Genomic DNA, 57,671 nt, shown 5'->3' with positions numbered 1-57,671 from the left:
CCCCGCTGGCAGTCCGAGCGCAATCCCAGCCTCGTCACCGTCCTGGAGATGTTCAACCAGCCGCTCCCCGCCCTGCCCGGCGTCCCGGACGAGCTGATCGACGTGCTGCGCGCCGGCATGGCCAACGACCCGGCCGAGCGCCCGTCCGCCCTCGAACTGCACGACCTGCTCGCCAGCCTGCCAATCGGTCCACCGTCGGCCCCGGTCAGCGGTGCTCCGGTCAGCGGTGGCGCGGCCCGCCCCGCCCCGTACGCGACGAGCCAGCCGACGCCCCGGCCGCCCATCGAGGACACCCAGCACGCGGTCCCCGGCGTCCGGCGCTGGCGGCGCTGGTTCCTCGGCGGTGCCGGGGTGCTCGCGCTCGCCGGCTCCGCGACCGCCGGGGCGTGGTTCGCCGACCGGACGGCGCCGCCGACCCCGAACCCGACTGTCACCCAGGTCGCCGCACCGGCGACCGGGCCGCTACCCGGCTGCACGACCGGCACCGGCACGCCCACCGTCCTGCCCGAGGGGGCCCGGTGCCTGCCCGAGTTGGAATGCTTCGGCCCGATGCGGATCCGCGGCAATCGCGCCGAGGCGGTGCGGCTGTCCTGCACCGGTCGGCACACCTGGGAGACGTACGCCGAGGGCATTCTGCCGGTGTCCCTGGTCGGCGCCGACTACGACGACGTGATCGCCGCCGGGCAGGTGCGACAGGTGTGCAGCGCCACGACGTTCCGGTTGACCACCGGGATCTCCGCGCCGAGCGGCTGGCACCTGGAGGTGCTGCCCCCGGTCGACGGGAGCGTCGACCGGACCTACCGGTGCCTGGCCGGGCGGGGCGTGGACGCGCTCACCGCGCCCACCCTCACCGGCCGCTGATCCCGTCCGACCCGCGTCGCCGGTCCCGCACCGCCCGCAGGGCATCCCGACTGTCCAGCGCGTCGAGGGTGTCCGCGTCGATCCCGTACGGCATCAGCTCGGCCGGCCCGGTGGTCGCCGGCCGGTCCTCCGGCTCCGGGTCGTCGGCCTGACGGGCGGCGGAGAAGCTGACCCCGGCGACAATGGCCAGCAGGACACAGAGCAGGGCGAGCACCACGCCGACAAGGTCCTGTCGGCGCCAGACGACAAGCAGGGCCAGTGGCACAAGCGCTCCGAGTGCCGCGAGCACCGCCACCGTCCGCGCATCGGGCCTGGACAATCGACTCATTCGTCCAGCATGTCGTGACATCGGCGGCTGTCAACCGCAGAGTCGGGTCGCCGCGCCGGTCGGCAGGTCCGTTCGACCTGGTCCGCCCCGCCAGGTGAACGTCTCAGTGGTTGAGGTAGGCGAGGACTGCGCGAACACGCCGGTTGGCGTCGTCGGCCGGCGGCAGGTCCAGCTTGGCGAAGATGTTGGTGATGTGCTTCTCCACCGACACCGGTGCCAGGACCAGCGCGGCGCAGATGGCCGCGTTGGACAGGCCCTCGGCCATGAGGCCGAGCACCTCCCGCTCCCGTGGGGTGAGCCCGCCGACCCCGTGGTTGTGGCTGTTGCGCGTGAACAGTTGCCGGACCACTTCCGGGTCCAGGGCGGTGCCCCCGTTGGCGACCCGCTCCACCGCGTCGAGGAAGTCGTCGAGGGCCGTCACGCGGTCCTTGAGGAGGTAGCCGACACCGCCCCGGCCGTCGGCGAGCAGTTCCACGGCGTAGGCCCGCTCGACGTACTGGGAGACGATGAGCACCTTGGTGTCCGGGTCCGTGGCCCGCAGCGTCAGCGCGGCGCGGAGTCCCTCGTCGCGGAAGCCGGGCGGCAGTCGGACATCGACGATGGACAGGTCAGGTCGGTGCTCGGTGACGGCCGCCAGCAGCGCGGGCGCGGTGTCGACGGCGGCGACGACGGTGTGGCCGGTGTCGGTCAGCAGTCGCACCATGCCGTCCCGGAGCAGCAGCAGGTCCTCGGCGATCACGATGCGCATCAGTGGGGCAGCTCCGCGGACAGGACGGTGGGACCGCCGGGTGGACTGGTGATGGTCAGTTGGCCGTCGAGTGCCTCGACGCGGCGTCGCAGACCGTCGAGCCCGGAGCCGGACGGGTCGGCGCCGCCCTGTCCGTCGTCGACGAGCGTGACGGTGACGGTGCCGGCGGTGCGGGTGAGGGTGACGACGCAGGTTCGGGCGTCGGCGTGTTTGCCCGCATTGGCGAGACCCTCGGCGATGACGAAGTAGGCCGCCGACTCGACCGCCGGCGGGTAACGATCGTCGGGTTCGCCGCGAACCTCGACGGCCAGTGGGCTGTCGCCGGCCAGGGCGGCGACGGCGGCGTGCAGTCCACGGTCGGTGAGGATCGGCGGATGGATGCCACGGACGAGCCGGCGCAGCTCGGTGAGGGCGTCGTCGAGCTGCCGACGGGCGAGGTGGACGTCGGACGCGGCGGCCGCGCCGGTTGGCAGCTTGCGAGCAGCCAGCGCCATGCTCATGCCGGCGGCCACGATCCGGGCCTGGGCGCCGTCGTGCAGGTCCCGCTCGATTCGACGCAGCTCTGCCGCCTGGGCATCGACGACCCGACGGCGGCTCTGGGCGAGGCGGGTGGTTTCCTCGACCAGGTACCGGTGCGCGCCGGGTGCCAGGAGGACCCGGGCCGTCCGGGCCTGGGCCAGGCCGGCGGTCCGCAGGAACCACGCGGTGACCGGCAACAGCAACACGCCGAGGATGGTCAGGCCGAACCGGCCCGGCGTCGTCGTCATGAGCGGATCCATCGGGAACGGCGCGCGCGGGTTCGGCACCGCCCAGGCCCAGGCCGGTGCCACCACGGCCGCGAGATCGACGACGGTAACCACGATGGCGGCGATCCCGCCCGCCAGGCCCACCGGAAACAGCGCGACCAGCCAGGCCAGGTCCCGCCAGGTGGCCGGTTGCGTGGCGACCGCGCTGGCTCGCTGCCGGACGGTTGCGCCCTCGATCGGCAGGTACGGCGCGGCGATCGCGGTGCCGAGCACCCAACCGGCCCGGCGCCGCTCCACGTCGGCGATGCGGCGGGTCACCCAGGCGGCGCCGAGGAACGCCGGTCCACCGACCAGCGTGACCGACAGGAGACCGACGCCAACGATGGTCGCCACACTCCAGGCGAGGCCGACGAAGCCGGCGACGATGCCGCTGACCAGGTACGCCAGCGCCGACGCCGTTGTGCGAATCATCGCGGCGATCCTACCGACGGCGAGCCGGTGCCGGAGCGTGGCCGCCGGCCGGACCCGGCACCCGACGATTCGGGTGACGGGTCCGAACGGTGTTCCGGCCGGGAGCACCGTCAGCGCCCGTCGCTCAGGGCCGGCAGACCGCGCCGTCGCAGCAGGACCCGTGCCGGTACGGCACCCGCGACCAATCCCAGTGCCGCGACACCGCCGAGCATCCCCGCGTACGTGGCAGCGTCGACGAACAACCACAACGTGCCGTCCTGGGCGCTGCCGAACGCGCCGACCACGATCGCGGTGACCAGGACACCCAGCGCCAGCCCGACGGTGACCGTGATCATCGCCTCGCGTCCGAGGAGGCGGTGCAGCTGCCTTGTCGTCGCACCGGCCAGGCGCAGGTCGGCGAACTCGCGGCGGCGCGCGGCGGTGGCGATGGCGAAGGTGTTGACGACCGCGATCGCTGTGAAGCCGAGAGAGATGACCACCATGAGCTCCCAGGCGCCCTGCTGGTTCTGGATGTCACCGGCGGGGGCCGCGCCGAGTGTGGGGGCCAGCCGCAGGCTGGGCCACGAGGCGGCGATCCGCTCCGGTACGTCGCCGCGGTAACGCAGCCCCACAGTGCTGACCAGCCCACGTGGATCGTGGGCCACCACCAGGTCCGCGGGGAGGGCCAGGTCGCCGAACCCCCGGGCTCGGGCGTACACCCCGGCGAGGCGCAGGTGGACCTGGTAGCCGTCGGCGAGCCACACCGCAACGTCGTCGCCCACCCGCCAGCCGTACTGTTCGGTCACGTACTCGCTGGCGGCGAACGTGCCATCGCCCGGCAGCGTTCCGGTGCGGAGATCGAGGTCAAGCGCCGCCTCGGTGCCGGTGACCAGCAGACCCTGCGTCGCGTAGTCCTCGGGTTTGCCGCCCTGCTCGACGATCGCCCGGGTCGGCACCGTCGCTGCCGCGCCGGTCAGCCCGTCGAGGGCAAGAAGCTCTCTGACGGTACCGAGCGCCAGCCCGCCCGGTGCGGTCACCTGAGCCGTCGCGGGTGCCGTCCGGGCCGCCTGCTCCCGCCCGGTCAGTTCGTCAAGCATGACGCTGTTGAGCAGCATCGTGGCATTGATCGCGAACATGAGCACGAGCGGGACCGCGACCGCCGCGACCCTTCGCCACTCGGCCCGGGTGACAAGACCGGCCAGCCAGCCGATGGCGCCGCCGATGCCGATGAGGCGGGACACCGGCGTCGTCAGCACCCGGACCAGCAGCGGGCCCAGGGCCGCGACAGCGCACAGCAACAGGGCGCTCGACACGAAGCTCATGCCCATTCCGAGCGGCCCGTCGAGCGGAACGAAGATGAGCAGGGCGAATGCGCCGGCGGTGGTCACCACCGCGAGGGCGGTCCGCAGGACGAGACCGCCGGTCGGTGCGTTCGCGTTCTCGGCGAGTGCCTGCGTCGGCGCGATGCGCACCGCTCGGCGGCCGGCGACCCGGGCACCGACGAAGGTCACAAGCATCCCGGCCGCCGTGGCGGCGATGAGCACGATCACGTTGGTCTGGACGACGAACTGGGCCGGCACCGCGCCCAGCTCCCGGAACCGGGCAGCCACCACGTGGGCGAACACCACGCCCAACGGTAGGCCCGGCAGTGCGGCGACCCCGGCGAGCAGGACACTTTCCAGACCGAGCAGGCGGCGCAGCTGTGCGGGGGTCGCGCCGGCGGTGCGCAGCAGGGCCAGCTCGCGCAGGCGTTGACGTACCCCGAGCGTGACGGTGCCGGTGAGGACGAAGACGGCCGCGAACGCCGTGATACCGATGACGAAGCCGAAGATCGAGATGGGGCCGATGTAGTCGGGCAGGGCGCCGGGCAGGTCGGCCCGGACCCGGTCGGCGCCGGTGAGCACCGGCGCGTCCCCGGCGACCCCTTCGACGGCTTCGCGGAGCGCGACCGGATCGGTGCCAGGTCTGGCCAGGATGGCCACCGCGGTCGGCCCGGGCAGCCCCGACACCGACGCCACCTCGGAATCGGCGACGAACAGTGCGCCCTGGGCGGGCAATCCGTCCCGCCCGGCCGGCGCGGCGACACCGGACACGACAAGGGTACGGACGCCGGTCTTCGTGGTGACGACGAGACGTCCACCAACAGTGGTGCCCGAGCGGTTGGAAAGGTCGGCGTCGATCACGACCTGGCCCGGGCCGGGCGCCTCGCCGGTGCGCAGCGAGTACGGGGTCAGCTGTGCGGAACTCCACCCGTGTCCGATCACGGGAGCGTCATCGGCGCCGCGCAGTCGCAGCCCGTGCGGCGTGCCTGCCTGGACCGGGAAGGCGACGTCCGCGGTCGCGGCCGCGACTCCCGGAAGGTCGTCCAGCCGACCGGCGAGGTCCGTCGGCAGCGTGCCGGCGCCGGTGAGCTTCTCGGACTTGACCTTGACCTTGACCTTTACCTTGTCCTTCTTCTGCTTGGTGGTGCGCTTCTCCACTGTCACGTCGCGGTCGCCCGACACGACGATCGCCGCCGCCGCGAACCGGTCGGCCGGCGGCTTCGCGGTGAGCACGGAGGCGAGCAGCAGACCGCCGCCGGCGAGTAGGGCCACGGCGAGCAGCGCGGCGAAGAACGTGCCCGCGTAGGCGCCGCGGTGCTGGCGCAGCGTGCCGAGAGCGAGCCGGATCATCGGACGGTCACCGCCATCATCTGTGCCGCGATCTTCTCGGCGGTGGGGTCGGCGAGCTCCGTGACGATCCGCCCGTCGGCGAGGAAGACCGCGCGGTCGGCCCACGCCGCCGCGGCCGGGTCGTGGGTGACCATGACGATCGTCGTGCCGACACCGTCCACCGCTTCGCGCAGCAGTTGGAGTACCTCGCGGCCGGTCGACAGGTCCAAGGCCCCGGTCGGTTCGTCGGCGAAGATGACCTCCGATCGGCCGGCCAGGGCGCGGGCGAGGGCGACCCGCTGCCGCTGACCGCCGGACAGTTGGCCGGGCCGAGCGTTCTCCCGTCCGGTGAGCCCGACGCGGCGAATCACCTCCTGCGCCCACTTCCGGTCCGGTCGTACCCCGGCCAGCCGCTGCGGCAGCAGGATGTTGTGCCAGACCGACAGCGAATCCATCAGGTTGTACGACTGGAAGACGAAGCCGACCCGCTGCCGCCGTGCCTGGGTGAGCTGCGGTTCACGCAGCCCGCCGATGTCCTGCCCGGCGAGGAGTACCCGTCCGCTGTCCGGCCGGTCCAGGCCCGCCGCGCAGTGCAGGAGCGTGGACTTGCCCGAGCCCGACGGGCCCATCACGGCGGAGAACGAACCGGCCTCGAAGGCGACCGACACGCCGTCCAACGCCCGGACACCGCCCCCGCCTGGATAGGTCTTCGTCACGTCGAGTACTTCGACGACGACCGGCCCTCGACCGGCTGTCACATCGCTGTTTCGCATAGCGGAAAGCCTGGTCGAGGCGGCGTTTCTGGAACACACGGCGGCCCATGATCTCGGTGGTGGGGAAACCCCTACCACCGGCGACGTCCACACGAATTGGACTCGAACGACTACTCTCGGTGTCTCGCAGGCTCTACCGGCAGCGAGGTGCGCATGAACTCAGGCAGTTCGCAGTCCCGGCTCCGTTCGGTCGCGACGACACTGGCGGCCGCCCTCACCCTCACCCTGGCCGCCGCCGCCGGCTGCGACAGCCGGCAGGAGCCGGAGCTGCCGTCCGTGCAGCAGAAGATCCGTGAGTCGCACATCTACCGGCAGGCACAGCTGCGCATCGGCGTCGCCACCAAGGAACCGCTGATGGGCGACCTGCGCAACGGCCAGCACGTCGGTTTCGACGTCGAGATCGGCAGGTACATCGCCGCCTCCCTGGGCTACGAGGGGGAGCAGCGGTTGGAGTTCGTGTCGGTGGCCACCGAAAACCGGATCCCGGCGTTGCAGGGCGGCACCGTCGACCTCGTGGTGTCCAGCTTCTCGATGACCGAGGAGCGCGAGAAGCTTGTCAGCTTCGCCGGGCCGTACTTCGTCACCACGCAGGAGGTGATGGTGCCGGTCCGCCTCAGGGACCGGGTCCGCACCATCGAGGACCTGCGCGACCCGGCCTACAAGGTGTGCACCAGCGGTGGGTCCACCACGGAGGCCGAGCTGGAGAAACACGGGGTCAGGACGTTCGTGGTGAAGGACGTCGGGGACTGCGTCGACGGCATCCGGGCCGGCCGGTACGACGCGGTCAGCTCGGACGAGACGATCCTCGCCGGGTTCCTGGCCACGTATCCCAAGGAGTTCGAGGTCGTGGACATGCCCTTCGGCACCAGCGAGCTGCTGGGCATCGGCGTGCCGATCGGCGATCCCGCCTTGCGCGACCTTGTCGCGTTCTTCCTCCAGAAGAGCTACGAGCGGGGCCGCAACGGGGAGGTGAGCCCCTGGCAGAGCGCGTACAACCGCACCCTGGGCCCGTGGTTGAAGGTGGAGAAACGCCAGCCTCAGCCGCTGAAGGTGCCGAAGCTCGTCGACTTCGACGACAAGGCGCCGTCGACGTGAGCGCGGCGCCGACCGCAACCGGCGCCGACGGCCCGGTTCCGCCGCCCCGCACGTCAGTGCCGGGTGTTGCCGCCCCGCCGGCCACCGACGGTACGACCGCAGCCGAACCGAATGCCGGCGCGACGGACCGGGTCGGCTGGCCGGTCGGCGTGCCGGTCGCCGAACCAGCCGAACCGGTCGTCGCCGACGTCGAGCCCGGGCGGGTCCGCTGGGACCCGGCGGAGCGGCGCGCCCGGGCCAGCCAGTCCTTCTGGACGGCGCTGGTGGGCGTACCGGCGATCTTCTCGGTGCTCCGCCTCGGGGTGGAGGCGGGCGGCGAGCTTCAGACCACCCTGCTGCTGGTGGCGAACGTCGGGCCGGTCAACCTGCTCGCCGGCTTCCTGACCACGGCGGCCCGGCTGCTCTCCACCGGCATGGTCGCCGTCTTCGCGCTCGGGGCGGTGCTGGCCGTCGGCGCGGACCGGCTGCCGCCGGGCACCCGTCGCCGTCCGCTCTTCGCCCGCTGGGCCGACCTCACCCCGGCCTGGGTGGTGCTTGCCGGTTTCCTGCTCGCCCTGATCACCTGGCCGCTGCTCTACCTGCCGCTGCTGCTGCCGGCGTTCGCTGCCGCGTTCCAGCTACGCCCCGGGCGACTGCACGAACGGGTGGTGCCACGACTGGTCATGATCGTCGCGCTGCTCGCCGGGTACGGCTGGCTGCTGCTGCCGACGTTGCGGGACGCCGGGAAGCAGGGCGAGCTGCTGGTGTTGGCGCTGCTCGTGGTGCCGCCGCTCTTGGCTCTCTTCATCGCGGGGCCGTTGCCCGGCGTGGTGATCCGCCCGCTGGCGTCGGTGACCGAGGTGGCCATGCTCGCCATGCTGGTCTGGGCCGCGGTGCCGGTGATCAGCACACCGGTGCTGCCGCTGACCGTCACGACAGTGGGCGCGGAGAACGGACCCACCGAGGACGTACGCGGGCACGTGATCACCACCGACGACGTCAACATGGTGATCCTCCAGGAGCGGGGTGGTGTGCGGTACGTGCCTGTCGGTCTGGTCCGCGCGCAGGTGCTCTGCCCGAGCGAGGAGGAGCTGCCCCGGTACCAGCTGCGCATCCGCGACTTCCACGTCGAGGACTCGCTGCTGGAGGGCATGGGCCGCCGGGTCCGCCCGGTCCACCGCATCGACGCCGCCTGCCGGATCCCGGACTGATTCCGCCGGAGGTGGCCGCTGGAGCCCCTCCACCAGCCGATCCTCGACGTCGTCGCACACCCGCCCAGCATCTTTGACGAAGCGGTGCCCGTATATACAGACCGACTGTATATACTGCGACGATGGCGAAGGCTTCCATGCAAGAGTCGACCTATCTGATCCTCACCGCGCTCGTCGAGGCCCCACGGCACGGGTACGCCGTTCTCGACGAGGTCCGCCGGATCTCCGACGGGCGCGTCGACCTGCGCGCCGGCACCCTCTACGCGGCGCTGGACCGGCTGCGTACCGAGGGCCTCATCGACGTTGAGCGGGAGGAGCAGGTGCAGTCCCGGTTGCGCCGGTACTACCGCCTCACCGCCGCCGGGGCGCAACGCCTGGCCGAGGAATCGGCGCGCCTGCGGAGCAACGCCGACGCGGCGAGTGTGCGACTGCGCCGTGCCGGCCTCATCGTCGAAGGCGGTGCGGCGTGACGTTGCACCAGGCATACCGGTGGCTGCTAACCTGTTATCCCCGCGCGTACCGGCGGCAGTACGAGGACGAGTTGCTCGGGGTGTTGCTTGACGACGCCGCGCCGGGCCAGCGCAGGCCGACGGCACGAGACGTGTCCGCCCTGCTCGGTGGGGCGGTTCGGGCGCACGTACGGCAGGGCGGCGCCCGATTCTCGGTCGACGCGTGGCGGGACGCGGCGCAGGTGCTGGGCCTGATCGCCGCGCTGCTGCTGTTCGTGCGCTCCGCACGTGTTCCGGTGCTGCACCTCTCCATGCTCGCGCAGAGCTACCCCGACGGGATCGGTGAGAAGTTCGCCCTCTGGCCGGGTGGTCTCGGGGCGGCGCTGTGGCTCGTCGTGGCGGTGTTCACCGCGTTCGGGTTGGGCCGGGCGGCAGCCGCCATCGCGGTCGGCGGCGTGGCGTTCGAGGTGGTTCGGGTCGCCGAGGCCTACGGGCAGTATTCGACGGTTTTCGACATCTGGCCCGCCGTGCTCGCCGCGATGGTCCCGCTGGCACTCGCCCTCCGCGCTCCCCGTTCCGTAACGGCTACCCTCGCGCGCTGGCGGCTCCGCACACTGACGGCGGCGACGCTGGTCAGCGTCGGTGCTCCGAGCATCGCCCTGGTGACCGCCGCCGATGACTCGACGTCGCCCATCTACGGCACGTGGATGTTCACCGCCGGCGTCGGTCGGGTCGAGGCGATCCTGCTGACCGCGGGATACCTGCTCTTCGCCCTTGTCATCCTGTCGACGCCGACGGCGCTCCGACTGCGCCTGCTCGCGCTCGTCGTCCCGGTGGGCGTCACGCTGCTGCTCACCCGGGTGGGGCTCGGGACCACCGGGACGTTCCTGGAGCGCTCCAGCCACGACGGTGTCCTCGACGCGCTCACCTGGGCGCAGTGGTTGACGTTGGTGCTGGCGCCCGTGTTGCTCTTCGCGGTGGCCGTGGCGATCCTGCACCACCGCGAGCGTCCGGGCACCCGGGCGTAGCCAGGGCGCGGACCGCAGGTGATCGACTCGGTTTTCTTGATGTCGGGGCATCGACGGGCCTCAGACACCCCGGGATCAAAGAAACCGAGTCGATCACCCGCGAGGCGGGCCGGGCGGACCGGCCGGGCGGGCCGGGCGGGCCGGCTCAGTAGGACTTGTCCTGACCGAGGACGTGTTGGGCCACGAAGTTGAGGATCATCTCTCGGCTGACCGGGGCGATCCGGCCGGCCCGCACCGCACCGAGCAGGGTCGCCACCCCGTACTCGGTGGTCATGCCGGCCCCGCCGAGCACCTGGACCGCGGTGTCGACGGCGAGCGCGGCTGCCTCCCCGGCCGCGTACTTGGCCATGTTGCCGGCCACCCCGGCCTCCAGGTCGCGGCCCGCGTCGTACAGGGTGGCGGCCTTCTGGATCATGAGGCGGGCCAACTCCACCTGCACCGCCGCGTGTGCCAGCGGATGGGACACGCCCTGGTGTGAGCCGATGCTCCGGCCACCCCAGACCTTGCGCGTGGCGGTGTACTCGCTGGCCCGCTCGATGGCGTACCGGCCGGTGCCGGCGCCCATCGCGGCCACCGTGATCCGCTCCGGGTTGAGCCCGGCGAAGAGCGCCGGCAGGCCGGCGTCCAGCGACTCACCGACCAGCGCGTCGGCGGGGAGTCGCACGTCGTCCAGGTAGAGCAGGAACTGGTTCTCCGGGGACACGATCTCCATGTCCAGTTTGGAGCGGGTCAGCCCGGCGGCGTCGGTAGGCACGAGGAACAGCGCCGGCTTGAGCCTGCCGGTGGAGGAATCCTCGGTACGGGCCACCACCAGGACGTGGTCGGCCTCGTCGACCCCGGAGATGTAGCACTTGCGGCCGTTGAGCAGCCACCCGTCGCCGTCCCGGCGGGCGACAGTGCCGAGCCGGTGGAAGTTGGAACCGGCCTCCGGCTCGGTGATCGCGAAGACGATCTTCTGGGAGCCGTCGGCGAGGCCGGGCAGGTGCCGCTTGCGCTGCTCCTCGGTGCCATGTCGGTTGAGCACTGTGGCCGCGATCGCGGGGGAGACCACAAGCAGCAGCAGCGGGCAGCCGGAGGCCGCCAACTCCTCGCAGACGATGGCCAGCTCGGTGATGCCGCCGCCGCCACCGCCGTACTCGGTGGGGATGTTGACCCCCAGGTAGCCGAGCCGTCCCGCCTCGGCCCACAACTCGGTGGTGTGCTCACCGGCCTTCGCCTTCTCGACGAAGTAGCCGTGGCCGTAGCGGCGGCCCAACGCCCGCACGGCGTCGCGCAACTGGTCCTGCTCAGGGGTGAGGTCGAAGGTCATCAGGGGTCCTCCTCGTCAGTTGTCGATGACGGCCAGCACGGCGCCGGTGCGCACCTGACCGCCGGCCGGCACCGGCAACTCGACGACCACGCCGTCGGTGGGGGCGAGCACGGGATGTTCCAGCTTCATCGCTTCCAGGGTGAGCAGCGGATCGCCGGCCGCGACCCGCTGGCCGACCTCGACGTGCACCCGGGTCACCGCACCGGGCAACGGCGCGAGCAGCGACCCGGCGGCCACCTGCGCCGTGGGCAGCGGGAGACGCGGCAACTCGACAAGGCTCGCCGCCCCGTCCGGGCCGTCCACGAAGACCGCCGACCCCACCCGGTGTACGCGGTACGCGCACCGCACCCCGTCGACGTCGAGCACGACCCGACCCGGGGTGGCCTCGACAAGCGCCACGGCCGGCCGTCCGGCCGCGGAGTCGGTGCCGGTGAGGTCGGTGGCGCCGTCGGCGGTGGGGTCGGTGCCGGTGGCGGTGGGGTTGGCGGACCACTCGGCGAGCCCGCCCACGCGGTCCAGCCGGTAGCGGACCTCGACCTCGCCGTCCGGACCGCTGAACCGGGTGACCTGCGGGACGGCCGGCACGTTGCGCCAGCCCGACGGCAGCCCGGCCAGCACCGTCGCGCTGGCGCGGCGGCCGGCGGCCGAGGCGAGCGCCGCGGCGAGCGCCGACAGCGGGACCCGGTCGGCGGGGAGCAGCGGGGCGAAGACCTCCGCATGCCGGTCCAGGAACCCGGTGTCGATCTCCACGGCGGCGAACGCCGAACTGCGCAGCACCCGGACCAGCAGGTCCCGGTTGGTGGTCACCCCGTGCAGCTCGGCCCGGGCCAGCGCGGCGGACAGCAGCCGGGTCGCCTCCGCACGGGTGCGACCCCAGGCGATCAGCTTCGCCAGCATCGAGTCGTAGTGCACGCCGACCACCGAGCCGGCCACCACCCCCGAGTCGAGCCGCAGGCCCGGGCCGGCCAGCCCGCCGAACTCGGCCGCCACCTGGGGGACCGCGAACCGGTGCAGGGTACCGGTGGCCGGCCGCCAACCCGCCGCCGCGTCCTCGGCACAGAGGCGCACCTCGACCGCGTGCCCGCTGCCGACCGGCAGGGTCGCCGGCAGTGGCTCCCCCTCGGCGACGAGCAGTTGCAACCCCACCAGGTCCAGGCCGGTGCACAGCTCGGTGACCGGGTGTTCCACCTGGAGGCGGGTGTTCATCTCCAGGAAGAAGAACTCGCCACCCGGGGCGAGCAGGAACTCCACAGTGCCCGCGCCGACGTAGTCGACAGCGCGACCGGCGGCCACCGCGGCCTCGTGCAACGCCGTACGCACCCGCTCCGGAACGACCGCCGGCGCCTCTTCGACGATCTTCTGATGCCGGCGCTGGATCGAGCACTCCCGGTCGCCGAGAGCCACCACCCGGCCGTGGGTGTCCCCGAAGATCTGCACCTCGACGTGCCGGCCGCGCTCGACGTACCGCTCGATGAAGACAGTGCCGTCGCCGAACGCGGCAGCCGCCTCGCGGCGCGCGGACGCGACGGCCCCGGCCAGCGCGTCGGCATCCCGGACGATCCGCATCCCCCGCCCGCCACCACCGGCGGACGCCTTCACCAGGACCGGAAAGTCGCTGACCACTGCGGTGTCGGTCCAACTGGGCAGCATCGGCACACCGGCCTCGGCCAGCAGCCCTTTCGCGGCGAGCTTGTCGCCCATCACGGCGATCACCTTGGCCGGCGGGCCGACCCAGGTCAGCCCGGCGTCGGTCACCGCCGCCGCGAACTCGGCGTTCTCGGCGAGGAAGCCGTACCCCGGGTGGACCGCGTCCGCGCCGCACCGCCGGGCCGCGTCCAGGATCAGCTCGACCCGCAGGTACGTCTCGGCGGGCGTGTCCCCGGGCAGCCGGACCGCCTGGTCGGCCTCGGCGACGAACGGCGCGTCGGCGTCCGCGTCCGAGTGCACGGCCACCGTCTGCACGCCGAGCGCCCGGCAGGTCGCGAAGACCCGGCGGGCGATCTCCCCCCGGTTGGCGACGAGCAATCTACTGATCATCGTTGGTCTCGCCCCCTACATCCGGAAGACGCCGAAACCGTCGGCGCCCTTCACCGGTCCGTTGTGGATCGCCGAGAGGCAGAGCCCGAGGACGGTACGCGTGTCCCGAGGGTCGATCACCCCGTCGTCGTAGAGCCGGCCGGAGAGGAAGAGCGCGCCCGACTGCGACTCGATCTGCTGCTCGACCATCATCCGCATCGCGGTGTCGGACTCCTCGTCGTAGTCGCGTCCCCGGGCGGCGGCGGCCTGCCGGGCCACGATGGACAGCACCCCGGCGAGCTGTGCCGGGCCCATCACCGCCGACTTCGCGTTCGGCCAGGTGAACAGGAACCTCGGCTCGTACGCCCGACCACACATGCCGTAGTTGCCGGCGCCGTACGAGGCGCCCAGGTTCACCGTCAGGTGCGGCACCGTCGAGTTGGACACCGCATTGATCATCAGCGCGCCGTGCTTGATGATGCCGCGCTGCTCGTACTCCGTGCCGACCATGTAGCCGGTGGTGTTCTGAAGGAAGATCAGCGGGGTGTCGGAGGCGTTCGCGAGCTGGATGAACTGGGCCGCCTTCTGCGCCTCGGCGCTGAACAGCACACCCCGGGCGTTGGCCAGCACACCCACCGGGTACCCGTGCAGCTCGCCCCAGCCGGTGACCAGCGCGTCCCCGTACGCCGGCTTGAACTCGTCGAAGTCGCTGCCGTCCAGGATCCGGGCCAGCACCTCGCGAGGATCGAACGGCACCTTCAGGTTGGCGCTCGTGATGCCGAGCAGCTCCTCCGGGTCGTACTTCGGCGGCTGCGGCACCGCCGTCCGCGGCGCCGGGCCGTGCTTGCGCCAGTTCAGCCGGCGGACGCACTGCCGGGCCAGCCGGATGCCGTCCCGCTCGTCGGCCGCCAGGTAGTCGGCGAGCCCGGACGTGCCCGCGTGCATCGCCGCGCCGCCCAGCGACTCGTCGTCGGTCACCTCGCCGGTCGCCATCTTCACGAGCGGCGGCCCGGCCAGGTAGACCTGCGACCGGTCCCGAATCATGATCACGTGGTCGGACATCCCCGGCACGTACGCGCCACCGGCCGTGGCGTTGCCGAAGACCACGCTGACCGTGGGGATGCCCGCCGCCGAGAGCCGGGTCAGGTCGCGGAACACCCGGCCGCCCGGGATGAAGATCTCCGCCTGGGTGGGCAGGTCCGCCCCGGCCGACTCGACCAGGTTGACCATCGGCAGCCGGTTGGCCAGGGCGATCTCACCGGCCCGCCGGGTCTTGGCGAGGGACCACGGGTTGACCGCGCCGCCGCGTACGGTCGGGTCGTTGGCGACGATCAGGCACTCCACGCCCTCGACCACCCCGATACCGGTGACCACGCTGGCCCCGACCGGGAAGTCGGTGCCGTACGCGGCGACCGGGGACAGCTCCAGGAACGGACTGTCCGCGTCCACAAGCAGCTCGATCCGCTCCCGGGGGAGCAGTTTGCCGCGCCTGTGGTGCCGGGACACGTACTTCTCGCCGCCGCCCGCCCGCGCCTGGTCCAGCGCGGCGTCCAACTCGGCCAGCCGCTCCAGCAGTGCCGCCCGGTTCGCCAGGTACGCGGGCGCGGACGGGTCGACAGCGCTGTCCAGGGTGCTCACAGGCCCATGCCCTTCGCGATGATCTCGTTCATGATCTCGGTGGTGCCGCCGCCGATGCCGAGGATCCGGGCATCGCGGTAGTGCCGCTCCACCTCGGCGTCGCGCAGGTAGCCGAAGCCGCCGTGCAGTTGCAGCGCCTGGTCGACGACCTGGTCGCAGGCGGCCACCGCCACGTTCTTCGCCATCGCCACCTCGGTCACCACCGGCTCGCCGGCGGCCACCCGGGCGGCCACCTCGTGCACGTACACCCGGGCCGCCTCGGCGCGGGTGTGCATCTCGGCCAACCGGTGCCGGATCAGCTGCCGGCTGGCCAGCGGACGCCCGAAGGTCTCCCGGTCCCGGCACCAGCGCGTCGCCAGCTCGACGCAGCGCTGCGCTGTCGCGTACGCCTGGGTCGCCAACGAGAGTCGCTCGGCGGCGAAGTGCTGCATGATCGCCAGGAAACCGGTGTTCTCCGCGCCGATCCGGTTGGCGACCGGCACCCGCACGTCGACGAAGGACAGCTCGGCGGTATCCGAACAGTGCCAGCCCAGCTTCTCCAACCGGCGCCCCACCGTGAACCCGGGCGAGCCCTTGTCGATCACCAGCAGGGTGAGTTCGCCGCTGCCGGGAAAGTCGGCACACACCGCAGTGGTGACGAAGTCGGCCCGGTGCCCGCTGGTGATGTACGTCTTCGAGCCGTTCACCACGTAGTGGTCACCGTCCCGGCGGGCGGTCGTGCGGATGCCGGCCACGTCCGAACCACTGTCCGGCTCGGTGATGGCCAGCGCGCCGATCATCGTGCCGGCCAGGGTGGGCCGGACGTACCGCTCGATCAGGCTGTCCTCGCCGGGGGACGCGCCGCCGCCGAGGCGGCCGCCCAACGAGCCACCGGTGCGGGCGCCGGCCGCCGCCACCATGTGCGGCACCGCGATGCCGTGCGTGAACAGCGCGGCCACCAGGCCGGACGAGCCGCCGGAGCGGATCAGCTCCTCGGTCACGATGATCGAGTCGAGCAGGTCGCCGCCGCTGCCGCCGACCGACTCCGGAAAGCCGATGCCGAGCAGGCCGAGCTTCGCGGCGCTCGCGTGCAGCGCCCGGGGCACCTCGCCGGCCCGCTCCCAGTCGTCCAGGTGCGGCAGCACCTCCCGGGTCACGAAGGCCCGGGTCAGTTCGCGCAGTTGCCGCCGCTCCGGCGTGTCCACGATGCTCACGGCAGCACCCCCGACCATGACCGCGCGGTCACGGCGTCACCTCGGCGGGCAGGTCGACGATTCGGGCACGTAGCAGCTCACCGAGCGCCTTGGCCTGCGGGTCGAAGCGGGTGGACGCGGCCACCCCGGCCCCGAGCAGGCCCTCGATCACGAAGTTGACAGCGCGCAGGTTCGGCAGCTCGTAGCGCCGCACCGACAGCGGCGCGGTCTCCGGCAACAGCTCGGCCAGCCGCTCGACGGTCAACCAGGCGCGCAGCCACGCGTACCCGGTTTCGGTCCGGGCCCAGACACCGAGGTTGGCATCCCCGCCCTTGTCCCCTGAGCGTGCGCCGACCAACTCGCCGAGCGCCCCGCGCCGCGTCGGGCCGTCGACCGTCGCGCCGCCGCCGGGGACCGTCTCGTCCACGGGGACCGGGGCGGTGCGGATCGGCGGGGCGATCGGCACCCGCTCACCACCGGGCAGCACCGCGACGTGCGCCACCGCGTCCTGCGGCACCGTGTCGGCGGTGAAGACGCCGTACGGTGTCGCGTCGCCCGGCAGGGTGGTCAGTGTGCAGCCCGGGTACGAGGCCAGTGCCAGCTCCACCGCGGCGGCCGAGAAGGCCCGCCCGGCTCGCGCCCGGTCGCCGTCGCGCAGGTGTACGTGCAGCAGGGCGCTGGCGGCCTCGGTGTCGTCGGCGTCGGCGTGGTCGGTCCGGGCCAGCGTGAACTCCAGCCCGTCCTTCCCCACCGCCTCCTCGATCTGCCCCCGGACCAGCGTGGCCTTCGCCTCGATGTCGAGTCCGCAGAGCACGAAGGTCATCGAGTTACGGAAGCCACCGAGGTTGTTGACGCCCACCTTGAGGGTGGGCGGCGGCGGCGTACCCCGGACCCCGGAGACCCGGACCCGGTCCGGCCCGTCCTGGCGCACCGTCACGGTGTCCAGTCGGGTCACCACGTCCGGCCCCAGGTACGCCGGCCCGCCGATCTCGTAGAGCAGCTGTGCGGTGACCGTCTCCACGGTGACCGCGCCACCGGTGCCCGCGTGCTTGGTGAGAACCGTCGAGCCGTCGCCGTGCACCTCGGCGATCGGGAACCCGGGCCGGTGACCGCCGTCGGGCAGCTCGGTGAAGAAGCTGAAGTTGCCGCCGGTGACCTGTGCGCCGCACTCGACGAGGTGCCCCGCGACGGTCGCCCCGGCCAGCTCGTCGAGGTCGTCCCGGCCCCAGCCGTACCGCGCGATGGCCGGGCCGACGACCAGCGACGCGTCGGTGACCCGGCCGGTGACCACCACGTCCGCTCCGCCGTCGAGGCAGGCCGCGATGCCGAACGCGCCGAGGTAGGCGTTCGCGCTCAACGCGTCCGGTCGCCGGATGGTGTCGCCCTCGACGTACCCCACCTGGGCCGGCAGGCCCAGCCGGGCGGCGAGTGCGCCGATGGCGGCGGCCAGGCCGGCCGGGTTCAACCCGCCGGCGTTTGTCACGATCCGCACCCCCCGCTCCAGGGCGGTGCCGAGGCACGTCTCCAGTTGACGCAGGAACGTCTTCGCATAGCCCAGGTCGGCGTCGCGCAGCCGGTCGCGGGCGAGGATCAGCATGGTCAGCTCGGCCAGGTAGTCACCGGTCAACACGTCCAGCTCGCCACCGTCGAGCATCTCCTGCCAGGCGGTGAACCGGTCACCGTAGAAGCCGGAGGCGTTGCCGATCCGAATCATGCCGGCGTTCCGTTCGCGCCGGCCGGCTGCCGACCGTCACCGGGCGGCCCGGCGAACGCCTGCGCCACGTCGAGCCACTCGTCGGCGACCGGCCCGGTGGCCACCAGGGCGAGGTCCGCGCGGTGTCGCCGCTGGGTGACCAGCAGGCAGAAGTCCAGGGCGGGCCCGCTCAACCGGTCGGCGGCGTCCGCCGGACCCCAGGTCCAGATGTCGCCGCCGGGCCCGACCAGCTCGACCCGGACCGGCGTCGTCGGGATGTCCCGGCCGTGGGCGGCGAACCCGTGCCCGAGGGTACGCACACCGAGGTGCGCGACGTGCCGGAGCCGGTCGCTGGCGGGACGGACGACGCCGAGCGCGTCGGCCACGTCCTCACCGTGCGCCCAGGTCTCCATGATCCGGGCGGTCGCCATCGAGGTGGCCGACATCCGGGTGCCGAACCAGGGCAGTTTCTCGCCGGCCGGGACGGCGGCCAGCGCGTCGGCGAGCGCCGTCCGGCCAGCCCGCCAGCGGGCGAGCAGCTCCGCCGGCGGGGCGAGGAACTCCTCGGCGCCGACGTCGGCCATCCGGGTCGGGTCCGGCGCGGCGGTCACCGCCGCGAAGAAGTCCTCGGCATCGGTGGCCGCCAGCAGCGACACGTGGTCGGTCCAGGCGAGGTGGGCGATCTGGTGCCCGATGCTCCAGCCGGGCGCGAGGGTCGGTCGGGCCCAGTCGGCCGCCGGTAACGGTGCCACCAGGCGGTCCAGTTGGGCGGACTCGGCGGCCAGATCCGCGAGCAGGTCGGTGTGGTCGACCATGGGTGCCTCCGGTCGGTCGTGGCCGGCGCGGCCAGCGGTCAGGGGGTGAGCAGGGTGGCGAGTTGGCGCTTCCAGGTGGTCAGCAGGGCAGCACGGCGGGCCGAGTCGTCGCTGAGCAGGTTGGCCACCCCGAGCCCGCGCAGCAGGTCGAGGGTGGCCTGGACCGCCTCGCGGACGCCGGGCCGACGCTCGTCGACGCCCAGCAGAACGACGGTGAGGCGGTGCATCTCCCGGCCCACAGTCGCCTCCAGCGGCACCAGGGCGTCGCGGAGCTCCCGGTCGGTGCGGGCGGCGACCCAGAGTTCGAGAGCGGCCACGAACAGCGGCCCGGTGAACGCCACGCCGAGCAGGTCGACCACCCGGTCCAGCCGCTGCGGCCCGGCCGGCAACGCCTCGGCCTCGGTGCGTAACTCGACGGCCCGCCGCTCGGCGAGATGGGCCACGGCGGCCGTGACCAACGCCGCCTTCGTCGGGTAGTGGTGCAGCTGGGCGCCGCGTGAGACACCGGCCCGCGCCGCGACGACGGTGGTCGTGGTGCCCGACCAGCCGTGCTCGATCAGGCAGTCGACGGTCGCCTCCAGCAGACGGGCCTGGGTGGCGCGGCTGCGCTCCTGCTGAGGGACGCGCGTCGATGCGGTGGACACGGGAACAGCCTGCGGCCTCCGAAACAAACAGTCAAGACTGACTTTTTCAAGGCATGGTGCTGGTCCTGGGCCGTCAGTGACGGACCGCAGCGGGACGGGATTTACCGGCACTGGTGCCAAGCAGTCCCTGTAGAGCTGCCCCGCCAGTGGGGCAGGCAGCCCGGGACCGGACTGTCCGGCCGACGCACGTGGCAACGCCCGGACGTCGGACCGAGGTAACGGGACCTGCGTTGCTGGACGGCAACAGCGGGGGTCGGACCCCCGTCGGCTCCGACCCCCGTCCGCTGCGCCCCCGTCGGCTCCGACCCCCGTCCGTTGCGCCCCCGTCGGCTGCGCCCCCCGTCGGCTGCGCCCCCGTCGGCTGCGCCCCCCGTCCGTTGCGCCCCCGTCGGCTCCGACCCCCGTCCGTTGCGCCCCCGTCGGCTCCGCCCCCCGTCCGTTGCGCCCCCGTCGGCTCCGACCCCCGTCCGTTGCGCCCCCGTCGGCTCCGCCCCCCGTCGGCTGCGCCCCCCGTCCGCTGCGCCCCCGTCGGCTCCGACCGCCGTCGGTTCCGCCGGATCCGTCAAGGGGCCGGCAACGCGGTGTCGGTGGCGCAGGCGTCGACGAACGCCGACATCACCGGGGCCCGCACTGGGTGGCTGGATGCAGGCCCAGCCGCAGGTGACACGAACCGCCCTGGTCCGGCTACCGTCAGATCCCCCAACGGCGCGACGCCGTCGCCGTGTCATCCACCGTCGCGGCCGAAGCGCGTCCGACGTGACAGCGACCGCCCCAGATCTGGGGCAGCTCGACAGGCAGCAGACAGGACCCTTCCCCGAGCCCGACCGCGCGCTCCGGGGGCCGCCCCGCAGCCTCGCCGAACCGAACCGAACCGAACCGAGCCGAACCGAACCGAACCGAACCGAGCGGGCTGGGTTGGGCTCGGTGGCGAGGACCGGTCGATACCTGCCGGCTCAGCGACCGCCGCCGGAGGCCGAAGACGGCCAGCGTCGATACCTGCCGGCTCAGCGGCCGTCGCGGGGGCCGAAGACGGCCAACGCGGCGGCGTCGCTGTGCTCGGAGCGCAGGTACTCGTCGGCCCAGGCGGCGGCGTCGGGAAAGGTCGACTCCGCCGACACCCGGGCACACGCCGCGTCCACGTCGAAGGCCGTGCGGCGCAGTTGGACGCCCGGCCCGAGCAGCGCCCACCACGCGCCCACACCCCCGTACGGCATGCCGATGCTGCCCGGATTGATCACCAGGCGTCGGTCGACCAGCCGGCTGAAGGGCATGTGGGTGTGCCCGCAGACCACCGTCGAGATCTCGGCCGGCAGGCCGGCGAACACCTCCGACCAGCGCTCCATCCGGGAGTCGACGAGCACGACCTCCTCGTCGTCGCGCGGGGTGGCGTGACAGAACAGCGTCGGCCCGAGGCCGTCGATCTCGAACGTCGCCGTCGCCGGCAGCGCCGCGAGACGGGCCACCTGGTCGTCCCGGAGCTGCCCGGCAGCCCAGTTCGACACCTCGATCGAGGCGGGCTTCCCGGCCCGCGCCTCGACCAGCTCCCGGTCGGCGTTGCCGCCGACCCAGCACACCCGATCCCCCAGGCCGGCGAGCACGTCCAGCACCTCGACCGGTTGCGGGCCGGCCGCGATGTCGCCGGTCAGCACGATCAGGTCAGCGGTGGAGACGTCCGGTTCGGCCAGCACGGCCTCCAGCGCGGGCAGTACGCCATGGATGTCGGACAGCACAGCAACGCGGTTCAGCATGGCCCCCACCCTCACCGCTGGCGCCACGCCGGGTCCAGGAAATCTGCGCCCGGCAGACACGAACGTCCCCGCCTACCGTCGGTGACGGAAGGCGGGGACGCGGTGCCGTGCGGTCAGACGCGGGCGCGACGAGCCAGGCGCTCCGGGTCCAGGATGATGATGCTCTTGCCGTCCAGCCGCAGCCAACCGCGCGAGGCGAAGTCGGCCAGCGCCTTGTTCACCGTCTCCCGGGAGGCGCCGACGAGCTGGGCGATCTCCTCCTGGGTGAGGTCGTGGGTCACCCGCAGGACGCCACCGTCGCGGGTGCCGAACCGGCCAGCCATCTGGAGCAGGTTCTTCGCGACCCGGCCCGGCACGTCCGTGAAGATCAGGTCGGCGAGCGAGTCGTTCGTCCGCCGCAGTCGTCGGGCGAGCACCCGAAGCAGCTGCTCGGCGATCTCCGGGCGGTTGGCCAGCCAGGGCCGCAGCGCCTGCTTGCGCAGTCGTACGAGCCGGGTGTCCGTTACCGCGGTGGCGGTCGCCGTACGCGGACCAGGGTCGAAGAGCGACAGCTCACCGACCATGTCCGAAGGCCCCATCACCGCGATCAGGTTCTGCCGGCCGTCCGCCGCGCGGCGACCAACCTTGATCTTCCCGGACAGCAGGATATAGAGACTGTCACCGGGCTCGCCCTCATTGAAGACGATCTCGCCCTTGCGGACCTCGATCGTCTCCATCTCCTTGGCAAGCGCCTCGGCAGCTTCCGGGTCGACACCCTGGAAGATCCCGCTGCGGGCCAGTACCTCATCCATCGCGCACCTCCGGTTGCGCGTGCCGTCCGTCGGCCGGGGCCGCCGTCCGCTGATCCCCTCGCGCGCCGCCAAGTCTAGGCGCACGTGAGCTTGAATCAGAGGTCGGCCCTGGAATCTTGATCGTTGGGCGTAACCTGCCCGACGTGCTGAGCGAGCCAACTCTGACCAGTCGACCCGAGGACGGGTGGGATATCCCGCTGCTCGTCTGGCACGCCGACGGCCCTCTGCGAGCAGTGAGCAGCGGCCCACTGGGCGGTGGAATCGGCGTCCGGCGGTGGGTGCTGAACGCGACAGTACCGATGTCGTACGACCGGGACGACCCGGCCGCCCACCTGGCCACGCTCGCCGCCGACCTCGCCCTCGACGGCCCCGGCGTCGGTCTGCTGACCGGCGTCCACGTGGCCGAGGTGGTGGCGCGGACCGACACCGGGGTGCGGGCCTGGGCGACGGTCGGACTCGGCACGCCGCTACCCGCGGCCGCGCCGGCCCCGGCCGGGCTCGTCCAGCGGGTCGGCACCGTCAACATCGTGGTGTACGTGCCGGCCCGACTCGCCGACTCGGCACTTGTCAACGCGGTGGCCACGGCGACCGAGGCGAAGACCCAGGCGATCACCGAACTGGGGTTGCCGGGCACCGGCACCCCGACCGACGCGGTCACCGTGCTCTGCCCGGTCGACGGACCGGAGGCCGCGTACGGGGGGCCGCGCTCCACCTGGGGCGCCCCGCTCGCCCGAGCGGTGCACGCCGCGGTGCTCGCCGGGGGTGCTCGGGCAGTCGTGCCCTGGTCAGAGCAGCTTCCCGGCTGAACTTCCAACCGATCGGCTGTCGTCGGCGCGTTTACGGCCCGGTAGGGTCGCGAGCGATGTATTCTCCGGCCCCTCTCGCGTCCCGCCCGCGTCGCCGCGTCGCCCTCGGCCTCGCCGCGCTGCTGGCCACCCTGCTCGTCGCCGGCTGCGGCGACCCCGCCGGCGAGGCCCCCGTCTGGCAGCCCGGCGCAGGCGGCGGCGGCACCGGCGCGCCGGTGACCACTGCCGGCCCGGAGGCCAACGGGCCGGCCGCCTCCGGTGCGGGCGGCGCGATCTCGCTCTCCGCCACCGGCGACATCATCATGGGCAACGCGCCGAGCCGGCTGCCCGCCGCCGGCGGCAAGGGGTTCTTCACCTCGGTCACCGAGGCACTCAAGGCCGACCTGGTGATGGGCAATCTGGAAGAGCCGCTGACCGTGGACACCGGCACCGGCAAGTGCGGCGCCAACTCCACCCGCTGTTTCCAGTTCCGCGCCCCACCGGAGTACGCCGCACACCTGCGCGACGCCGGCTTCGACGTGCTCAACCAGGCCAACAACCACGGTTACGACTACGGGCCGAAAGGCTACGAGAACACCCAGCAGGCGCTGGAGAAGTACGACCTGAAGCACACCGGCGCACCGGACGAGATCACCGTGGTCGACGTCAAGGGCGTCAAGGTCGCGGTGGCCGGCTTCTCGTCGTACGTGTGGTCCAACAGCCTTGTCGACATCGCCAAGGCGAAGACGGTTGTCGCCAAGGCCGCCACCATGGCCGACCTGGTCGTGGTGCAGGTGCACATGGGTGCCGAGGGGGCCGCGCAGACCCGGGTCAAGCCGGGCACCGAGATGTTCCTGGGCGAGAACCGGGGCGACCCGGTCAAGTTCTCGCACGCCATGATCGACGCGGGTGCCGACCTGATCGTCGGGCACGGGCCGCACGTGCTGCGCGGCGTGGAGTTCTACAAGGGCCGGCTGATCGCGTACAGCCTGGGCAACTTCGCCGGCGGAGGCAACTCGCTCAACAACGACGGCCGCCTCGGCTGGGGCGGGGTGCTGAAGGTGTCGCTGAAGCCGGACGGCAGCTGGGCCGGTGGCTCGTTCACCTCGACGTACATGAACGACGCCGGTAAGCCGACGATGGACCCGAACGGCCGGGGCCTGGGCCTGATCGGCGACCTGAGCCGGAGCGACTTCCCCCAGAGCGGCGCCCGGTTCGACGGGCAGGGCAAGATCTCCCCACCGGCGGGCGGCTGACCCGACAGGAACGTCCGGGGCGCGACGTAGGCTGACCGTCGTGACAAGTAGTCCCCCCGGCGCCAGCGAGACCGATCTCGGGCGCACACGCCGTGCCCGCAAGATCGGCCGGGTGCTGGCCGAGACGCATCCCGACGCGCACTGCGAGCTTGACCACTCCAGCGCCCTGGAGTTGTCCGTCGCCACGATCCTCTCCGCGCAGTGCACGGACAAGAAGGTCAACGAGGTCACCCCGAAGCTCTTCGCCCGCTACCCGAACGCCGCCGCGTACGCCGGGGCCGACCGTGGCGAGATGGAGGAGCTGATCCGGCCGACCGGCTTCTACCGCAACAAGACCGACTCGTTGATCAAGCTCGGCCAGGCGCTTCTCGACCGGTACGACGGCAGCGTCCCCGGCCGGCTCGCCGACCTGGTGACGCTGCCTGGGATCGGCCGTAAGACCGCCAACGTGATCCTCGGCAACGCCTTCGACGTCCCCGGCATCACCGTCGACACGCACTTCCAGCGGCTGGTCCACCGCTGGCAGCTGACCAGCGAGACCGACCCGGTCAAGATCGAGCACGCGATCGGCGCGCTCTACCCGAAGCGCGACTGGACCATGCTGTCGCACCGGATCATCTTCCACGGGCGTCGGGTCTGCCACGCCCGCAAGCCCGCCTGCGGAGCGTGCACGCTGGCGAAGCTCTGCCCCTCGTACGGCACCGGCCCGACCGAGCCGACCGCCGCCGCGAAGCTGCTCAAGGGCCCTCGGGCGCGCGACCTCGCGGTGGCCGCCGGCGTCGATCCGGAGCTGGTGCCCGCGCAGGCGGTCGCCGCGGAGGTGCCGTGAACCGCCGCCTCGCACTGGTGATCCTGCCGCTGCTGCTGATCCCTGCCGGCTGCACCGGCGGCGCGGCCGACGACGACCCGGCCCCCCGTCCGGCCGCGGCGGAGCGACCATCCCCGTTCCGGGACTGCGCCACGCTGGGCACACCGCCCACTGCCGCGTCGCCCGGCGCGACGACTCCCGGGTCGCCCGGCGCGACCGCTCCCAGGTCGCCCGCCGCGACGGCCCCCGGGTCGCCCGGCGCGACCGCTCCCAGGTCGCCCGCCGCGACGGCCCCGGCCGCTGGCGGTCCGGCGCTGCCGGAGTTGACGCTTGCCTGCTTCACCGGCGGCGCGCCCGTCGCCCTCCGGGACGTGGCCGGGCCGGTGGTGATCAACGTGTGGGCCTCCTGGTGCCCGCCGTGTCAGAAGGAGCTGCCCGCCTTCCAACGCCTCAGCGAGCGGACCGCTGGTCAGCTCCAGGTGCTCGGCGTCAACAGCCGGGACAGCCGCAGTGCGGCCCAGTCCATCGGTGAGGACTTCGGCATCCGGTTCCCGATCCTTGTCGACCAGGGTGAGGCCCTGCAACGCGAGCTGAAGCGCAACTTCTTCCCCATGACCATCTTCGTCGACGCCGACGGTCGGGTCCGGCACATCGACGCCAGCGGCGCGCTCGACGATGCCCAACTCGCCGAGCTGGTCCGCAAGCACCTCGGCCTGACGGTGCCCGCGTGACCCGTCCACCACCCGAATGGATCGAGCCGCTGCTGACCCGGCTCGGCACCGCCCGCGCCGAGGACTTCACACGGCTCACCACTCCGGCCGAGGGCGGCCGGGAGAGCGCCGTGCTGGTGCTGCTCGGCGAGCAGCCCGGCGCCGGCCCCGACGTGCTGGTCCTGCAACGTGCCGCCACCCTGCGTACCCACGCCGGCCAGCCGGCCTTTCCCGGAGGTGCGGCCGACCCGGAGGACGCCGACGTCCGGGCCACCGCGCTGCGCGAGGCGAACGAGGAGGTAGGCCTCGACCCGACAAGCGTGACAGTGCTGGCCGAGCTGCCGAAACTGTGGATTCCGGTCAGTGACTTCGTTGTCACACCGGTGCTGGCCTGGTGGCACGACCCGCACCCGGTGCACCCCCGGGAGCCGGCCGAAGTGGCGCACGTGGCCCGCCTGCCGGTGAGCGAGCTTGTCGACCCGGCCAACCGGCTGCGGGTGCGCCACCCGAGCGGCTGGATCGGCCCGGCGTTCTCGGCACGGGGGATGCTCGTCTGGGGCTTCACCGCGGGGGTGCTTGCCACCCTCCTGGAGATGGGCGGCTGGGCCCGTCCGTGGCCGCGCGAGCGGGTGGTGGAGCTGCCGCCGAGCGGCGCGACCCCGGCCCCGTCGGCGGGCACCGACGACGCCGACGAGAGTGCCCTGCGCTGACCGCGCGTTCACTTTCCGCAAGCGGTGGTCATCCGGCGGGCACACTGCCCGTACGCTTGACCCGTGTCCGTCGTGGATCTGCTGCTGCTCCTGCTCATGCTCCTGTTCGCGATCAGCGGATACCGCCAGGGCTTCGCCATCGGCATCCTGTCGCTCGCCGGGTTCTTCCTGGGCCTGCTGCTGGGCCTCCAGGTCGGGCCGCTGTTCGCCAGGCAGTTCGTGGATCCCGTCGCCCGGGTGCTGATCTCGCTGGTGGCGATCTTCGGGCTGGCAGTGATCGGGCAGGCGCTCGCCGGCTGGCTCGGCTCACGCCTGCGTAAGACGATCACCAGTGAGGTGGGCAAGCGGGCCGACGACATCGGCGGAGCCGTCGTCTCACTGCTCGCGGTGCTCCTGTTCGCCTGGCTGATCGCCGTGCCGTTCGGCTCGTCCGCGGTGCCCTGGATCGCCGCCGCGGTGCGCAACAGCGCGCTGATCACGGTGGTGAACCGGGTCCTGCCGAACCAGGCCCACGATCTCACCACGGCGTTGCAGGACACGCTCGACACCGACGGGTTCCCGGACGTCTTCGGCGACCTCGCGCCCACGCGGGCCCGGCAGGTCGAGCCGCCCGACCCGGCCCTGGCCGGCTCGCAGGTGGTGGTCAACGGTCAACGGTCGGTCGTCAAGGTGCTCGGCTCCGCGCCCAGCTGCTCACGCCGTATCGAGGGCTCCGGCTTCGTGTACGCCGACGACCGGGTGATGACAAACGCGCACGTCGTCGCCGGGACGCGTTCGGTCGCCGTGGAGCTGGGCGGCGATCGGTACGACGGCAAGGTGGTGGTCTACGACCCGGACCGGGATTTGGCCGTCCTGCTCGTACCCGGGTTGCCCGGCCCGTCCCTGCGGTTCGCCGCCGGCAACGCGGGCAGCGGTTCCGACGCCGTCGTGCTCGGCTTCCCGCTCGACGGCCCCTACAACGCGCAGTCGGCGCGGATCCGTGACGTCGACCGGATCAAGGGACCGGACATCTACTCCGACGGTGACGTCACCCGGGAGATCTACACGATCCGGGCGCTGGTCCGCAGCGGCAACTCCGGCGGTCCGCTGCTCTCCGCCAACGGCCTGGTGCTCGGCGTGATCTTCGCGGCGGCGGCCGACGACCCGAACACCGGCTTCGCGGTGACCGCGGCCGAAGCCCGCCCGGTGGCGCTTGCCGGTGCCGAACGTAACAGGCAGGTCGGCACCGGCGAGTGCACCTGAACGCCGCGCGGGCTCAGCTGGGGGCCGGCGCGGCTCGGCGCGCGCTCGGCAGCTTCGCCCGCCCCCACCGCAGCCCGCGGTCCAGCACCGCCCGGGCCATGATCACGACGCAGGTGCCGCCGTTCAGGAAGGACGCCACCACGTCGCTCGGGTGGTGCATCCCCCGGTACATCCGGGTCAACGCCACCCCCAGCGGCACCATCAACAGCAGCGTCCACCAGGCGACCTTCGCTCCGGTGCTGCGTGCCCGCAGTGCCATCAGCACGGCGATGCCGACGTAGAGCGCCACCGCCGCCGAGGTGTGCCCGGACGGGAAGCTCGACGTGGGCGGCGAGACATCCATGTGCTCCACCGCCGGCCGCTGCCTGTCGATCGCCATCGTGGTCAGCAGGAACACCAGCGCCTGGGCGGTCACCGCCGCGCACAGGAACAGCGGTTCCCGCCAGCGCTTCAGCCAGAGCCGCAGCGCCAACGCCACAAGCACGGTGACCACGACGATCATCTGGGTGCTGGCCAGCGTGCTGAACACCAGCGAGACGCTGTTCCAGCCGCCGGTGCGGTCGCCGGCGAGTTCCCGGTTGACCGCGTCCTCGACGGTGAACGGCCAGGTCCGCGCGAAGACCCGGGTGACAAGCACCCCGAGCAGCAGCATGACGCCGAGTAGGAGGGACACCGGCAGCAGCACCCGCCGGATGATCTGGACCACGGTGTCGGACATGGCTGGGCCAGTACCCGGTGCGGCTGGTCGGCACGCCTCAGGCCGCTCCGGGCTGCCGCTCAACCTCGGGAGCGACGCCGTCGCGGGCCGGCTGGACCGGCGGAAGGCCGGTGTGCGCACGCCAACTGGTGAACGCGGCGGTGGTCGCCGCGACCACCGCCACCCCGAGCAGCCAGCCGCCCAGCACGTCGCTTGTGAAGTGCACGCCGAGCGCCACCCGGCTCAACCCGGTCACCACGGCGAGCAGCAGCGCGGCGACCCAGAGCGCGACCCGTGCCACTCCCCGGCCGACGTAGGGCAGAAACACCAGTAGCAGCACCCCGGCGGTCAGTGTGGCGTTCAGCGCGTGACCGGAGGGGAACGAGTAGCCGGCGGCCCGCGCCACCGGGTCCAGCAACTCCGGCCGGTCCCGGCCGACGAGCAGCTTCAGCAGCGGGCCGAACAGTCCACCCACCACCATGGTGGTGGTCACCCAGAGGGCCAGCCGGCGGGCGCCCCGGCGCAGCAGCCAGATCACCACGAGCAGGGTGACGACCCGCAGCGGCATCGGCGCGAACACCTCGCTCCAGATCCGCATCAGCACCACCCAGGCCGGGTGGTGAACGGCGTAGCCGTGCAGCGCCTCGGTGACCGCCGTGTCCAGCCGGTGCAGTGGCGCCCAGGCCCCGAGCACCAGCAGCGCGAGCAGCGCGAAAGGCACAAGCACCAGGAACGCCGCAGTCGCGGCCAGGGTCAGCCGCAGCCCCAGTGAGTGGTCGGGGTCGAGTCGGCGGTGCCGCCAGGTCGGGTGCCGGGCGGTGTCACGGGTACGTGGGCCGGGCGCGCTCATGCGAACGGTTCTACCCCACCGTCCGGCCGGTCAGGCCTGCCGGTGGCCCTCGATCATCGGGGCCGCTGGCGGAGTCGGCGTACCAGCAGGGTGGCGCCGCCGGTCAGGGTGACGAGAAGCATGAAGCCGGTCCACAGCTGTTCCGGCGCGGAAGTGTCCTGGCCACCTGCCGCCCGGGCCGTCCACCGGCTCTGCTGGTGGGGAGCGGCGAGACCGAGCGGATCGCTGCCGGCGCCGGCCACCGAGTCGTCCGCCGAGCCGGGCGCCGGGCCGAAGCCGGTCACCCCCGGCGACGTCTGATCGTCGAGCGGGTTGGTGGTCACCTGTGGCACCTCTGCGGTCAACGCGGCCACCGGGTCCACCATCCCGTACCCGAAGCGGTCGTCGCGCCCGGTCGGACCGATGTCCCGGGCGGTGACCAGCAGGCGGTTGACCACCTCACCGGCGGACATCTGTGGATAACGGGACCGGACCAGCGCGGCGGTGGCCGCCACCAGTGGCGAGGCGAAGCTGGTGCCCTGCACCCGCCAGTACCCGTTCGGGGATTTGGCGCCGACCAGCCCGGTGGCGGGGGCGCTGAGCACCGTCGCCCGGCCGGTGATCGACCCGGACCACAGGTTCTCGCTGTTGCGCTCCAGACCGGCGACCGCGATCACCCCCGGTTCACGGGCCGGGTACCACACCTTGGCGCTGCTGGAGGTGGCCAGATTGCCGGTGCAGGCGACCACGACCACGTCCCGGACGAACGCGTAGTCCAGGGCCGCCGCCAGGGCGGGGCTGTCGCCGCTGCCGCCCAACGACAGGTTGATCACGCGGGCGCCGTGGTCGACCGCCCAACGGACCCCCTGGGCCACGATCAGCGCGTCGTCGTACCGGTTGTCCTCGTCGAGCACCCGGACCGGCAGGATCCGCGCGTCCGGCGCGAGGCCGACCACGCCCCGATTGTCGTCCTTGCGCCCGGCGATCAGGCCGGCGACCGTCGTGCCGTGCCCCACCGGATCCGGGCCCGCGCCCCCGCCGGAGCCGACCAGGTCCTGACCGGGCAGCACCTGGCCGACCAGGTCCGGATGACTGCCGTCCACTCCGGAGTCCACCACCGCGACGGTCACGCCCCGGCCGGTCGAACTGCGCCAGGCGGTCTCGGCCTGCAACTCGTCGAGCTGCCACTGCTCGTCACGAACCTGATCGGTGCGAGCGACGGTGTCGCCGGGGGCGAACATCGTCGGTCCGCCGGCCAGCTGCCCGCCCGGGCTGGGCGCGGCGACGGGCACTGCCGCCGCGGTCGGCGCGACGACGGCGAGCGCCGCGGCCACACCGAGCAGCGCCCGGACGGTCGCCCGTCGGGCCGCCGACGGACCGCTGTGCCGCACCCCTGTCACATCCCCAGCCATTCATCGCGACGGAACCATGACGATCGGAGATTACCGGTTTCCCCACCCGTCACGGGAAGAACCGGCGAGTCAGGTCATTGTGGCGGCAGTTGTGCGAGCTGAACGAGGCGTACGCCCTCCCGCCGGGTGACCAACCGACCACGCCCCGGCGGCAGCGGTCCCGGCCGGACCGGCCCGACGAGCGCACCCTCCTCCGGGCTGCCCGCCATCACCAGACCGGCAGTGGACAGCTCCCGCAGGCGCTGCACGATCGGCTCGTACTGGGCCCGGCCCGCGCCACCGGACCGGCGCGCCAGCACCAGGTGCAACCCGACGTCCCGGGCGTGCGGGAGGTGCTCCTCCAGCGCCCGCAGCGGGTTTGCCGGCCCGGCCGCCACCAGGTCGTAGTCGTCGACAAGCACGAACAACTCCGGCCCGGACCACCAGGACCGGTCCCGCAGTTGTTGCGGGGTGACCTCCGGCCCGGGGGCCCGCCGCTCCAGGTAACCGGCGGCCGACTCGACGAGCTCGGCGGTGTGCGCGGCGGCGGTGCCGTACCCGATCAGGTGCGGCGTCTCGATGGCGCCGAGCAGGCTGCGCCGGTAGTCGACAAGGATCACCCGGGCCTGCTCGGGGGTGAACCGGGTGACGATCGACATGGCCAGCGCGCGCAGGAAGGACGACTTGCCACACTCCGAGTCCCCGAAGACCACGAAGTGTGGCTCGGCGGCGAAGTCGAGCAGCACCGGGCGCAGGTCCGCCTCCGCGATCCCGATCGGCAGCCGCAGCCCGGTCGCCGCAGCCAGGTCCAGATCGGCGTACGGCAGCACCGGCGGGAGCAGCCGCACCCGGGGCGCGGGCGGGCCACCCCAACTGCCGACGACCCGTTTGACCAGGTCGGCGGTGTCCCCGTTGCTGGCGAGTTGGGGCAACCCGGTGAGGAAGTGCAGCCCCTCCGCTGTCACGCCCCGCCCGGCGCGCTCCGGCACGTTGGCGGCGGCCCGCCGGGCCACCAGCGAATCCGACGGGTCACCGAGGCGCAGCTCCAGCCGGGAGCCGAACAGGTCCCGGATCGCCGGCCGGAAGTCCAGCCAGCGCAGCGCGGTGGCGACCACGTGCAGCCCGTACGACAGGCCCCGGGTGGCCAGGTCGGTGACCAGCGGTTCCAGGTCGTCGTACTCGCCCCGGACCGTGCTCCAACCGTCGATCACCAGGAACACGTCACCGAACGGGTCGGCGCCCGGCTGACCGCTCGGGCCCGCCGCGGTCCGCCGCTGCCGGTACGCGGCCATCGACTCCACGCCCAGCTCGGCGAAGCGGCGTTCCCGGTCGGCGAGCAGGGTGCTCATCTCGCCGACGGTGCGCCGGACGGCGGTCGGGTCGGCCCGACCGGCCACACCGCCCACGTGCGGGAGGTCGCGCAGCGCGGCCAGCCCGCCGCCACCGAAGTCGAGACAGTAGACCTGCACCTCGACCGGGGTGTGGGTGAGCGCCAACGCGCAGATCAGCGTGCGCAGCGCTGTGGACTTGCCGCTCTGCGGCGCACCGACCACCGCGACGTGCCCGGCGGCCCCGTCCAGCGCCAGCCAGAGCAGGTCGCGGCGCTGCTCCAACGGCTTGTCCACGAGGGCCAGTGGCACTCCGAGAGCGCCGTGCAGCTCCGGGTTGCCCACTGCGAGTCCGCGCCTCGGGTCCACCTCGACCGGGCCGAGCAGCTCGTCCAGGGCCGGTGGCGGACCGAGCGGCGGGAGCCAGACCTGGTGCGCCGGCGGGCCCTGCCCGACGAGCCGGTCCACAAGCAGGTCGAGCAGTGTCTCCCGGCCCTCCTCCTCCGCCGCGACGGGCACGACCGGGGTCGCCGGCTCGGGCACCGGCACGACGTGCGTGGTGAAGGTGAGCAGCCGGGCGCCCCCCTCGGCGGGGGCGCCGCCCGACGCCGCCCGACGCCGGACCGCGCCGGAGACGTACGCGGCCTTGAACCGGGCCAGGGGATCGGTGCCGGCGCGCAGGTAGCCGTGACCCGGCGAGCGGGGCAACTCGTGGGCGTCGGCCACCCCGAGCACGGTGCGGGATTCCAGCGCCGAGAAGGTACGCAACCCGATCCGGTACGAGAGATGCGTGTCCAGCCCGCGGAGCCGCCCCTCCTCGAGTCGCTGGCTGGCGAGCAGCAGATGCACCCCGAGCGACCGACCCAGCCGGCCGATCTGCACGAACAGGTCGATGAAGTCGGGCTTGGCGGAGAGCAGCTCGGAGAACTCGTCGCAGATCAGCAGCAGCGACGGCAGCGGGGCCAGGGGGCTGCCGGCCGCCCGGGCCCGCTCGTAGTCGCGCACGCTGGCGAAGTTGCCGGCGCGACGCAGCAGCTCCTGGCGGCGGATGAGCTCCCCGTTTATCGCATCGACCATCCGGTCGACGAGGGGCAACGCGTCGGCCAGGTTCGTGATCACCGCGGCGGTGTGCGGCAGCCTGTCGAACGAGGCGAAGGTGGCGCCGCCCTTGAAGTCGACGAGCACGAAGTTGAGCTGCTCGGAGCTGTGCGTTGCGGCGAGCCCCAGCACCAGCGTGCGGAGCAGCTCGGACTTGCCGGAGCCGGTCGCTCCGATGAGCAGGCCGTGCGGGCCCATCCCGTCCTGGGCGGACTCCTTTAGGTCCAGCTCGATGGCACCGCCGTCCACGCCGACCCCGATCGGCACCCGCAGCCGGTCGCGCGCCGAGCGCGGCAACCAGCCCTGCTCGGCCGTGAAGCTCTCCGGGTCGCCGAGCCCGAGCAGCTCGGGAAGGCCCAGGTCGGCCTGGAGCGGGGCGTCCGGTCCGCGGGCCGTGCCGGCCAGCCGCAGCGGCGCCAACCGTCGGGCGACCGCCTCGGCGTCGGCGAGGTCGAGCTGGTCGGCGGTGCCCACCTCGGCGTGCCCGTCGGACGACCACGAGTGCAGCCGTCGGCCGTGCAACTCCAGCAGCAGCGCGTACCGGTCGAGCAGCCGGGGCGGCGGGGTGTCCAGGTCCACAACGGTGACCGCGTCGATGCCGCCGTCACCGGTCAGGTCACTGGCGCCGGTCAGGTCGCCGCCGTCGAGGACCACCACCACGTGCGGGCCGTCGGTGGCCGGGCCGGCCGGGCTGAACCGCGACCGGCTGGCCAGCACGTCGGCGAGCAGCCGTTCCAGGTCGGCGGCGGAGCTGGTGACCAGCCGTACCGGGCCGAGCGCGTCGGTGCGGCTGGGATGGTGGGCGTGCGGGAGCCACTTCACCCACTCCCAGCAGGTCCTGCGTTCGGGCCCGGCGCAGACCGCGACGAGCAGTTCGTCGGGGGCGTGGAAGACCGCGAGTTGGGTCAGCACCGCCCGGACCAGCGCCTGCGCCGCCGGGTCGCCGGTGGATGGACCACCTGTGGTCGGGGCGCCGGCCCCGGTCCGGCGGGCGGGCCGGACGTGCACCCGGGCGAAGCTGCGCAGCGACAGTGCCACCGGCAGGTCCGGCACCACGGAGTACGCGTCCAGAAAGCGGCGCAGCGCGCCCGCTGTCATCGGCTCCAGCTCCTCCAACGGCCGGGTGACCGGTGGGACGAGCGGGGTGGCCAGGGTCTGTGGACCGACGGCGACCCGCACCACAGCGAAGTCCGGGTCGGCGGGGCGTCGTTCCCAGACCCGGTGACTGTCCACCGTCGACCAGAGCCCGCCCGGGTCCGGGTGCCGGTAGTAGAGCCCGGCCCGCTGCTGTCCCGCGGTCCGGCGGACCCGCCGCCGCAGCGTGGCCAGGTGGCGCAGGTACTCCCTGCGGGCGGCCATCATCTCGGACTTCTTCGGGGTGCCCGAGGCGCTGCCCCAGGAGGTCACAAGCATCGCCAGGGAGGAGAGCCCGAACATCCCACCCACCACGTACGAGTAGGCGCCACCGCCCCGGCCGAACATCATCGCCATCGCCACGGTGCCACCGAGCATGGGCAGCAGCATGAGCATCTGCTGCCACCGCCCGCCGGCCACCACCGGGATCTCCGGCGGTGCCTCGACCGGCAGTTCACCGGCGGGGATCTCCGGCGCCGGTCGACGCGGCGGGCGCTTGATGACGACTGTCGACACTCGGCCTCCTGACAGCGCTCGGTAACCCGAGCCGGACTCATCGTAGGTAAAGTCCTGTCGTCCGCGCAGCCTCCGATCCCCCTCGATATGGAGACCAGTCGATGACTACCGGTCTGGCCCGCGTCACGATCAGCGCGCCGCAACGACGGGTGGACGTCGCCCTGCCCGAGCAGGTGCCCCTGGCCGAGCTGCTGCCCGACGTGCTCCGACACGCCGGCGTCGGGCTGGCCGACGACGGTGAGCAGCACGGCGGCTGGGTTCTGCGTCGCACCGACGGCGCGCTGCTGACGACCGCTCAGGCGCTGCTGCCACAGGGGGTCCGCGACGGCGAGGTGCTGCACCTCGTGCCGGCCCGCGCGCACTGGCCCGAGCTGGAGTACGACGACGTGGTCGAGGCGATCGCCGACGGCGCCCGCCGCCGTGGCGGCGCCTGGTCGCCGACCGCCACCCGGGCCGCCGGTCTGGCCGGTGCGGCGGTGCCGCTCACAGTCGGGCTGCTCGCCCTGCTCGTCGGCGGCCCGACGTACCGGGCTGGCTGGCTGGCGGCCGCCGTGGTGGCGCTGCTGCTCACCGTTGCCGGTGCGGTGGCCTCCCGCGCCAACGGTGACGGCACCGCCGGGGCGACACTCGGTGGCTACGCGCTGCCGTACGCGTTCACGGCCGGCGCCCTCGCGGTCGGCTCCGGCGACCCGGTCGGGCCGTTCGGGCCGGTCCGCTGGGTGGGCGCACCCGAGCTGCTGGCCGGCTCGGTGTCGCTGTCGCTGGTGGCGCTGCTCGGCCTGCTGGGGGTGGCCAGCCGCCTGCGGGTCTTCGTGGCCGGTGTCACGGTCGGCCTGATCGGCGTCGGTGCGGCGCTCGGTGGGCTGCTGCTGACCCCGGCCGGCACGGCGGCGGTGCTGCTCAGCGCACTGGTCTTCGCCGTCGGCGTGATCCCGCTGCTGGCCATCCGGCTGGGCAAGCTGCCCCTGCCGCCGATCACCCTGCCGACCTCGGCCCCCACCGAAGGGCCGGAGCGGGTCCGGGATCTGCCGGACCGGAGCCGGGTACACGCCGCGGTGACCCGCACCGAGGAGGTGCTCACCGGGATGTTGATCGGGCACGCCCTGCTGGCGGTGGCCGCTGCTGTCGTCCTCGGGGTTGCCGGCGCGACGGCCGGTCGGGTGCTGCTGGCGGTCACCTCGGCGGTGCTGCTGCTGCGGTCGCGGCTGTTCGTGGCGTTGCGGCACCGGGTCCCGACGGTGCTGGCCGGGCTGGCCGGCTACGCCGTGCTGGGCGTGGTGCTTGTCGGCCGGGCCGACGACGTCGGGCGGTTGGCGCTGGTCCTGGGCGGTGCGGCGCTGGCCCTGGTGGCCGCCGCCAGCGGCACCGGATACGCCAGCCGGCCGGTCTCGCCCTACCTGGGGAGGGTCGCCGACCTCACCGACACGGCCCTGGCGGTCGCCGTGGTGCCGATCGCCTGCGCGGTGCTCGACCTGTACGACCGGGCCCGAGGGCTGCTCGGTTGAGCGACCCCCGGGCCCGGTGCGTCAGTTGTCGTCAGTGGGCGGATTCGCCGCGCGCCTCGGCGTCCCTGGCCCGCTGGTAGGAGTTGTGGATCTCGGCCTCGGCCTCGGTGCGGCCGACCCAGGTCGCGCCCTCCACCGACTTGCCGGGCTCCAGGTCCTTGTACACCTCGAAGAAGTGCTGGATCTCCAGCCGGTCGAACTCGCCGAGGTGGTGGATGTCGCGCAGGTGCTCCTGGCGAGGATCCTCGTAGGGCACGCAGAGGACCTTGTCGTCCCCGCCCTTCTCGTCGGTCATCCGGAACATGCCGATGGTTCGGCAGCGGATCAGGCAGCCCGGGAAGGTCGGCTCTGGGACCAGCACCAGCGCGTCCAGCGGGTCGCCGTCCTCGCCCAGAGTGCCCTCGATGAACCCGTAGTCGGCCGGGTACTGGGTGGAGGTGAAGAGGGTGCGGTCCAGCCGGATCCGGCCGGTCTTGTGGTCCACCTCGTACTTGTTCCGGTGACCTTTGGGGATCTCAACCGTCACGTCGAAATCCATCTGCACGCTCCCTCGTCTGCCCACGCTGGCTAACGGAACCACTGGCGGCCCCTCCGGACAGGTGAATGCCCACCCGCCGACTCCGGCCGCCGCATAGTCTTCGGACCGAAGTAGTGTCACCCAAGCCGATTTTCGCTGGGGGAGGAGGGGGTCGTGGGGAGGGAAGATTCACACTACCGCCCGGACGGGGGCTCCGCGCACGGTACCGGACGATCCGGCTCCGGCGGCGCCACGGGTCGGGTCCCGGTGCCCGAGGCCCACCTGCCACGGGCTCCGGAGCCGGGGACCCCGACACCTGAGACACCTCCGCCACTGCCGTGGCGTCCGCCGGCCGGCTCGGCTCCGACCAGCCCGAACAACGGTCGCTTCCCGGCGGTCGGCGGCGATCGGCCGACGAGCGGCCCGCCACGCGGCAGCGCCTCCGTCCCGGTGAGCCCGGCCCCGCCCGGCCCGACGTCGGGCGGCCCGTCCCGCGGTAGCGCCTCGGTGCCGGTGAGCCCGGCCCCGCCCGGCCCGTGGCCCGGGCCGAGCCCCGTCCCCGGTGACGTCCCACCGCTGGGTCCGCCGATCTCCGCGCTGCCGTCGCCCGCCGGTGCCGCACCGGCACCCACGCCCGTCGCACCGCCTCGTCGGCGGCGGCTGCCGGTGGTGCTGGCCGTCGTGCTGCTGCTGGTGCTCGCCGGCGTCGGAGTCGTCGTCGTCCGACCCGGCCCGGTCGCCGGATGGCTGGGCGATGACGCCGGGTCCGCCCCGAACGCCGCTGGCGTGACCCCGGAGCCGGACCCGTCGGACGTGCTTCCCGGCCCGGACCCGAACGCTCCGACACCCACCCCGGACGGGGTGCGTGCCGTGCTCGACCCGCTGGTCGGGGTCGCCGCCCTGGGCGATCGGGTGAACGTCTCGGTGGCCGATGTCATCTCCGGTCAGACGCTGTTCGACAAGGGGGCGGACGACGGCACCGTGCCCGCCTCGGTGACCAAGCTGGCGACCGCGGTGACGGCGCTGGCAGCCCGTGGACCGGGCTACCGGATCCCCACCCGCGCGGTGGCCGGCGCGAAGGCCGGCGAGGTGGTGATCATCGGTGGTGGCGATCCCACCCTCGCGATCGACAAGAAGGGCTACTACCCGGGCGCGGCGCGGCTCGACGAGCTGGCCGCCCAGGTGCGTACGGCGCTCGGCGGCACCACCCCGACGAGTGTCACAGTCGACGGATCGGTCTACTCCGGTCCGGTCTACGGCCCGGGCTGGGACGACGACATCCCCACCGGTGGGTCTGGTGGCGCGGTGACGGCGTTGATGACCGACGGCGCCCGCCGGGACCCGAGCGTCCCGCACGGGGCGGCCGAGCGGTTCGCCGAGCCGGACCTGGCCGCCGGCAGGTCGTTCGCCCGGCTGCTCGGTGTGCCGAGCGACGCCGTGAAGCGCGGCACGGCACCGGCGCCCGCCGCGGCCGGTGGCACCCCGGCGCCGGGCACCGAGCTGGGTGTGGTGCAGTCTCCGCCGATGATCCGGCTGGTCGACATCATGATCAGCGAGAGTGACAACCTGGTGGCCGAGGCGTTGGCCCGTCAGGTCGCGTTGGCCCGCAACCAGCCGGCCTCGTTCGACGGCGGCGCTGCCGCGATGGACGCGGAGGTGGCCGAGTTGGGCCTGCCCGCCAACGAGATCACCCTCTCCGACGGCAGCGGGCTGTCCCGCAACAATCGGATCAGCCCGTCGTTGCTGACCGACCTGATCCGACTGGCGGCCAGCCCGGACCATCCGGAGTTGGCCGGTGTCTTCGGCGGTCTGCCGGTGGGCGGCTGGTCCGGGACGCTGAACGAGCGCTACCGCACCGCCGCCGGCACCGCCGCCGGGGCGGGCAGTGTCCGGGCGAAGACCGGCACCCTGACCGCTGTGCACTCCATCGCGGGCCTGGTCACCACCGCCGATGGTCGGCTGCTCACCTTCGCGGTGCTCACGGATCGGGTGCCCGGCGGGAAGGAAACCGCCCAACCGGCGCTGGACCGGATCACCGCCGCGCTGGCCGGCTGCGGCTGCCGCTGACCGGCACCGATCGGTGGTCTCTGGCCCCGGCCGGGGCGGCCATCGCCGTCGATCGGGGACGCGAGCCCGGGCCGGGGTGTCGCGGCGCGGGTACGGTGGGTCCATGGCGCAGTTCGTGGACTGGGATCTGGCCGCCGCCACCGCGGGGGCGTTGAGCAAGTCGGGCCCCCGGGTGTCGTATGCCGAGGCCACCGACGTGGTCGGCGACCTGCGCCGGCTGACCGACGAGGCGGCCGGGCACGTGGCCGACTACACGGGGCTGCGGGCGCAGGTGGCGCATCCGCCGGTCCGGGTGGTCGACCGGCGCGACTGGGCCGCGGCCAACATCGCCGGTCTTCGCGAGGTGATCACTCCGCTGGTGAGCCGGCTGTCCGGCGACAAACAGCCGAGCGCGTTGACCGAGGCGGTCGGCTCCCGGCTGACCGGGGTGCAGGCCGGCACCGTGCTGGCCTACCTCTCCGGTCGGGTGCTCGGGCAGTACGAGGTCTTCTCGGCCGACCCGGGCCAACTGCTGCTTGTCGCGCCGAACATCGTCGAGGTCGAGCGGAAGCTCGGCGCGGACCCGCGCGACTTCCGGCTCTGGGTGTGCCTGCACGAGGTCACCCACCGGACCCAGTTCACCGCCGTCCCGTGGATGCGGGCCTACTTCCTCGGCGAGGTGCAGGCGTTCGTCGACGCCTCGTCCAGCGGGAGTGAGCACCTCGTCGAGCGGCTGCGGCGCGGGGTGGCCACGCTCTCCGAGGCGGTCCGTGACCCGGAGAGCCGCACCAGCGTGCTGGACATCGTGCAGACCCCGGCGCAGCGGGCGGTGCTCGACCGGCTCACCGCGTTGATGACCCTGCTGGAGGGGCACGCCGAGTTCGTGATGGACGGCGTCGGTCCGCAGGTGATCCCGAGCGTGGAGCGGATCCGGGCGTCGTTCAACCGACGCCGGGAGGCGGGCAACCCGCTGGAGAAGGCGATCCGCCGGCTGCTCGGGGTGGACGTCAAGATGCGCCAGTACGCCGAGGGGCGCAAGTTCGTGCACGGCGTGGTGGAGCGGGTCGGGATGGAAGGGTTCAACTCGATCTTCAACTCGCCGCTCACGCTGCCCCGGTTGTCCGAGTTGGGCGACCCGGATGCCTGGGTGGCCCGGGTACACGGCCCGGCCGGCACCATTCCGGCCGCTGGCTGACCGCCCGCCGGTGGCCGCGCTCGCCCCACCGTTGGCCGCGATCCGGGTGGCGGTCCGTCGCGCCCTGACCGGTCTGCCGGCCGACGGGCCGGTGCTTGTCGCCTGCTCCGGCGGAGCCGACTCGCTCGCCCTCGCGGCGGCCACCGCGTTCGTGGCGCCTCGACTGGGCCGCGCCGCCGTGCTGGTCACTGTCGACCACGGTCTGCAGGACGGCTCGGCGGAGCGTGCCGAGGCGGTGGCCGCCTGGGCCGGTGGGTTCGGGTTCGCCTCCTCGACAGTGGTGCGGGTGGAGGTGGCGGGGCGTCCAGGCGGGCCGGAGGCGGCCGCCCGGGAGGCCCGTTACCAGGCGTTGACCGAGGCGGCCCGGGAGCGGAAAGCGGTAGCGGTGCTCACTGGGCACACCCGCGACGACCAGGCGGAGACGGTGCTGCTCGCGCTCGCCCGGGGCGCCGGTCCGCGCGGGCTGGCCGGGATGCCGGCCCGGCGGGACCTGAACGGGGTGCCGCTGCTGCGTCCCCTGCTGGAGATCGGTCGGGAGCAGACACGCGCCGCGTGTGCCGTGCTCGGGCTGAGCCCGTGGCAGGACCCGCACAACACCGACCCGTCGTACGCCCGCTCCCGGGTGCGGGGCGACCTGCTGCCGGCGCTGGTACGCGCGCTCGGGCCGGGCGTGGTGGACAACCTCGCGCGTACCGCCGGTCTGGTGGCGGCCGACAACGCCGCGCTCGACGAGTTGGCGGCGACGGCGCTGGCGGCGGCCCGTTGTCCCGAAGGGGGGCTCTGGGCGCCGGCGCTGGCCGGTCTGGTGCCCGCGGTGCGGGGCCGGGTGCTGCACACCTGGGCGCGGGAGTTGGGCGCCCTGCCCGGTGCCCTGTCGCACCGGCACGTCGACGCCCTGGACGCGCTGGTCACCGCTTGGCACGGTCAGGGTCCGACCGACCTGCCCGGGGGTGTCCGGGTGCTCCGTCGCGCCGACCGGTTGGCACCCGTCCCCCCGGGGTGAGAGACCCGTTCAGACGTTGTGTGTCCGGTCCCGGAAGGTGGTCCGGTAGCTGTGTGGGGTGGCGCCGACCCGGCGGCTGAAGTGGTGGCGGAGCGCCGCGGCGTCGCCGAAGCCGGACTGGTCGGCGACGGCCTCCACGCTCAACGGGGTCTCCTCCAGCAGCCGCCGGGCGAGCAGCACCCGTTGGTTGGTGAGCCAGTCGTGCGGGGTGGTGCCGGTCTCGGCGCGGAACCGGCGGGCGAACGTGCGCGGCGCCATGCCGGCGCGGGCGGCCAACTCCTCCACGGTGGTGGTCCGGTCCAGGTGACCCATCAGCCACTCCAGCACCGGTTCCAGGGTGGGCGCCTCGGGCGCCTTTGGGATGGGCGCCTCGACGTACTGCGACTGGCCGCCGTCGCGGTGCGGCGGGACCACCATCCGCCGGGCCAGTCGGGTCGCGGTGGCCGAGCCGTGCTCCTGGCGGATCAGGTGCAGGCAGGCGTCGATGCCGGCCGCCGTGCCGGCGCTGGTGAGCAGCCGGCCGTCCTGGACGTAGAGCGAGTTGCAGCGCACCCGGGCGCGTGGGTGCCGGCGTTGCAGTTCGTCCACGTACCGCCAGTGGGTTGTGCACTCCCGGTCGTCGAGCAGGCCGGCCTCGCCGAGCAGGAAGGCGCCCGAACAGACGCTGAACAGGTGCGCTCCACGGGCGTCGGCTCGCCGGAGCGCGTCGAGCACCGGGGCGGGAACTGTGGTGCCCTGGCTGTGCGCGGGGATGGCCACCAGGTCGGCCTCGTCGACCGGGCCGAGGTCGGCGTGCGGGGTGAGGTGGAAGCCGGACGACGTCCGCACCGGAGCGCCGTCGGGGCTGCACACCTGGAAGCGGTAGCCGGGGAAACCGTCGGCGGTGCGGTCGGTGCCGAACACCTCGGCGAGCACGCCGAGTTCGAAGGGGGCGACCTGGTCGAGCGCGAGGACGGCGATGGACCGGAGCATGTGACGAGGGTAACCCGACAGGTGGCAGTAAATCGATGACCAATGGCATTGCTGCCACTGTCCGGTCGGCGCGAGTGGTCGCAGACTGGTCTCAGTCCGGTGCGCACCGGCGGCGAAACCGACAGCAACCATGCGAAAGTGAGCGCCGCCATGGAGTTCCTGTTCTTCCTCCTCTTCCTCGTCCTGCTCGTCGCCGCCTCGGCGGCCGGGCTGACCGTCGACAGTCACGATTCGGCGGACTGGAAGCCCAGTGACGATGGCCGCCGCTGGCGGTCACGTACCAACTGATGCGATTGACAGCTTTTGCCCAGAAAATCCCCGGCGGGACCGCGCCAAAAGGTGCGGCCCCGCCGACGGAGGCCATCCGACGTACGGCAGGCTAGGAGTCATGGCTGACGGCTCCTGGTACGACGCCGACATCGACCACGTGATCATCTCCGAGGCGCAGATTCGCGAGAAGACAGCGGAGCTGGCCAAGCAGGTCTCCGCCGACTACTCGCACGTGAACGACGGGCTACTGCTCGTGTGCGTGCTCAAGGGCGCGGTGATGTTCATGGCGGACTTCGCCCGGGCGCTGGGCCGCAACGGCCCCCCGGCCGAACTCGACTTCATGGCCATCTCCTCCTACGGCCAGGGCACCACCTCCTCCGGGGTGGTCCGCATCCTCAAGGACCTGGACCGGGACATCGCCGGTCGGCACGTGGTGGTCGTCGAGGACATCGTCGACTCCGGGCTCACCCTCTCCTGGCTGCTGCGCTACCTGGAGTCCCGCTCGGCGGCGAGCGTGGAGGTCGTCGCGCTGTTCCGCAAGCCGGACGCGGTAAAGGTGCCGGTCCCGGTCAAGTACGTCGGCTTCGACATCCCCACCGAGTTCGTGGTCGGCTACGGCCTGGACTTCGGTGAGCGCTACCGGGAGCTGCCGTACGTCGGGGTGCTCAAGCCCGAGGTCTACGCCCGCTCCTGACGCCGGCCGCGACCCGCCGGAGCGGCGTGAGGTCGACTCGCATCGGCATCCATCAAGCCGACGTTCAGCGCGCTCTCAGCTCTTGCGGCTACCGTGGACCCGGTGGCCCGGAGGTTGTTCCGTGCCCGACCTCCCTCGGCAGCGCGATCGGGCCGTCGGGTGGGCGGGCCGGACTCCCCGCCACGCCGGTTTCCACCCGGACCCGCCGTACGCGGGTCGCGGGCTGGTGGGCCTGCCCACGGTGCGCCTTATCGATATCAAAGGTGCGCCCAGTGCGGGGCTCGCGAGCTCGCTCCTCGCGTACACGGTGTACCGTCGAATGACCGCGGCGCGGCAGTTTTCGCGTCTCGGGTCGAGGCAGCCCCGCATGGCAGCCCCGACCGCCGCTCACCGCGGCGACACCAATCAGATGGTCAGGACGTCGATCAGGAGGATGCGGGCGCTCCGGCGCTCGACAACAGTATGGAACGTACGCGTTTCTTCCGCCGACCGGTGGTCTGGATCATCCTGGTCATCCTCGGCGCAGTTGTGCTCAGTCAGCTGTTCACCGCTGGTCCCAGCTACCACCGCGTGGACACTTCCGTCGCGCTCGATCAGCTCCACACCGCCAAGATCAACAAGGTGGTCTTCCAGGACAAGGAGCAGACGCTCCAGCTGGACCTGGCCCAGAAGACCAAGTTCGGCAAGACCGAGACCAACAAGATCGAGGCTCAGTTCCCGTACCAGGTCGGTGACGAGGTCTGGAACGAGGTGCTGGACGCCAAGGCGGCCAACCGGGTCACCGGCCCGGCCGACGCCAAGGTCTCGTCGGACAGCATCTGGGTGAGCCTGCTGGTCAACCTGCTGCCGATCGCGTTGCTGGTCCTGCTGCTGCTGTTCTTCATGTCGCAGATGCAGGGCGGCGGCTCCCGGGTGCTCAACTTCGGCAAGTCCAAGGCGAAGATGATCACCAAGGACACTCCGAAGACGACCTTCGCGGACGTCGCGGGTGCCGAGGAGGCCGTCGAGGAACTGCACGAGATCAAGGACTTTCTCCAGAACCCCGCGAAGTACCAGGCCCTGGGCGCCAAGATCCCCAAGGGCGTGCTGCTCTTTGGTCCGCCCGGCACGGGCAAGACGCTGCTGGCCCGCGCGGTCGCCGGCGAGGCCGGGGTGCCGTTCTACTCCATCTCCGGCTCCGACTTCGTGGAGATGTTCGTCGGTGTCGGCGCCAGCCGGGTCCGCGACCTCTTCGAGCAGGCCAAGACCAACGCCCCGGCGATCGTCTTCGTCGACGAGATCGACGCCGTCGGTCGACACCGCGGCGCCGGCATGGGCGGCGGTCACGACGAGCGCGAGCAGACGCTCAACCAGCTCCTCGTCGAGATGGACGGCTTCGACACCAAGGGTGGAGTCATCCTGATCGCGGCCACCAACCGGCCGGACATCCTCGACCCGGCGCTGCTGCGCCCGGGCCGGTTCGACAGGCAGATCCCGGTGGACGCCCCCGACATGGAGGGCCGCAAGGCCGTCCTGCGGGTGCACGCCAAGGGCAAGCCGTTCACCCCCGACGTCGACCTCGACTCGGTGGCGCGGCGTACCCCGGGCTTCAGCGGCGCCGACCTGGCCAACGTGATCAATGAGTCGGCCCTGCTCACCGCCCGTAAGGACCAGCGGGCGATCACCAACGAGACCCTGGAAGAGTCGATCGACCGGGTGATCGCCGGTCCGCAGCGGCGGACCCGGGTGATGAGCGACCAGGAAAAGAAGATCACCGCGTACCACGAGGGAGGGCACGCGCTTGTCGCCTGGGCGCTGCCGCACGCCGCGCCGGTGCACAAGGTGACGATCCTGTCCCGGAGTCGGTCACTGGGCCACACCCTGGTGCTGCCGACCGAGGACAAGTACACCCAGACCCGGGCCGAAATGATCGACACCCTGGCGTACGCGCTGGGCGGGCGGGCCGCCGAGGAACTGGTCTTCCACGAGCCGACCACCGGCGCGGGCGACGACATCAACAAAGCCACCCAGCTGGCCCGCGCGATGATCACGCAGTACGGCATGAGCTCCAAGCTCGGCGCGATCAAGTACGGCACCAGCGGAGACGAGCCGTTCCTCGGCCGCAACATGGGTCACGAGCGGGACTACTCGGACTCGGTGGCCGCCGAGATCGACGGCGAGATGCGGGCGCTCGTCGAGCTGGCGCACGACGAGGCCTGGGAGATCCTTGTGGAGTACCGGGACGTCCTGGACAACATCGTGCTCGAACTGATCGAGAAGGAGACCCTCTCCACCGCCGACATGGCGCGGATCTGCGCCCGGGTGGTCAAGCGCCCGCCGCTGGTGCCCTACAACGGCTTCGGTAAGCGTCAGCCCTCCACCGAGCCGCCCGTGCTCACCCCCGCGGAGAAGGACAAGCTCAAGGCGCAGGCCCAGGCCGACGGCGCGCAGGCGTCGGTCGGCGGCGGGACGCCGTCCAACAACTCGGACGGTACGCACTGAGCAACGACCCGACGGCCAGCTCCCCCCACCGGGAGCTGGCCGTCTCCGCGACCGAGCCCGACGGCGACGACGGGCTGGACTACGTTGCCGCCCGGCTGATCAGTGGCCGGCTCACCGGCCGGCCTGTCGAGGACGCCGTCGACCTGGGCCGCATTGAGAAGGCTGTCCGGGAGATCCTCATCGCCGTCGGCGAGGACCCGGACCGGGACGGGCTCCAGCAGACCCCGGCCCGGGTCGCCCGCGCGTACGCCGAACTCTTCGCCGGCCTGCGGGTCGACCCGGCCCAGGTGCTCAGCACCACCTTCGAGGCCAACCACGAAGAACTGGTGATCGTCCGGGACATTGACGTGATGAGCCTCTGCGAGCACCACCTGCTGCCGTTCCGCGGCAGCGCGCACATCGGCTACATCCCCGGCCCGGACGGGCGGATCACCGGCCTGTCCAAGCTGGCCCGACTGGTCGAGGTCTTCGCCCGCCGGCCCCAGGTGCAGGAGCGGCTCACCTCACAGGTTGCCGACCTGCTGATGAGCACCCTCGCCCCCCGTGGCGTCGTCGTCGTGCTCGAGTGCGAGCACATGTGCATGGCGATGCGCGGCATCCAGAAATCCGGTGCCAAGACCATCACGTCGGCGGTGCGCGGCATCCTGCAGACGGACTCCAAGTCCCGTGCCGAGGCAATGGCGCTGATCATCCCGCGCTGACAGTCCGACGCACTCCGGCCGGCCGACCCCACCGGGGACGGCCGGCCGTCGCAGTCCCGCCCGTCCGCTCTCCTGCCCGGCGCCGACCAGCCGGGCAGGTCAGCCGGCGAGCAGGACCAGCAGCAGGCCCGCCGTCACCAACACCGCCGGCACCAGACACACCAGCGCGCCGAAGCGCACCGTCCGGTCCAGTCGCTCGGCGGGGCTCACCCGGAACAACCGCCCGATGCCCACCCAACCGGCGACGAACGCGACAGCCGGCATCGGCAACCCACAGATCAACGCGGCCACACTGGCGGCTCCCACCCCCGTCGCCGCGTACACCGCTACCTGGATCAGCGGCACCACCAGCGCCAACGGTCCGTACACCAGAAGGTTGCGTAGTCGCGCCGGCCAGGACCCCGGCCGGAACCGGCGCCGCGCCGCCAGGGCCGTGTCCGCCGCCTCGGCCCGGCCCCGCGCGACCCGCAGCGCCGCCAGCACGGCCGCCGGACCACCCGCCATCGACCGGGACGCCTCGCTCAGCTCCGGCGGCGACGGCACCAGGGAAATCGCTGGTACGCCCAACTCGCGCAGCCGCTCCTGCTGGCTCGCCAGCCCGGTGCGGACCACCGTCAGCTCCTCCCGGGCGGTCTCCGCCGACCGGGCCTGCTCACCGGCGGCGGCGGCCGCACTGCGGCGTACCCCATCCAGCTGGCGGGCCGCGGCAAGGTACTCCGCCCACGCCGTGCTGGGCTCGACCACGGTCTGGGTGGCGTCCCCGTTCGCCGCGGCGACCCGCTGCCGCCCCGGCCCGGTCACCGTCGTTTCCGGACTCATCTCGACTTCCCCTGCCCGCGCCACCGGATCACCCGGCCTCGTCGGCGAACGGCACCAGGACCGTGCCCCGCTCGTCCGGACCGTCCCAGAGCACCGCCCGGTCAGGGCGGGCCCGCCACTCCACAGCCCGACCGAAGACCCCGGTGAGCTGCGCGACAGGCACGTCCAGCACGACCACGGCGGTCAACTTGTCGACCTCGCCCGCCGGCTCGAACAGCGCCGCGAACGGGGGCACCGCACGCCACCAGCCCAGCAGGTGTCTCCCCGTCGGCGGCCCGTTGCGCAGCAGCGCCCGCAACCGCTCCACCGGCAGATCCCGAGGCCCCGGCCGGTCCAGCCCGAAGGCCACCAGGTACGTCGGCAGGTCGTCGGCCGGGGCCGCGAGCAGCGTCGGCAGATCCACCAGCTCGGCCGAATGCCGCGTGGCCAACTCCGCCGTCAACGCCTCCGCCAGCGCCCGCGCGCCCGGATCCGGCACCGCCACCAGGAAACGAGCGGTGCCCGGCGCATGGTGGTCGGAGGTGCTCCGGGCCGCCGTCGCCAGCAACCCACCCGCCGCGGCGCCCGATCCGAGCACCGCGAGGTTGCGGCCCGCAGCCGGCCCCAACGGTACGGCGACCGTCGAGCGGGCCACGTCCACCGCGCGGCCCAGCAGGGCGGCCGGCCCGTGCGCCTGCCCCGCCAACGCCGCCCGGTGTCGTGGATCGTTACCGAGCAGCGGGCGGGCGTACCCGGCGAAGACGACCGGCGGCACCGACCCGGCCGGCCGAGCCTCCCACAGCTCGTGCCGCAGCCCCTCCACCACCGCCGGGTGGTCCTGGGGATCGGGGTGCCGGATCAGTCGTTCATGACCTCGGGTCGCGCCCCGGGGGCCACCGAGCCCGCCGGCGGTGTTCACCACCGCGCTGCCCACCGGCAGCCCGGCGGCCGAGTCGTTCGTCGGCTCCAACACCGGACTGCCACCCGGCAACGCCACCCGCACCGGAAACTGCCCGAGCACCGAATCCCGATGACCCGCATCAGCGCGGGCACTCAATCCCAGCTCGCCCGCACCGGCCAACACCAGGTGCACGCCGTACGCCCGACCGGCCCGAGCCAACCCGTCCAACTGGGCGGCCACCTCCGCGGCCAGCCGGTCCCGCTCGGCGAAGAGCAACGGCACGTTCTCCAACACGCAGACGATCCGGGGCAGCTTCTGATGCTGCCGCAACTCGGCGAAGCGTTGGCCGCCGGCCCGCGCCCCAGCCTCCGTCCTACGCTGCACCTCGGCCGTCAACTCGTCGAGCAGGTCCCCGACGTACTCCCGGTCAGCGGCCATCGCGGCTGCGCGCACCTGCGGAATCCACGACCGGTCCCGCTCGGTCTGCAGAAACTCCACGAACGACTCACCATCGCCGAGATCCACCAGGTAGAGCGCCAACTCGTCCGGGCCGTACCGGGCCGCCAACCCCAGCAACGCGGTAGTCAGGAACGCCGCGCGACCCGCCGCGGACCGTCCACTGACCAGCCAGTGCGGGGTCAGCTCGGTGAAACCCAGCGGCACCGACCGGCCACCCGCATCACCGACAGTGGTGGTCAGCCCGTCGGCGGAATCCGACTCCCACAGACGCTCACCCGTCGGCGGCAACAGAGCCGCCAACCCCAACCGGGAGCCGGCCTCCACCTGCTCGGCCAGCCGCCGACACACGGCGTCGACCAACTCAACAGGCGGGTCCGCCTCGACGAAGACCGGTGAGTTCAGTCCGCCCGGCGGATCCGCTCCCGGACTCGCGAAGGACGCGCTCGGTGGGTCACCGAGCAACGCGTACGCGTTGCGCAGCGCCAACGGCGTGCTGCGCGGCAGCGCGGCCCGAGTCGCGTACGGGCCGGCCGGAGGCCAGCCGGCAACCACCAGATGCAGGCCGGCGGCGGGCCCCTGCTCGGCGAGAGCCTCGATCCGTGCCAGATCGGTCGGGCCCGTCGACTCCGGCAGGGCGGCGACCACGAGCAAAAGCGTGCGATCGTGCCGACGCCGCCCACTGGCCCCCGGGGTGACCCACTGCTCCGCCTCCGTCAGCACCGCGCGCAGACCCGCCACGTCCACCGCCGGCGGCGGCAGCAGGCCAGCATCGGCGAGCGCTCCGAACGGGGTCAGCGCCGCACCCGTGGCATCCACAGCGCGAATCAACAGCGCACCCGCCGGCGTCGCCGCCAACAACCGCAGGAGTACGGCCCGGAGCAACCCCGCCACCCGAGGCTCCCGAGCGTCGGCGTCCACGCTCAGATGACCGGTGCCGACCAGTGGCACCAACGCGGGAAAGCGGGCGTCGTCCAACGGCGCCGCCGTGCCGACCCGGACGAACGGCGGCGGGCCGTCACCCGCCGGAGAGTCCACGGTGAGCGAGTCCAACGCAGCGCCCGACCAGCCCGGGGCCAACCGCGCCGCGACCGTCCGAAGGCGATCGGCCAGCTCGTACTGGCGGCGCTGATCGGCAGGGGCTGGCCGGGTCTCGTCCAGGATTCCGGCTGCAGCGGTCGCCACGGCCGCGGCCTGGCGATGCAGGGCAGCGGCGCGGTTCGTGCGTGCCTTCGGACCGGCCACCGCGTCCACCCCCTCTGCCCGAGGTTGGCAACCCCTCCCGAGCAGAGACCGTATCCCAGCCGGGGCGGCTCCTCCGGGAGGTGGCACGGCGCTGCGCCGGTGATGTCGTGGATCTCACCGATGGATAGGGGTCCGTCACGATCCGCTGGATCTGAGGCATTGGCTCCGGGGCCTCCAGCCGATAACGTCAGGAGGTGGAATCAGTGCAGCCCCCCGCCGGTTCCCAGGTCTCCCACGTACCGGCCCAACGGACACCATCCGAGCAGCTGCCACCTGCCCCGGTGCCGCCGGAGCCGCAGCCGCCGCGCCGCCGAACGCGGACGGTGCTCACTGTCGTCGCCGGGGTGCTCGCGCTGCTCTGCCTCGGCGGGCTCGTCACGGGTCTTGTGCTGTACCAGCGCGCGTCCGCCCCGGACCGCAGCGCGCCCGAGGTGGTGGTGGTCAACTACCTTCAGGCAGCACTTGTCTCTCGTGATGCGAACAGGGCAAAGTTGTACACATGCGACAACGGAATCCCTGCGGTTGATGCGTTTGCCGCCCAAGTCGTCCAGCGAGAGCAGGAGCTAGCCGTCTCGTTCTCGATCAATATCGAGAACGTCGTCGTTTCAAAGACCGCCGCTACCGACGCGTCCGTGACCGCCGTTGTACGGCGGAGCGCCTCAGTCGATGGAGTTCAGCAAAGCTTGGCAGACACTTGGCGGTTCGATGTAAGGGACAGCGAGGGCTGGCGCGTCTGCTCTGCTGCCAGGATCAGCTGAACCCTATTCAATCCATAGCAGGTGGACCGGAACCTCCAACGTGGTCGGTGACTGGCCGCGCCAGGCCCAGCGGTACCACTCCACTTCAGGCGTGATCCGGACACAGATGTCCCCCTCGGCGCCCGAGTAGGTCTCGGTGACCGCTCGCAGGTCGCGGTGCTCCAGACCACCCTCGACGTGCACCACCCGGCGGCCGGTGACGGCGTCGGCCTCGAAGACGGGTGTGGGGGTCCGGTGTGCCGGGCCGTCCAGCGAGACCAACCGGATACCGGTTTCGCGCGGACTTTCCGACTCCGGACGGCTGCCAACGGTCTCCACCCAGACCCGTTCCACAGGCACCAGCGGCGCGAACACCTCGACCTGGTCGGCCTCGGCCCGGTACCACTCGTGCTCGGGAATCACCGGTACGTAGGTCCGGGCGCTCTGCACCACCCGGTCGTCCGCGCGCAGGTCCCCTCGCCACCCCAACCCCGGCAGGCCGACAAGCACCCGTTGCCCGCGGAGTTCCACCCGCTCGGTGGCGGGAACCATGGCCAGCGGGCGGGGTGGCCGGGGCGCCCAGTCGGGCTGGTCGGCGAACGGGTCCGGCAACGGTCCGGTCATGCCCCTGGTGGCCTCACTCGGCAGCGCGCAGCGGGGCACCCCGCTCGCGCATGAACGGGATCGGGTCGATCGCACCGCGGCTGGACCGGTCGCCGCGCAGGTGCACCTCGAAATGCAGGTGTGGGCCTGACGAGTTTCCGCTGCTGCCGACCTGCCCGATGACCTCGCCGGCCGGCACGATCTGGTCCGGTGCGACCCGGGGACGGACCACCATGTGGCAGTACCGGGTGATGTTGCCGCCGGCGTGCAGCAGGTCGACGAACCACCCGCAGCCACCCTTGCCGGGGTACCCGTCCACGTCGCAGCTTCGCCGCCCCTGGTTGTCCGGGTCGCAACGGGCCACCAGCACCCGCCCGGCGGCCGCGGCTCGGATCTCGGTGCCCTTGGCGGCCCCGATGTCGACCCCGTTGTGGCTGGGCCGGTCGGCGGTCCGGAATCCGGAGCCGACGTCGCCGGGTATCGGGGCGGTCCAGCCGGAGGCGGCAATCTCGCCGTGCTCGGCCGCGTTGCACACGGCCTTGCCGTTGATCTGGACGGTGCGGGCCGCCCCGCCAGCGAGGGCGTCAACGATCTTGCTGGCCAACTCCTCGTGCTTGGCGTACGCATCCGGATAGGCGCTCACCTGCACCTGCTGCGCCACCACGGTCAGTGGCCGGCGTTGCCAACTCCGCACCTTGACAAGTTTCTCGTAGAACTTGCGAGCGGTGTACGCGGGTGTCATCCGCTCGGCGACCGACCCCCAGCCCGGCCGCTGCTGAAAAAGGCCCAGCGAGTCGTGGTCGGCCCCGACTCCCTCGTGCGGCAGGGCCAGAGACGCGGGCACGTCACTGTTCGCCAGGTTGCGCAGTGCTGACTCCTGCATCGCGGTGGCCAGGGCGATCACCCAGCCCCGCGAGGGCACCCCCATGTCTTGACCGATCTTGATGATGATCGCCGCGTTCCGGACCTGAGCGTCGCCGTACTCGGTGAACCTCGGCAACTCGCCGGCGATGTCCACCGGACGGACCGGGCCGCAGCCCCAACCGGCCAGGGTGTCCCCGTTCTCCGCGTCGCCACCGAGCCCACTGAGGAAGAACGCGGCGGTGCCGCCGGTGCAACAGAGCAGGAGCAGCACCCCGGTGACGATCGTGGTGACAACCCCGATCCGCAGGCGCCGGCGCAGTGGGACCGCGTCACCGTCGACGGTCATTGCCGTTCCCAATCCACCACGTCGACCAGCCAGCCGTCGTCGGCGGCGGCGACCAACTCCAGCCGGAGCCGACCGCTGTCGAGCGGCAGCAGCACCTCGACGAACGTCTGGGTGCGTGCCCGCACCTCGGGTGGCCCGGTGACCTCCTGGGCCGGAACTGCGCCGGGGTCGACGCCCGACAGCTTCTCGGTCAACGCCGGTGTCGACAACGGGCGCAGGCCGGCCTGCCACTGTTCGGCGGCCATCCCGGGCCGACCGAGCCAGGCCTTGGCGAACCGGTCAGCGGTCTGCTCGGGGGTACGGGCCCCCGCCGCGGTGACCGGCGACGGCGGAGCCTCGGTGGCCCTCACGCCATCGTCACCGGCCGTCGGGTCCACTGTGGTGATCGGCCGGTCCGGCCGGTTGCTCAGCCCGTCTGCCGGATCGGACGGACCGGAGACCAGGCGGGCAGCCCCGATCACACCGAAGATGAGCACCGCGATCACCACCGCGACCCCCAGGCGGGACCGCAGCGCACGGGTGAAGAGAAACTCCAGGGCCCGTCGCATTGCCGTCACCGGGCCTCTGAGCGCACCCGCGGTCCGGTACGGTCCGGCGCACGCTCCGTGGAGCCCGGCCGGTAGACCACGAACGACGGGTTCTCGGTCGGCACGTCGGGTTCGGTCCAGGTCGCCGGCTGCCGCCGCCGGGGCTGGGGCGGAACCTTGCGGCCCCGACCGCCGGTCTCCTCATTCGTAGCCTCATCGGCGCGTTCCTTGCCGTCCGGGCGCACGCTGCCGGTCCGTTGGGCCCCGACCGGGGCGGTTGGCGTCGGCGCCGGGTCCTCTCTGCGTGCCTCCGGGCGAAGTCGGGTCTGCTCGGCGTTTGGCGACCGGCGACGTCCGCCCACCGGCTCCGCCGTGCCGCCGGGCTCCACGACGTCGAGCCGGGCCGCGACCCGCATGTCCCGGAAGAACCGACGGTGCCAGGAGCCGGCTGAGCTCACCGCCTCGCTGCTGTCCTTGCCGCCAAGCTGGGTTATCCGCCGGTACGGGCGCAGCAACAGCCAGCCGACCACCCCGCAGAGCCAGACCAGCACCACCTGGAGCCAGCCGGGCAGGGTGGGCGTGCTCATGATCAAATCGACTGCGAACAGGTAGATGGCGGCCCCGGTGCCGAAGATCGCGATGTTGAAGACCGCGGCGACCACGGCGTTCGCCAAGCGGCGCAGCCCGGCGCTGGCCGGCCGGAGCAGGCCCACCGTACCCAGGATGGGTGCCGCGATCACCGCCCACCGGAAGATCAGGAAGCCCAGCAGAACCAGCAGCGAGGCGGTCAGGTCGAACATGGCGAAGAGCACCGAGGCGAGCACGGCAATGAACCCGGCGCCGACGCGGTCCATGTCCCGCACTCCCTGGAGGTATTCGTAGGCCTCCGGGTCCTCAGTTTTTATCTGCTCAGCCACTCGCGCCCACTGTTGCTGCTTGGCCGTGATCGTCGCTTGCCGGGTTGCTGGGTTGGCGCGCATGGATTTGGCCTCGCCCCACGTGAGGGATCGCGCGTCGTATAGGGCTGGTCCGTACTTGCGGGCAGTCTCGCTATCCGCCGAACCCAGGATTCCGCGAAGCCAGTTTCGATAAAGCATGGTCTCGGTAGCGGTGTCGCTGGCTCGGACGGCAGGAGTGCGGAGATCCTTGCAGCGGTTAGGGTCCGGATCGATGCATCTTCCTGGGGCCGGTTCCCTCGCCTGCGGGCCGACAGCGTCGTGCACTACTCCAAGACTGGTGACAAGTGCACCGTCGGCGACATTGGCTGACTTGACTGGCCAAGCGGCCAGCGCCGTAACCGCGACCATCACCAGTAGGGCCCACCCGGCGGTGGTCATCGCATTGCTCATGTCGGACTGACGGGACCGCCATAGGAGGTACAGCCCCACCACGCACAGGGTGACGATCCCGAAGACGCTGAACACCTTCTCGTACACGGCCTTCGTGGCTTGCTCCACCAGCGGGTCAGCCCAACCCCACATCGAACCGGGATCCCAGGCGCGCTCTCTGAGTGCGTTCGATGCGCCGATGATGGCCGTAGCGGCCATGAATTCGCCGTTCGCGATCGTGGTGGTGAACTTGTAGTCCGGATGTAGCACGCTCGACGCGCAACCACCGTCTATGTCGTACGTGTTGTAGCTGTAGCCCGCATATCCGTACAGGCTGTACCGACCAGCTACTCCGTTCGCAGCGTCTGTTGGTGGCGCGGCGGCGAACCAGCCGGCGAGTCCGGAGTCCGGCGTACCCGGGGTCGGCGCGTTACGGCATTTGACCTCGTCCTCGCTGACCGCCTGTAGCTTCCCCACACAGGCGCGGAAGTCGGCCTGCCATTCCTGGGTCGTGCAGAGGTCGGCGCGGGCCTGGGCGACGGGCGGTGCGGCGGCTGCGGCCCCCGCACCGATCAGCGGCCAGGTGAGAGTGGCCCCGGCCAGTACGCCGAGGGCGAGCAGGAACGACGCGATCCTTGCCCAGGCCCTCGCCATGTCACGCCTCCAGATCCGGCAGGGAGATGCTCGGCAGCACGCCGGCCGCCGCGGCGATTGCGGCGGGCGTCGTGTCGAGGTGGTCCAGCAGCCCTTCGACGTACGAAACGTCGACCCGGACCTTCTGCACGCGGCCGTCGACGTCGCGCATCACGAACTCGCGGAAGCCGAGGCGGTTCGCCGAGTTGGTGTCGGCGGCGGAGAGCGAGGCGAGGGTGGCTTCGTACCCGTCGTTGACCGGCACCCGCAGCAGCCGGAGCGCTTCGGAGGCGATCTCGGCGTCCTCCGCGATGCGGCCGACGAAGACGGTGGAGACCAGGTTCTGCACGTCGAGGCCGAGGATGTCGCGCGGGTTCTGCGAGGCGACCAGGGCGGCGAGGTTCCACTTGCGGGAGTCCCGGGCGAGCCGGACCAGGAACGAACGCCCGGACCGCCAGCCCTCCATGAAGTGCGCCTCGTCGAGGCCGACGAGCTTGCGCGACGACATCGACCCGCCGTAGCAGCGGCGGACGGCGAGCCGGTGCGCGGTGTGCAGCATCGGCAGGGCCAGCGCCTCCTCGGCGGACCAGTACTCCCGCTCGATCTTGAGGTCGGGCAACCGCAGCCCGGCCATGGTGATCACGGTGAGCGCGGCGTCGGCGCCGAGCAGCCCTTCCGGTGGCCGGCCGAAGAAGAGCATGGCCAGTGGCATCTCGGCGGTGTCCAACAGGAGGTTGGCCAGCTCCTTGCCGGCGTCGTCGTCGAGACGACCGAGGCAGCTCACCACGTCGTCGAGGGTGGACGTCTCCTCGGCGGGGACCTGCCGGACCGCGTGCCGGAACAGGGTGGCGGTCGATGCCTCGCGGGCCACCTGCGGCGGAACGAGCATCATGCAGATGTCCTGGACGAGCATCCGCCGTTCGGCCCGCGCGTTGGAGACGGCGATCTCGAACTCCCGGTCACCAGCCGCGCCGGCGGCGAACTCGGTGCGCAGTGGTGTGGGAATGAGTGAGTAGGGCGCCAGGGTGCCGTGCTCCGAACCGGTCAGGTTCAACACCCGGGAGTACGGCCGCAGTTCGGGCATCGCGCAGAGTCGGGCCAGCGGGCCGGACGGGTCGAGCAGTGTCACCTGGACGCCTCTGCGGGCGGCCAGGTAGCCCAGCGCGCCGAGCAGTGTCGACTTGCCACCTCCCGGTTCGGCGACGAAGACCGCCAGCCCGGAGCGTTCCCGGACCTCCATGGGGAAGTGCAGGTCGAGGAAGACCGGCCGACGGCAGGTGCCGGCGGTCCGGCCGATCAGGTCGCCCCGTCGGTCGCCCACGTTCGAGGCGGCCTGGGGGAGCGCGGCGGCGAGCAACGGCACCGGCATGCGGCGGACGTAGCCGGTGTTGGCGATGGGCTCGCCGGGGATGAACTCGCGGGCCAGCCAGTCCTGGTTCTTCGGGTGTTGCAGGGAGATGCGCAGCTCCCGGGAGTACAGCTGGATGAGCCGCCGTGCGCGCTCCAGGCATTCCTCCCTGGTCCGGCCGCCGACGGCGATCCGGTGCCAGCCGTGTGCACGGGCCGAGTCGACAGGCAGGCCGGTGGTCATCTCGTCGCCGATCACCAGCGCGCGCTTGGCGAGTCGCTCCAGCTCCGGGGGTGCGTCGATGCCGTGCTCGGCGTAGTCGAGCTGCTGCGAGCGGATCATCCGCAGTCGGTGTTCGAGATTGCGGAAGGAGTCACCGGAGCCGAGGATGTCGACGCGGGTGGAGATCTCCATCGGCCACGGCAGCCGCTCGTGGAAGTGCAGCCAGGGCTCGTGCCGTTCGGGGATCTCCAGCGGCTCCATCCGGCCGACGGCGAGCACGGCGACGTGCCGTTCCTCGCCGGTCATCCGGTTGACGAGCTTCACCGTCGAGCCGTACGGGGTGCGGTAGCGCTCGACCTGCTCGGTCATGGCGAGCAGGTCGCCACGCTCCCAGCGCCCGTCGGTGACCGGGGAGAGCGTGCTCGGCGGCGACATGCACAGTGCCACCGAGCGGTAGAGCAGCCACTCCAGCTCCTGGGCGGTGACCCGCCGGCCGCGCATGCCGAACGCGCCGAGCACCTCGTCGAACTGCTCCACGGTGCGGCCCAGCTTGCGGCGTTCGCCCTCGGCGGTGCCCCGGCCGAAGGTGCGCAGCAACCGCTCGGTGAGCGAGTCGCCGAGGGAGCGGCGGGCGAAGGTGACACCCAGGTAGGTCTGGCCTTCGGCGTGGTTGACCGCCATCAGGTGGCGCTGGGCGGCGACCAGGTGATCGGCCCAACCGGTGGTGCCGGGAACGTCGGCGAGCGGTGCGGCGGTGTGGGCGTCGATGGTGCGCGCCCACTCGTCGGCGGGGAACGGCCGGGTGGTGCGGCGCAGGTGCAGCCGGAAGCCGGCCAGGCCGGCGTACTGCTCGGAGATCGCCGACAACAGCGCTTCGCGTTCGGCGTCCGGCCGGAATGCCCAGCGAACCTCGGGCAGCCAGTACCAGGCGGTCACGGTGTTGGGGGTGAAGGTCAGGTGACCGGCGATCTCGGTGATGGCCAGCTCGACCGAGGGGTCCCGGTCGCCGAACTTGATCTTCGGAGCGCGGACCCGGGTCGGTTTGGTCGGTCGGTCCGCGGCACGCTGTCGGGACGGGGCGATCTCCCGTCCGGTCGGCTCGGTGCCCCTGGGTCGATCCGACTCGGCGGCGCGCCGCGGCGTGCGCTCCAGCGCTGGCCGATTCGTCGGTCCGATGCTGGTCGGCTGCTCAGTCGGGACCGTCGGCCGGGCTGCCTGAGTGGCCGGTCGGCCTGCCCGAGTCGGTTGCCGATTCGACGGCGTGGTCGTCGCGCGGCTGTCCGGCGTGGTGCGCGCCGGCCCACTGACACGACCGGTGTCTGCCGGTGGTGTGGTGGGGGTCGGGTCGGGCTCACCCGATGGACGGACCATCGGCAGTCGATCGCCGGCCTGGTGCGGCACCCGGGACTCGCTGGCCGGGTGGCCACCGCCGGGCCGTGGCTCGGTGGACCGGCGGCCGCTGCGAGGCTGGTCGTCGGGTGTCCACGGTGGTTCCAACTCGGGAATCGGGCGGGCCGGCGCCGGGCCGGCGGTCGGCGGCGCCTGCGGTGGGCTCGCCGGCTGCTCCTGCGTGCCCGGGCCGGCCGAAACAGCTCGCGCGGCGCCGGGCCGTGCCCCACCGAAGAGATCC

47 protein-coding genes (2 of these 47 cut by a window edge) are annotated in these 57,671 nt (G+C 72.5%); 20 read left to right on the top strand and 27 right to left on the bottom strand.

What is annotated here, in order from left to right; all coding sequences use genetic code 11:
* A protein-coding gene (locus tag ACQPWW_RS32880) for a serine/threonine-protein kinase (RefSeq protein ID WP_433127689.1) crosses the window boundary here: on the top strand, positions 1 to 861 show its 3' portion. The gene continues 636 nt to the left of window position 1, outside the view; the window shows 861 of its 1,497 coding nt (coding positions 637-1,497); its start codon lies off the left edge, out of view; it ends in the stop codon at positions 859 to 861.
* Here ACQPWW_RS32880 and ACQPWW_RS32875 read toward each other — a convergent pair.
* The 5 genes from ACQPWW_RS32875 to ACQPWW_RS32855 all read right to left on the bottom strand — a co-directional run bounded on the left by ACQPWW_RS32875 (position 848) and on the right by ACQPWW_RS32855 (position 6,557).
* The gene (locus ACQPWW_RS32875) at positions 848 to 1,189 is read right to left on the bottom strand and encodes a hypothetical protein (RefSeq protein ID WP_433127688.1); all 342 of its coding nucleotides are present in this window, start codon (positions 1,187 to 1,189) and stop codon (positions 848 to 850) included. The two genes, ACQPWW_RS32880 and ACQPWW_RS32875, sit on opposite strands and share 14 nt — an antisense overlap.
* Positions 1,190 to 1,292: 103 nt before the next feature.
* Positions 1,293 to 1,937 carry a response regulator transcription factor gene (locus tag ACQPWW_RS32870; RefSeq protein WP_433127687.1) on the bottom strand — a complete coding sequence of 215 codons (645 nt, stop codon included), beginning with the start codon at positions 1,935 to 1,937 and terminating at the stop codon, positions 1,293 to 1,295.
* Positions 1,937 to 3,154 carry a sensor histidine kinase gene (locus ACQPWW_RS32865; protein ID WP_433127686.1) on the bottom strand — a complete coding sequence of 406 codons (1,218 nt, stop codon included), beginning with the start codon at positions 3,152 to 3,154 and terminating at the stop codon, positions 1,937 to 1,939. The genes ACQPWW_RS32870 and ACQPWW_RS32865 overlap by 1 nt, the downstream gene beginning before the upstream one ends.
* Before the next feature lie 110 nt (positions 3,155 to 3,264).
* A complete protein-coding gene (locus tag ACQPWW_RS32860; RefSeq protein WP_433127685.1) occupies positions 3,265 to 5,805 on the bottom strand; it encodes an ABC transporter permease in 2,541 nt (846 codons plus the stop codon).
* Entirely contained in the window at positions 5,802 to 6,557 is a 756-nt protein-coding gene (locus ACQPWW_RS32855) for an ABC transporter ATP-binding protein (protein ID WP_433127684.1), read from the bottom strand. Before ACQPWW_RS32855 ends, ACQPWW_RS32860 begins: the two co-directional genes overlap by 4 nt.
* 153 nt (positions 6,558 to 6,710) lie before the next feature.
* On the opposite strand from ACQPWW_RS32855, the gene ACQPWW_RS32850 reads away from it, so the two are divergent.
* The 4 genes from ACQPWW_RS32850 (at position 6,711) to ACQPWW_RS32835 (ending at position 10,319) form a co-directional block, all read left to right on the top strand.
* Positions 6,711 to 7,652 carry a transporter substrate-binding domain-containing protein gene (locus ACQPWW_RS32850; RefSeq protein ID WP_433127683.1) on the top strand — a complete coding sequence of 314 codons (942 nt, stop codon included), beginning with the start codon at positions 6,711 to 6,713 and terminating at the stop codon, positions 7,650 to 7,652.
* Positions 7,649 to 8,842 (top strand): hypothetical protein, encoded by a 1,194-nt coding sequence (locus ACQPWW_RS32845; protein ID WP_433127682.1) that lies wholly within the window; start codon positions 7,649 to 7,651, stop codon positions 8,840 to 8,842. The genes ACQPWW_RS32850 and ACQPWW_RS32845 overlap by 4 nt, the downstream gene beginning before the upstream one ends.
* A 122-nt stretch (positions 8,843 to 8,964) precedes the next feature.
* A complete protein-coding gene (locus tag ACQPWW_RS32840; protein WP_433127681.1) occupies positions 8,965 to 9,312 on the top strand; it encodes a PadR family transcriptional regulator in 348 nt (115 codons plus the stop codon).
* Positions 9,309 to 10,319, top strand: a complete 1,011-nt coding sequence (locus tag ACQPWW_RS32835) for a hypothetical protein (protein ID WP_433127680.1) — start codon at positions 9,309 to 9,311, stop codon at positions 10,317 to 10,319. The genes ACQPWW_RS32840 and ACQPWW_RS32835 overlap by 4 nt, the downstream gene beginning before the upstream one ends.
* Before the next feature lie 145 nt (positions 10,320 to 10,464).
* Here the strand turns inward: ACQPWW_RS32835 and ACQPWW_RS32830 are convergent, their stop codons facing one another.
* The 9 genes from ACQPWW_RS32830 to ACQPWW_RS32790 all read right to left on the bottom strand — a co-directional run bounded on the left by ACQPWW_RS32830 (position 10,465) and on the right by ACQPWW_RS32790 (position 22,145).
* Entirely contained in the window at positions 10,465 to 11,628 is a 1,164-nt protein-coding gene (locus tag ACQPWW_RS32830) for an acyl-CoA dehydrogenase family protein (RefSeq protein ID WP_433127679.1), read from the bottom strand.
* A 15-nt stretch (positions 11,629 to 11,643) separates the two neighbouring features.
* Positions 11,644 to 13,665, bottom strand: a complete 2,022-nt coding sequence (locus tag ACQPWW_RS32825) for a biotin carboxylase N-terminal domain-containing protein (RefSeq protein ID WP_433127678.1) — start codon at positions 13,663 to 13,665, stop codon at positions 11,644 to 11,646.
* A gap of 15 nt (positions 13,666 to 13,680) precedes the next feature.
* Positions 13,681 to 15,282 carry an acyl-CoA carboxylase subunit beta gene (locus ACQPWW_RS32820; RefSeq protein WP_433127677.1) on the bottom strand — a complete coding sequence of 534 codons (1,602 nt, stop codon included), beginning with the start codon at positions 15,280 to 15,282 and terminating at the stop codon, positions 13,681 to 13,683.
* Positions 15,279 to 16,475, bottom strand: a complete 1,197-nt coding sequence (locus ACQPWW_RS32815; RefSeq protein ID WP_433127676.1) for an acyl-CoA dehydrogenase family protein — start codon at positions 16,473 to 16,475, stop codon at positions 15,279 to 15,281. Before ACQPWW_RS32815 ends, ACQPWW_RS32820 begins: the two co-directional genes overlap by 4 nt.
* A gap of 28 nt (positions 16,476 to 16,503) precedes the next feature.
* Positions 16,504 to 18,168, bottom strand: a complete 1,665-nt coding sequence (locus ACQPWW_RS32810; protein ID WP_433127675.1) for an acyclic terpene utilization AtuA family protein — start codon at positions 18,166 to 18,168, stop codon at positions 16,504 to 16,506.
* A complete protein-coding gene (locus ACQPWW_RS32805) occupies positions 18,165 to 18,962 on the bottom strand; it encodes a TIGR03084 family metal-binding protein (protein WP_433127674.1) in 798 nt (265 codons plus the stop codon). The genes ACQPWW_RS32810 and ACQPWW_RS32805 overlap by 4 nt, the downstream gene beginning before the upstream one ends.
* Positions 18,963 to 19,000: 38 nt before the next feature.
* On the bottom strand, positions 19,001 to 19,606 hold the full coding sequence (locus ACQPWW_RS32800) for a TetR/AcrR family transcriptional regulator (protein WP_433127673.1): 606 nt from the start codon (positions 19,604 to 19,606) through the stop codon (positions 19,001 to 19,003).
* Between the two features lie 1,004 nt (positions 19,607 to 20,610).
* Entirely contained in the window at positions 20,611 to 21,354 is a 744-nt protein-coding gene (locus tag ACQPWW_RS32795) for a metallophosphoesterase family protein (RefSeq protein ID WP_433127672.1), read from the bottom strand.
* Positions 21,355 to 21,467: 113 nt separating this feature from the next.
* A complete protein-coding gene (locus ACQPWW_RS32790) occupies positions 21,468 to 22,145 on the bottom strand; it encodes a Crp/Fnr family transcriptional regulator (protein WP_110563686.1) in 678 nt (225 codons plus the stop codon).
* A 143-nt stretch (positions 22,146 to 22,288) separates the two neighbouring features.
* On the opposite strand from ACQPWW_RS32790, the gene ACQPWW_RS32785 reads away from it, so the two are divergent.
* The 6 genes from ACQPWW_RS32785 to ACQPWW_RS32760 all read left to right on the top strand — a co-directional run bounded on the left by ACQPWW_RS32785 (position 22,289) and on the right by ACQPWW_RS32760 (position 27,656).
* Entirely contained in the window at positions 22,289 to 22,951 is a 663-nt protein-coding gene (locus ACQPWW_RS32785) for an adenosylcobinamide amidohydrolase (RefSeq protein ID WP_433127671.1), read from the top strand.
* Between the two features lie 56 nt (positions 22,952 to 23,007).
* Positions 23,008 to 24,186, top strand: coding sequence for a CapA family protein (locus ACQPWW_RS32780; RefSeq protein ID WP_433127670.1), 1,179 nt, complete (start codon positions 23,008 to 23,010; stop codon positions 24,184 to 24,186).
* A gap of 40 nt (positions 24,187 to 24,226) precedes the next feature.
* The gene (gene nth / locus ACQPWW_RS32775) at positions 24,227 to 25,015 is read left to right on the top strand and encodes an endonuclease III (protein WP_433127669.1); all 789 of its coding nucleotides are present in this window, start codon (positions 24,227 to 24,229) and stop codon (positions 25,013 to 25,015) included.
* Positions 25,012 to 25,725 carry a redoxin family protein gene (locus tag ACQPWW_RS32770; RefSeq protein WP_433127668.1) on the top strand — a complete coding sequence of 238 codons (714 nt, stop codon included), beginning with the start codon at positions 25,012 to 25,014 and terminating at the stop codon, positions 25,723 to 25,725. Before nth ends, ACQPWW_RS32770 begins: the two co-directional genes overlap by 4 nt.
* Positions 25,722 to 26,414, top strand: a complete 693-nt coding sequence (locus tag ACQPWW_RS32765) for an NUDIX hydrolase (RefSeq protein WP_433127667.1) — start codon at positions 25,722 to 25,724, stop codon at positions 26,412 to 26,414. Before ACQPWW_RS32770 ends, ACQPWW_RS32765 begins: the two co-directional genes overlap by 4 nt.
* Positions 26,415 to 26,477: 63 nt before the next feature.
* Entirely contained in the window at positions 26,478 to 27,656 is a 1,179-nt protein-coding gene (locus ACQPWW_RS32760) for a MarP family serine protease (RefSeq protein WP_433127666.1), read from the top strand.
* A gap of 13 nt (positions 27,657 to 27,669) precedes the next feature.
* On the opposite strand, the gene ACQPWW_RS32755 is transcribed toward ACQPWW_RS32760, so the two are convergent.
* The 4 genes from ACQPWW_RS32755 to eccCa all read right to left on the bottom strand — a co-directional run bounded on the left by ACQPWW_RS32755 (position 27,670) and on the right by eccCa (position 34,649).
* On the bottom strand, positions 27,670 to 28,374 hold the full coding sequence (locus ACQPWW_RS32755) for a phosphatase PAP2 family protein (protein WP_433127665.1): 705 nt from the start codon (positions 28,372 to 28,374) through the stop codon (positions 27,670 to 27,672).
* A gap of 37 nt (positions 28,375 to 28,411) precedes the next feature.
* Positions 28,412 to 29,203, bottom strand: coding sequence for a phosphatase PAP2 family protein (locus tag ACQPWW_RS32750; protein WP_433127664.1), 792 nt, complete (start codon positions 29,201 to 29,203; stop codon positions 28,412 to 28,414).
* A gap of 53 nt (positions 29,204 to 29,256) precedes the next feature.
* Complete coding sequence (gene mycP, locus ACQPWW_RS32745) at positions 29,257 to 30,594, bottom strand: type VII secretion-associated serine protease mycosin (RefSeq protein WP_433127663.1); 1,338 nt, start codon at positions 30,592 to 30,594, stop codon at positions 29,257 to 29,259.
* 74 nt (positions 30,595 to 30,668) lie between these two features.
* Entirely contained in the window at positions 30,669 to 34,649 is a 3,981-nt protein-coding gene (gene eccCa, locus ACQPWW_RS32740; RefSeq protein WP_433127662.1) for a type VII secretion protein EccCa, read from the bottom strand.
* A 101-nt stretch (positions 34,650 to 34,750) separates the two neighbouring features.
* On the opposite strand from eccCa, the gene eccD reads away from it, so the two are divergent.
* Complete coding sequence (eccD, locus tag ACQPWW_RS32735; RefSeq protein WP_433127661.1) at positions 34,751 to 36,154, top strand: type VII secretion integral membrane protein EccD; 1,404 nt, start codon at positions 34,751 to 34,753, stop codon at positions 36,152 to 36,154.
* A 31-nt stretch (positions 36,155 to 36,185) separates the two neighbouring features.
* Here the strand turns inward: eccD and ACQPWW_RS32730 are convergent, their stop codons facing one another.
* Positions 36,186 to 36,692, bottom strand: a complete 507-nt coding sequence (locus ACQPWW_RS32730) for an inorganic diphosphatase (protein ID WP_272614018.1) — start codon at positions 36,690 to 36,692, stop codon at positions 36,186 to 36,188.
* A 576-nt stretch (positions 36,693 to 37,268) separates the two neighbouring features.
* On the opposite strand from ACQPWW_RS32730, the gene dacB reads away from it, so the two are divergent.
* The 3 genes from dacB (at position 37,269) to tilS (ending at position 40,915) form a co-directional block, all read left to right on the top strand.
* Positions 37,269 to 38,738 (top strand): D-alanyl-D-alanine carboxypeptidase/D-alanyl-D-alanine endopeptidase, encoded by a 1,470-nt coding sequence (gene dacB, locus ACQPWW_RS32725; protein WP_433134720.1) that lies wholly within the window; start codon positions 37,269 to 37,271, stop codon positions 38,736 to 38,738.
* A 103-nt stretch (positions 38,739 to 38,841) separates the two neighbouring features.
* Positions 38,842 to 39,912: a zinc-dependent metalloprotease gene (locus ACQPWW_RS32720; protein ID WP_433127660.1), complete on the top strand. Its 1,071-nt coding sequence runs from the start codon at positions 38,842 to 38,844 to the stop codon at positions 39,910 to 39,912.
* Positions 39,913 to 39,922: 10 nt separating this feature from the next.
* Positions 39,923 to 40,915, top strand: coding sequence for a tRNA lysidine(34) synthetase TilS (tilS, locus tag ACQPWW_RS32715; protein ID WP_433127659.1), 993 nt, complete (start codon positions 39,923 to 39,925; stop codon positions 40,913 to 40,915).
* A 9-nt stretch (positions 40,916 to 40,924) separates the two neighbouring features.
* On the opposite strand, the gene ACQPWW_RS32710 is transcribed toward tilS, so the two are convergent.
* A complete protein-coding gene (locus ACQPWW_RS32710; protein WP_433127658.1) occupies positions 40,925 to 41,887 on the bottom strand; it encodes a GlxA family transcriptional regulator in 963 nt (320 codons plus the stop codon).
* 42 nt (positions 41,888 to 41,929) lie between these two features.
* Between ACQPWW_RS32710 and ACQPWW_RS32705 the strand changes: the two genes are divergently transcribed.
* From ACQPWW_RS32705 to folE, 4 genes are all read left to right on the top strand, one after another.
* Positions 41,930 to 42,175 carry a hypothetical protein gene (locus tag ACQPWW_RS32705; protein ID WP_433134776.1) on the top strand — a complete coding sequence of 82 codons (246 nt, stop codon included), beginning with the start codon at positions 41,930 to 41,932 and terminating at the stop codon, positions 42,173 to 42,175.
* 100 nt (positions 42,176 to 42,275) lie between these two features.
* Positions 42,276 to 42,851 carry a hypoxanthine phosphoribosyltransferase gene (hpt, locus tag ACQPWW_RS32700; protein ID WP_357252898.1) on the top strand — a complete coding sequence of 192 codons (576 nt, stop codon included), beginning with the start codon at positions 42,276 to 42,278 and terminating at the stop codon, positions 42,849 to 42,851.
* A gap of 462 nt (positions 42,852 to 43,313) precedes the next feature.
* Positions 43,314 to 45,332, top strand: a complete 2,019-nt coding sequence (gene ftsH / locus ACQPWW_RS32695; protein WP_433127657.1) for an ATP-dependent zinc metalloprotease FtsH — start codon at positions 43,314 to 43,316, stop codon at positions 45,330 to 45,332.
* A 35-nt stretch (positions 45,333 to 45,367) separates the two neighbouring features.
* Positions 45,368 to 46,033, top strand: a complete 666-nt coding sequence (gene folE, locus ACQPWW_RS32690) for a GTP cyclohydrolase I FolE (protein WP_433134718.1) — start codon at positions 45,368 to 45,370, stop codon at positions 46,031 to 46,033.
* Positions 46,034 to 46,132: 99 nt separating this feature from the next.
* Here folE and ACQPWW_RS32685 read toward each other — a convergent pair whose 3' ends face one another.
* A complete protein-coding gene (locus ACQPWW_RS32685) occupies positions 46,133 to 46,852 on the bottom strand; it encodes a hypothetical protein (protein WP_433127656.1) in 720 nt (239 codons plus the stop codon).
* A gap of 28 nt (positions 46,853 to 46,880) precedes the next feature.
* Positions 46,881 to 49,442: an FtsK/SpoIIIE domain-containing protein gene (locus ACQPWW_RS32680; RefSeq protein ID WP_433127655.1), complete on the bottom strand. Its 2,562-nt coding sequence runs from the start codon at positions 49,440 to 49,442 to the stop codon at positions 46,881 to 46,883.
* 314 nt (positions 49,443 to 49,756) lie between these two features.
* Between ACQPWW_RS32680 and ACQPWW_RS32675 the strand changes: the two genes are divergently transcribed.
* Positions 49,757 to 50,191 (top strand): hypothetical protein, encoded by a 435-nt coding sequence (locus ACQPWW_RS32675; protein ID WP_433127654.1) that lies wholly within the window; start codon positions 49,757 to 49,759, stop codon positions 50,189 to 50,191.
* Between the two features lie 3 nt (positions 50,192 to 50,194).
* Here the strand turns inward: ACQPWW_RS32675 and ACQPWW_RS32670 are convergent, their stop codons facing one another.
* The 5 genes in view from ACQPWW_RS32670 to ACQPWW_RS32650 are tightly spaced (at most 13 nt apart) and all read right to left on the bottom strand, a layout consistent with a single transcriptional unit that may run on beyond the window.
* Complete coding sequence (locus ACQPWW_RS32670) at positions 50,195 to 50,794, bottom strand: hypothetical protein (protein WP_433127653.1); 600 nt, start codon at positions 50,792 to 50,794, stop codon at positions 50,195 to 50,197.
* A 13-nt stretch (positions 50,795 to 50,807) separates the two neighbouring features.
* Entirely contained in the window at positions 50,808 to 51,983 is a 1,176-nt protein-coding gene (locus tag ACQPWW_RS32665; RefSeq protein WP_433127652.1) for a M23 family metallopeptidase, read from the bottom strand.
* Positions 51,980 to 52,540 carry a hypothetical protein gene (locus ACQPWW_RS32660; protein WP_433127651.1) on the bottom strand — a complete coding sequence of 187 codons (561 nt, stop codon included), beginning with the start codon at positions 52,538 to 52,540 and terminating at the stop codon, positions 51,980 to 51,982. The genes ACQPWW_RS32665 and ACQPWW_RS32660 overlap by 4 nt, the downstream gene beginning before the upstream one ends.
* Complete coding sequence (locus ACQPWW_RS32655; RefSeq protein WP_433127650.1) at positions 52,537 to 54,492, bottom strand: MFS transporter; 1,956 nt, start codon at positions 54,490 to 54,492, stop codon at positions 52,537 to 52,539. Before ACQPWW_RS32655 ends, ACQPWW_RS32660 begins: the two co-directional genes overlap by 4 nt.
* A 1-nt stretch (position 54,493) precedes the next feature.
* A protein-coding gene (locus ACQPWW_RS32650; RefSeq protein WP_433127649.1) for an ATP-binding protein crosses the window boundary here: on the bottom strand, positions 54,494 to 57,671 show its 3' portion. The gene runs 248 nt beyond the window's last position; only the last 3,178 of its 3,426 coding nucleotides appear in the window; its start codon lies beyond the right edge, outside the window — the gene reads right to left on this strand; its stop codon occupies positions 54,494 to 54,496.

This window comes from Micromonospora sp. CA-240977 (assembly GCF_050942285.1).
GTDB lineage: Bacteria > Actinomycetota > Actinomycetes > Mycobacteriales > Micromonosporaceae > Micromonospora.
Note: the sequence above shows the minus strand (reverse complement) of the source record. Positions and strands in the feature narration are given on the sequence as shown.

What these genes read in the sequence shown, in the direction of transcription:
- ACQPWW_RS32875 (WP_433127688.1), bottom strand. Translation starts at nt 1,189, where the DNA reads ATGAGTCGATTGTCCAGGCCCGATGCGCGGACGGTGGCGGTGCTCGCG.
- ACQPWW_RS32870 (WP_433127687.1), bottom strand. Translation starts at nt 1,937, where the DNA reads ATGCGCATCGTGATCGCCGAGGACCTGCTGCTGCTCCGGGACGGCATG.
- ACQPWW_RS32865 (WP_433127686.1), bottom strand. Translation starts at nt 3,154, where the DNA reads ATGATTCGCACAACGGCGTCGGCGCTGGCGTACCTGGTCAGCGGCATC.
- ACQPWW_RS32860 (WP_433127685.1), bottom strand. Translation starts at nt 5,805, where the DNA reads ATGATCCGGCTCGCTCTCGGCACGCTGCGCCAGCACCGCGGCGCCTAC.
- ACQPWW_RS32855 (WP_433127684.1), bottom strand. Translation starts at nt 6,557, where the DNA reads ATGCGAAACAGCGATGTGACAGCCGGTCGAGGGCCGGTCGTCGTCGAA.
- ACQPWW_RS32850 (WP_433127683.1), top strand. Translation starts at nt 6,711, where the DNA reads ATGAACTCAGGCAGTTCGCAGTCCCGGCTCCGTTCGGTCGCGACGACA.
- ACQPWW_RS32840 (WP_433127681.1), top strand. Translation starts at nt 8,965, where the DNA reads ATGGCGAAGGCTTCCATGCAAGAGTCGACCTATCTGATCCTCACCGCG.
- ACQPWW_RS32830 (WP_433127679.1), bottom strand. Translation starts at nt 11,628, where the DNA reads ATGACCTTCGACCTCACCCCTGAGCAGGACCAGTTGCGCGACGCCGTG.
- ACQPWW_RS32825 (WP_433127678.1), bottom strand. Translation starts at nt 13,665, where the DNA reads ATGATCAGTAGATTGCTCGTCGCCAACCGGGGGGAGATCGCCCGCCGG.
- ACQPWW_RS32810 (WP_433127675.1), bottom strand. Translation starts at nt 18,168, where the DNA reads ATGATTCGGATCGGCAACGCCTCCGGCTTCTACGGTGACCGGTTCACC.
- ACQPWW_RS32805 (WP_433127674.1), bottom strand. Translation starts at nt 18,962, where the DNA reads ATGGTCGACCACACCGACCTGCTCGCGGATCTGGCCGCCGAGTCCGCC.
- ACQPWW_RS32795 (WP_433127672.1), bottom strand. Translation starts at nt 21,354, where the DNA reads ATGCTGAACCGCGTTGCTGTGCTGTCCGACATCCATGGCGTACTGCCC.
- ACQPWW_RS32790 (WP_110563686.1), bottom strand. Translation starts at nt 22,145, where the DNA reads ATGGATGAGGTACTGGCCCGCAGCGGGATCTTCCAGGGTGTCGACCCG.
- ACQPWW_RS32780 (WP_433127670.1), top strand. Translation starts at nt 23,008, where the DNA reads ATGTATTCTCCGGCCCCTCTCGCGTCCCGCCCGCGTCGCCGCGTCGCC.
- ACQPWW_RS32755 (WP_433127665.1), bottom strand. Translation starts at nt 28,374, where the DNA reads ATGTCCGACACCGTGGTCCAGATCATCCGGCGGGTGCTGCTGCCGGTG.
- ACQPWW_RS32750 (WP_433127664.1), bottom strand. Translation starts at nt 29,203, where the DNA reads ATGAGCGCGCCCGGCCCACGTACCCGTGACACCGCCCGGCACCCGACC.
- mycP (WP_433127663.1), bottom strand. Translation starts at nt 30,594, where the DNA reads ATGGCTGGGGATGTGACAGGGGTGCGGCACAGCGGTCCGTCGGCGGCC.
- eccD (WP_433127661.1), top strand. Translation starts at nt 34,751, where the DNA reads ATGACTACCGGTCTGGCCCGCGTCACGATCAGCGCGCCGCAACGACGG.
- ACQPWW_RS32730 (WP_272614018.1), bottom strand. Translation starts at nt 36,692, where the DNA reads ATGGATTTCGACGTGACGGTTGAGATCCCCAAAGGTCACCGGAACAAG.
- ACQPWW_RS32720 (WP_433127660.1), top strand. Translation starts at nt 38,842, where the DNA reads ATGGCGCAGTTCGTGGACTGGGATCTGGCCGCCGCCACCGCGGGGGCG.
- ACQPWW_RS32710 (WP_433127658.1), bottom strand. Translation starts at nt 41,887, where the DNA reads ATGCTCCGGTCCATCGCCGTCCTCGCGCTCGACCAGGTCGCCCCCTTC.
- ACQPWW_RS32705 (WP_433134776.1), top strand. Translation starts at nt 41,930, where the DNA reads ATGGCATTGCTGCCACTGTCCGGTCGGCGCGAGTGGTCGCAGACTGGT.
- hpt (WP_357252898.1), top strand. Translation starts at nt 42,276, where the DNA reads ATGGCTGACGGCTCCTGGTACGACGCCGACATCGACCACGTGATCATC.
- ftsH (WP_433127657.1), top strand. Translation starts at nt 43,314, where the DNA reads ATGGAACGTACGCGTTTCTTCCGCCGACCGGTGGTCTGGATCATCCTG.
- ACQPWW_RS32685 (WP_433127656.1), bottom strand. Translation starts at nt 46,852, where the DNA reads ATGAGTCCGGAAACGACGGTGACCGGGCCGGGGCGGCAGCGGGTCGCC.
- ACQPWW_RS32670 (WP_433127653.1), bottom strand. Translation starts at nt 50,794, where the DNA reads ATGACCGGACCGTTGCCGGACCCGTTCGCCGACCAGCCCGACTGGGCG.
- ACQPWW_RS32665 (WP_433127652.1), bottom strand. Translation starts at nt 51,983, where the DNA reads ATGACCGTCGACGGTGACGCGGTCCCACTGCGCCGGCGCCTGCGGATC.
- ACQPWW_RS32655 (WP_433127650.1), bottom strand. Translation starts at nt 54,492, where the DNA reads ATGGCGAGGGCCTGGGCAAGGATCGCGTCGTTCCTGCTCGCCCTCGGC.